The following is a 57,671-nucleotide window of genomic DNA, read 5'->3' on the forward strand; positions in this document are numbered from 1 at the left end:
TCTTGCATTCATTCCAAAAAAAAGAATAATTAACCACAGATGGACACAGATGGAATCTACTTATGCAAGAGGTCTAATAATTAACCGCAGATGAACGTAGATGAACTCTACTTATGCAAGAGGCCTATTTCTTACTTTCCCGTCGCCATTTTCCCCGTATGAGGCGAATTTCATCAAAGCTATAGCTATCCCCAAGATATTCTTTAATTGGGGTCAGGGAAATATCGCCAAGAGTTTCTAAGACTTGCAAAATTTTCTGCTGCTTCTCTACAGGAACTAACAGATTGAAATCTACTGACTGATTCTTCTCTATTAAATCGGAAAGATGACGAATAACTGTTGTCGGGCGAAGATTGCGTTTTGCTGCAATTTCTGCAACGCTAAAACCTTGTTGGTGTAACTGTAAAGTCAATAATTCAGTTTCTGAAGGTAAGTCCTGAAAACGTGTGGAATTATCCTGTTGATTTGACAAACCTTGTTCTTGACGATAAGCGCGAATTTCTGCAAGGAATTTTTCGCCATAGTTGGAAACTTTATGACTAACTATGCCAGAAAGTTTACTAAATTCCCTTAAGGTTTGGGGTTGGATCTGCGCCATTAATTTTAGGGTAGAATCGGCAAAGATGACGTACGGTGGGACAGATTGAGCGTCTGCAATTTGTTTGCGTAAAGCTCGCAACCTCTGCAATAGCATTTCCACTTCGGCGGCTTTTTCATCCCCCTCTTCCCAAGTTATCTTTTGTGCTACGGGAACCGCAATCGAAACTGTTCGCTGTCGCCGCATAACTTCCCAACTCAGGGCGTTAAGTTTTAGTACAGCGTAACCATCGCTGCTTTGTTCTAGCAATCCTTGGTGCAACAGAGAACGCCCCAGCATTCGCCACTCATCTGCTGTTTTATCTTTGCCAATGCCGTGGGTAGAAAGTTTGTCGTGTTCGTATTGAGTAATTTTTTGGCTTTTTCCTCCCCGCAACACATCTATAATATGACCCATACCAAATCTTTCTTTACATCGAGCCACGCAAGATAAAAACTTCATGGCTTCAATGGTCCAGTCTTGTACTGGTTTAGGATAACGGCAGTTGTCACAGTTGCCACAATTCCCTGCAAAACGTTCCCCAAAATAACCTAACTGAATTGTACGTCGGCAGTCGGTTCCTTCGGTGTAGTCTATCATTTGCCGCAGTTGATGTTTGGAAATCAACTGTTCTTGGGGATCTGGTTTTTGGTTGATCAGAAATTCAATTGTTTTGACATCACTGTAACTGTAGAAGAGTATACAGCGAGATGGTTCTCCGTCTCGCCCTGCTCTACCTGATTCCTGATAATAACTTTCTAAATTACGGGAGATATCAAAGTGAATGACAAATCGGACATCCGGTTTGTTAATTCCCATGCCAAAGGCAATTGTTGCCACCATAACACGCACATCATCCCGAATAAACCGAGTTTGATTTTTGCTGCGTTCTTCATCAGTTAATCCGGCATGATAAGGCAAGACTGAAATTTTATCGTGTTGCAGTTTCAGAGTGATTTCATCAACTTTTTTGCGCGTCAAGCAATAGATAATTCCTGAACCTTCTGTTTCCCGGATGAGTTCCAACACTTCGGCGTAAGCATACTTGGTTTTGGAACGGACTTCATAGTAAAGGTTGTGGCGGTTGAAGCTGGAAAGATGGATGCTGGGTTGTTTCAGCCCCAGTTGTTGGATAATATCAGTACGGACGCGATCGGTTGCTGTGGCGGTCAAGGCAAGAACGGGAATGTCTGGGTAGCGTTTCCGCAGTAACTTCAGTTGGCGATACTCTGGACGAAAGTCGTGTCCCCATTCAGAAACACAGTGTGCTTCGTCAATAGCAAAGGCGGAAATGCCAACTTGATGATGAACTAAGTCGAGAAACGGGAGAAATCTGTCACTCAGTAGGCGTTCTGGCGCGACGTACAGCAGTTTCACTTTACCGCTGAGGATGTATTCTTCGCGCGATCGCACTTTATATGCGTTCAGACTGCTATTAAGAAATGTTGCGGCAATTCCATTATCTCGCAGTGATTCCACCTGGTCTTGCATCAAAGCGATCAGCGGTGACACCACCACGGTTAAACCTTTTTTTAGCAATGCTGGTAGCTGAAAGCACAAAGACTTTCCGCCCCCTGTGGGCATAACAATCATTAAATCCCGATTTTGTAGCGCTTGTTCGATAATTTGCCGCTGTCCGAGGCGGAAGCTGTCGTAGCCAAAGTAATATTTCAGCGCTTGTTCTAAATTGGGATTCTCAGGCATAGGTCAGTGTGTTGCAAAAAAGGCATTGTGCCTGATTTACATCATAATCAATCTTAAGCAAACGCAGACAGGTAAGTAGTAACTATGGGTTCTCTAATTTGAACACATACTTTTTACCCGGTTCTTCTTCATGAATTCTCACCAGCCGACTTTCGCGATTCAAATCGCGGCACGGCTAGACGAAAGCCCCTACCCCGTAGTTTATTTACTTGAAAAGCGCTGTAAGTCTTCGGCTAACGCACTTGAAGGAGTTCTGCGGGATAAAGGCAGTAACCCAAACAAATAGCCCCCAACTTACTGGGGGCGTAAATTGCTGAGTGCGGCAAAGAGATGACGACTATTGCACCAAAATCGAACGTATCAAAATGCTCATAACCTCACCTGTGTTACTAGTTGGCACAAGGAGGACGGATGAATTCAAACACTATCGACCCACAACAGGTGGCATCACTACCATTCAAAGAGCGATCTGCGCCAATGCGTAGTGCCAGAATGCGATCGCAATTACCTAGCTGTCCGGCTATTTAGTTTGTCTTGGCAGAAGAACGCATTTTGTAGAATTGCAATTGTATCTAATTTTACTAATTATCTACAGTTGTATACAGTCAAATTTACCAGTCCCACACAACACGAGTAAACAACACTGGCTTCCAAAATACTTTCCGTAACCAGTTTCTCAACCTTAACAGACAATTATTTCTGTCTAGCACTACCTAGAGCAATTGACAAGTGATCTTAAAATCTTCCAATGTCAATCCAAAATGCCTTGAATTTTTATTAATAAAGAATTTCCTACGTGCAGCCATTTGATGCATGGGCAAGATGTCTGCCCGAGGAATCATAATGTTATGTGTAGCGTTATTAGCATTGATCACATATGCCGAAAGCAATTTGGAATGGTACTGTGTTAGCCGAAAGCGATAACACCGTAGTTGTGGAAAACAATCATTACTTTCCCCCTGACTCAGTTAACAAGCAGTACTTTAAGGAAAGCGACACTCACACAACTTGTCCTTGGAAAGGTCTTGCCAGTTACTACAGTATTGAAGTAGATGGACAAGTTAACAAAGATGCTGCTTGGTACTATCCTGATCCAAAGGAGAAGGCAAAGCAGATTGAGGGCTATGTCGCCTTCTGGAGAGGTGTAAAAGTCGAAGCTTAGTAAAAGTTTGATAATTCCAAAGTACCTCACCCCTAAGTGCTGTCCCAAGTTGGCACAGCAGTTAGGGGTGAGGGCTTTTGTAGAATTTGTAGTAAAGACCAACTATAGTGGTTAAACTTTCTTAACGCTTGATAACTCTGAATTAAGTTTTTTCTACTCCTTAGCAATAACAATATCGTTGGACTTGATCACTGCGTAAGCTTCTGTACCCTCAGACAAACCCAACTCGTCTGCTGAGACTCTGGTAATGATTGAGGTTAGCTCAACTTTATGAACAATCTCCAGCGTGATTTCAGTATTAACGGCTCCTGTAACAACTCGTTTAACGATTCCCTTAAGAATATTACGAGAGCTGACTTTGAGTCGTTTCTTCGGACTAAAAACTTCTATCTCAGGAGTTTTACTCTCCTGTGTTTCATACTGTTGAGTTGGTAGTGATGACGGTTGAGGAGACTGGTTGTTCAGGCTACGCACGAGTTCACGCAAAATTTCTGTTTTGGTGCGCTGAGACTGCTTTGAGATGTGTTCCAGAATTTTTCGCTCCTCCTCAGAGGTTTGAAAAGTGATCCATCCTTGTTCTTTTCTTGGCATAATTATACCAATTTAGTTGGTAATTTAGAGCTTTTCCTGGTACGATCCTACCAAGCGTCAATCCTTGAAAAATAAAACTCTGTTGAGCTGTTTTCCAATGAAAAGAAGATGATTTGTTACTTTCCTTGGTACAGCAGTCAGTTCGCCTTTGGTAGTTAGCTTGGCATTGTTTGATCTGTTCCCAGTTGTAGCACAAGTGACATCCTCCCAAACCATAATCTTTGGTTATCATATAAAAATAAAAATATCAAGACAATAGCAAGTTGCTGTTAAAGGTAGTACTCGCCCAGCCTCGCCAGTTCCTTAAGCAATCGTGTGCTAGTCTTAGTCAGCTTCGCCAAACACGTCTTATTACCCAACTCACTTTGTGTAGTTACCCTGGTTGTTGGAAGTAGGGAAGGCGTTTTAAAAAGAAACGCCTTGACAATATACCGATGAGCGTCCATGTGATAATAGGCGCAACCATGTGTTAAAACACGTCTTCTTCATCCGGCGTTTCATCTATCCCCATTTCCCACGGTATACCCTTCTCAGATGGAGGACAAAAACGGATTTTGGCAGTATTGGAAAATAGCTTTAAGCTATCAACCATTTGGGGAATAGCTTTCGCTATATGCCAGTAACTGTCTATGTCATAGCTGATAATAACGAGTATCAAAGTACCAGCGTTTATCTGGAAATACCAGTGACAACTAGACAACAAAGCCCGAGTTATGGAATCGCAAGCCTTGAAAAAGTGTTTGCCGGTAGCCTCTTCTAGTTGTCTTAGTAGTAACCCATCAAGTAGTGTTGGCTTTGGAGGCAAATCATCTGGAGAAAGAGGAGGAAGAAAATGTTTACTCATGGCACAAAACCTTTCTATCGACCGGATAGCTTATACATAAATTTGCACGGCTTGATTAGAAGACGCCAAATTCTCTAGATTTTTTTCCAAATTAAAATAAAAAAATTAATATAATGCGGGCATAAATTGCATAAACGTTGGAGTGGAGGTCAAAACAATTCAAAATTCGCTCATTCAAAATTCAAAAATAATACCCCATGACGCGTATCCAGGGGCTTGAAGCAAGGATGCTGCGCTTTTTTTTGTTTTCCATGTCGCGCAGCCAGGGGCTTGTATCCCAACTGTCAATTCAAAATTTTTTCTTAAATTTTAAACTACTGGACTTTAGACTAAGACATGAAAAATGAGCCAGCAATGCTGAGTTGAAGAAGTTTAAAGAAAAATGTTGAGTGTTAACACTTAAGGAGCAACAGCCCAATCCTTGTCAATGACCTATTGCATTCATTAAAAAGAAGCACCCCCTAAGAGTCCCCCCGCAAGCTTCGGGAAGCAATAAAAATCTTTTTCCCTCCCTGTTTACGGGGAGGGTTAGGGTGGGGTTCTAGGGACTTATGCAATCTTGTTTAATGTACAAGTTTATTTGTATAACAGCTTAATACCAATTCATAATAAAATTTGTACAAAATTCATGAGTTACGAGTATAAAACTCATAACTCATAACTCATCACTTTCAATATTATCCTTTGGAGGCTTCTGCCAAAGGAAAAATGATTTCATCCAAAGTTCTCAGTAATTCTTGCTCATTGTAAGGTTTGGAGAAGTAGGCTCTCGCACCCAATTGTATTGCCAGTTGACGATGTTTATCGCTACTACGAGAGGTCAGCATAGCAATCGGTATATCTTTAAAATCATTATTTGATTTGATACGACCTAAAAAGCCATATCCATCAACACGAGGCATTTCAATATCACAAATGACAGCCTGAACTCTCAAACCATTTTGAAGTTTATCTAGCGCATCTTGACCATCTTTAGCTTGTTCGACTTGATACCCTCCTTTTTCTAAAGTTAAAGCTAAGAAGCGCCGGACATTAATTGAGTCATCTACAATCAAGATTGTGCCTTTCTCATTCATTGACACGACAGGTTTGTCGTCAGCTGGCGTCAGGAAAACGTTCTTTAACCTTGCTGATGGTAGTTGATTGGTTCTAGGCGTGCGCTCATTGGTAGTAATCCAATAGAGTAACTCGTTGGCGTTCACCAGTGGTACTACCCGACCATCACCTAAAATCGTACAGTTGCTGAAGCCACTAGGCAGAGGTATGTTTCCTTCTACTCGACGGATCGCAACTTCTTGTTCACCCCAACAACGGTCTACCTGCACCGCTATTGCTTGATTGCCTTGGTTGATTATGATTACGCTTGCAGCATTGATTGCAGGGGGGCTTTCTTGGTTCGGGTTATCGTAGCGGGGACAATTAAACTCCAAATGCCGACCGAGGCGAACCAACGGTAGCATGCTTCCTTGCCAATTGAGGACTTCGCTGGTAGCGAGTGGAAACACCTGTTCGTTATCAAGCAAGAATATTTCTGAAACCACATCTGTGGGAAATGCTAAAAGCATTCGATTGCTTTCTATCAAAAGCACTCTTGCAACTGAAAGTGTAAATGGTACTGACAGCGTATAAGTCGTGCCCTTTCCGGCTACGGTATCGACTTTGACATCTCCCCGCACTTGTTTCAAGTTGCTGCGAACCACATCCATACCGACACCGCGACCGGATAATGCCGTTACTTGGTCAGAGGTGGTAAATCCTGGCTCAAAAATCAGCGATAGCAGTTCTTCATCGGTAGCTTGCGCTATGAGAGTTGGTTCTAACCCCATAGCTATAGCGCGGGCGCGGATTTTATCTAACGCAATTCCGCGTCCATCATCTTTGAGGGTAATAATCGTGCGATTACCTTGATGCGTGGCTTTAATCTCAATCAATCCTTGCTCTGACTTACCGCAGGCTAGGCGTGTTGCTGGGTCTTCGATCCCGTGGTCGAAGGCATTTCGTAACATATGCATCAAAGGCTCATTTAAAGCCTCTAAGATGCTACGTTCAATTAAGATACCAGCACCCTCGATTTTCAGTTGCACATTTTTGCCGTACTCTACAGACAGGTCGCGCAAAGCCCTTGGAAAGCGGTCAACAATATCGGACAGTGGACGCATCCGTACTTGAGTCAGCTTTCTTTGCAACTGCTTGGATGTTTTGGTGAGTTTGCGGGCAAATTGGTCAGTATCGTCAATACTGAGTTGAATATCAGTGGTGACTTCTTGCACCTGAACGATAGTTTCCATGACTTCCTGAGAGAGCAAGTTTAATTCGTTATAGCTATCCATTTCTAAGGAATCAAACCCGCCTTGTGTCTGGTTGCCATCGTCAAATGCTATAATATGCTCCACTTTGTCACTCGGTGGCAACGCCAGCAATGGAACACCAGTTGGCTGCACGCCACCAGTTGCTATTCTGTCGTAAGCTGTACGTAATTGCTGATTTTCTCGATCCAGACTTTGCACTCGCTGGTTCAAATTGCGAATAAGTTTGCGTAACCTCTCAAGTTGCAAATTCAATCCGTTTCGCTGAATAATGAGTTCCCCAAACAAATCATTAATTTGCTCGAGTTGCTTACTAGGAACTCGGACTGTATTTTCTTGAGATTCACTCTTATTGCTACCAACAGTTTGTTCGACTTTACGTTCAACAAATTTGTAATTTGTTGCCGGAATTTCTTGAGCAACAACTGTTTCTGGTTGCACTTCAACTTCAGCGTTACTCTCCTCAGCGAAAGCTGCCTCTAAGGCTTCAAAATCAGCTGCAATGATTTCACGATCCAGCCAACTTTCGTCAGTTTCTTCTGGTAGCAGAATATCTGGTGCAACTTCTGTTTCTGGGTCTAGCGTGGGTGCTGCTTGTGCTTCTAGCAGTTCTATTGGAGTATATGCTGCGGCTTCATGTGCCAAATCCTCCAGTTCAATTGCTGTCGGTAACCTATCGAGTTGATGTGTGATTACCAAAGCTTGCGATCGCCGCCATGCTTCCAAAGCAGCACGGGCAATTGTTTCTATCTGCCAGGGATCACCTGCTTCCAAGTGGTTTGCCACTGATTCGCAAAGTTGAGTAAAAGCTGGCAACTGCAGCATTTCACCCAAACCACCCAACTCAGCTGCCATAATCGCAACTTCTTCTTTCAAACAGGGCTGGGCGCTATCTGCCAACACAGATTCTAGGCGTTGCAAACACCCTTCTACCTCTGTTTCAAACAGCAAAGGGATGATATCTTGCCCATCTTCTGGAGACAGCATACTTGCTGCATCTTCAGGGGATGGGTCGCCCAAACGCGCATGGAGTTCTTCAAAAACTGGATAACAGAAAGTCGATAACCACTGCTCATCTACACTATTCCCTTCTGATAGCAATTCCACTATCTGACGTAGCCAATCTACTCCAGATAGCAATAAACTTTGCAATTCTGTATCAATTTCTAAAGAATTTTTTCTAGTTTTTAAAACTTTAAACGAATCTTCCAAACGGTGAGCCAAATCACTCAGGGCGCGAAATCCCATCATGCCTGCGCCACCTTTAATTGAGTGGGCAGCTCGGAGTGCGGCGTTGATTTTTTCTAGAGAGATGCGATTGTTGGTGTTAAGTTCCAGCAATACCCCTTCCAGGGTATTGAGGTAATCAGTCGCTTCCTCCAGAAACTGCATCTGGATTTCTAATTCTTTGTCCTGTGACATAATATTTGCTATCAGTCATTAGTCATTAGTTATTAGTCATTAGCATTAGTCATTGGTCACCGAGAATGACAAAGGACAAACGACCAATAACTAATTCACCTTGAATGTACCGACAGTCGCTTGCAATTGCTGCGAAATCTCCACAGTTTGTTGCAAAGACTTGGAAACCTTCTTGGAAGAATCGCTTGTGCGCTGCGAGGAAGCAGCAATGTCTTTCATTAAAGAACTGACTGTTTGCGATGTTTGAGCCTGCGATGCTGTGGCGATTGAAATCGACTGCACCAACAAGTCAATCTGGCGCGAAATCTCTAATATCTGCCCGAGATTTTGCTTGGCATCTTCAACAATCCGCGTTCCTTCGACAACCTGAGTGGTTCCTAGTTCCATCGCTTGCACAACTTCTGTTGTTTCGCGTTGGATATTTTCCACAATTTGTTCAATTTCTTTGGTCGCCGCCGCACTTCGGGCTGCCAGTTCCCCAACTTCCTCAGCGACGACTGCAAAACCTTGACCTTCCTCACCTGCACGTGCGGCTTCAATACCAGCGTTGATGGCGAGTAAGTTGGTTTGCATAGAAATCTGATTAATCAATGCCACCACACGCGAAATTTGTTGCGTCGATTCTCCTAAACGCTTGACTTTCTTGGCGGTTTCGCCGACTGTTTCTCGCAAATGCAAGATGTTTTGCACCGTCATATCCATTGCCATGCCACTCTTTTTGGCAGTTTGGGCGGCGGTATTGGCAACTGAGGCTGCTTGCTGGGCGCTGGCGGCGACTTGTTGGATCGATTGAGCCATGTCGTCAACAGCATCAAGAGTGTTGTTGATTTCTGCTGCTTGAGCGAGTGCTGACTCTGTGAGTTCACGGATAGCGCCTTCGTTCGAGCCTATAGCCTCATTCACAGAGGTAGCGGTTTCCTTAACTTGAGTGACGATATCGCGCAAACTTTCAACAATCGAGTTGAAAAAGTCGGCTACTGTGCCAATTTCTCCCGCCGTGACTTCTGCACGTACTGTTAAGTCACCCGCGGCTGCACCTTCTACCTCAGAAAGGAGTTCCAAAAGTTGCATTTGTAGGGCTTCTTTCTGTTGGCGTTCGTCTTGTGAAACTTTTTCGGCGATCGCCCTTGCTTTTTCGACCTCCTCAAGAAGCTGTGCTTGCTCTAGGGCATAGCCCACTTGAATCGCCAGTTGTTTAAACAAATCTATTTCAGCTTGTTGCCAATTCCGAGGGCTGTCACAATGATGAGCAATCATCAAGCCCACCAGCTCCCCACCGATAATAATTGGTGCTACCAAATTTGCCTTAACAGCAAATTTCTCCAACATTTTGATGTAACAAGCTGCATTGCTGAGATTAGGATCTTGATAGATATTGGATATTGCCCGTACTCGACCATCTTTATAAGTTTCTACATGGCGTTCTCGAAAACAGGGATCGTCGATTTGCACTCCCAACATCCTTGGTAGCCCAGCCGTAACTGATTCAGCGACGACATCTCCATCTAGGGTTTCTAGATTAAATTTATAAATGACAACCCTGTCTGTTTTCATCGCCTGACGAACTTCTCTGACAGCAGTTTTGTAAATGTCTTCGACTTTCAGGCTTCTACGAGTTTGCAGGGTAATATCTGCGAGTACCTTTGCCCTTTGGGTGTCTAGTTCTTGTTGTTGAACGAGGGTTTGGAGTTGCGACGCCATTTGGTTGATGTTGGCACTCAAAACGCCAAATTCGTCTTCTGAGTGCACCTCCAAACGGGTATCGAGTTCTCCCTTGCCAAGTTTTGCCACTGCTGCGGTCGCTTTCGCAATTGGTTCTGTGGTACGTTTGGCTAACCACACTGCAATCAAAGCCACAATTAATCCTGTCAATCCTGCCCCTACCGCTACTGTTAGCAACAGTTGTCTTGTGGGCTCAAATGCGATCGCTGTATCTGTAGCCAGAATGGATTGCCAGTTCAAAGTTGGCAATCCTTCTGGGGTTATGGATGTGTAGCTGACAAGTTGCTCTTGTTTTTCAGTTTGATTAACAGTAATAAAAGTATCGTCTTTTGTTTGTGCTTGCTGTTGAGCTAAACCAGGAAAATCTCGTTTAGCATTTCTACCTATATGTTTTCTGTCCGTCGCTAAGAAAAATTTTCCCGACCCATCAATCAAATAGTATTTATGCCCTGATTCTGCATAATTCTTGACCACCTGGTCTAGAGTTTTTGCGGGCATCCTAGCTCTCACTATAGCAAGCGTCTTTCCTGCGGTATTTTTCACAGGCGCTGCAATATTAATGCTATAAGCCCCTGTATTACTTATTACTTCTGGTTGACTGATGTAAGGGCGATCGTCCTGTTTGACTCTTTGAAAATAATTACTACTGCTTTGATTAGAAATTGGATCTCCTTGGGATTGGGCAACGACATCGCCGTTTAAGTTGAGTACTGCAATGCTGTCATATACTTTATAAGTATCAACAAACTTATTGAGCAATGCCTGCTTTTCCTTTTGAGAAAAAGCATCACTTTGCGAATTTGTGATAATTGGTAAACTAGATATGAGTTGAATATCGTTGTACCGTTCTATCATGAAACGGTTTACTTTGTCTGCCAGACCTTTGGCTTCGGCTTGTTGAAGTTGGGAAACTTTATTGGTTAAGGAATTACTAGCAACTAAGTACGCAAGTATTCCAATTGCCAAAACTGGTACTGTCCCCAGAGCGATCGCGAGTAATGTAGCTTTGGTACTTAACTTTAGTCGCTTCAAAGTTGTAGATGCACGATTTGCCTGATTATTAGGAACAGTGCCAGTACTCGCCTCGTCAGGCAGTTTTACGACATTATTATTTGTAAATTCAGATAGAGATGAGTCATTTTGATCATCAATACTTTTAGCAGGATCAGTTTTATTAAACATAAAGGCATTCTCCTGAGGTGGTGAATGAAAACACGAAAAATAAGTTTTTCTTTGGAGTACACCCTAATCACTGCGGAGAATAGAAGACTGCACAATCGCTTGTGCATCTAATACAAGCAATATTTCTTTTCGTTGAACAACGCAACCGCGTAGATAGGGGATTAAACTCGATGCGACTTGTCCCACAGGAGAGCGAATATCCTCAGGCATAAACTTAGTCGTACCTTGTATCTCTTGTACAACCAAGCCTAGAAGTACTGAATCCACCCGAATAATGATAACGTTATACAGGCGTTGCCTACTATCTAAATATTCAAGATTCAACATCTTTGGCAAATCGACTGCCCAAACGATACGGCTCCGCCAGTTCATCAATCCTAGGATACAGCCGGGCATATTTGGCATGGATGATATAGTCTCAACCGGCACAACAACAGCTTCTTGCGTGTGCCTCATTGGTAAGGTGGCAGATGTATGTCTATTGAGTTGAAACTTGAGATAACCATCCCCCAAGCTATTTTGATTTTGTTTTAAAGACGCCAGTTTTGAACTATTCATTCGATTCAAATCACCACAGATTTAATAGCTCGTAGGAGCTGATCGCGGGTGTAAGGCTTGGTAACATACGCATCAGCGCCTTGTCTCATTGCCCACAAGCGATCAATCTCCTGATTTTTTGAACTGCAAATCACAATCGGCACTTTTTGAGTCGCCGGATTTCTCTTGAGAGAACGACATAGCTCAAAACCGCTCATTCCTGGCATAACCACATCAGTTACGATCACATCTGGGTTTTGTGATTGTGCTTTTTCTAGAGCTTCTTTTGCCCCAGTCGCTTGAATAACGTTATAACCACTCTCTTCTAGATAATGGCTCATCAGTTGCAATTCACTGGGAGAATCTTCAACAATCAGAATTGTGCCAACCAAAGTAATACTCACCCCTGCATCTCCTATATAACTAAATGTACTTTATTAAACTGCGTTCTTTGTTCTTTTCTTCTTTCCCTCAATTTCCAATATGTTTAAACACCATTTTCAACAAGTCCGATTGGGAAAAAGGCTTAGTCAAATAGCCTGACGCTCTGACCATTTTTGCCTTTGCCCTGTCTATAAATCCTGTTCTACCAGTCACCATAACAATCGGGATATTCTTAAAAGCTGAATGCCTTCGCAACAAAGAACATAGCTCATAACCATCTAAATTTGGCATTTCTACGTCTAGTAATATTAAATCGGGCTTGCTGCGGAGAATTTGCATCAAAGCTTTTACCGGATCGTTGATCATCACAACTGAAAATGTACTTTCATCCAAAAAGTGTTTGATAGAATTTAACACTGTTGGACTGTCATCTATGCAGGCAACTGTATATGTGTTTTTACCAACGCTTTGGTGGAGACCTTTGTTACTGTTAAGATGAGAAGTATCAATATTCGATTTTGGCAATTGTTCCCCTAGTTTGACTTGAGAATTCTGCTGCGTTGACGAAACCTTGCTGCTTGGCAGAAATTGGGGGGTAACTTGCTCGGCAACCGTTGATTCGGTCTGTTGCCGATTCCGTAACTGCTTTTGACAATGTTCTACAAGTAATCGCAAGTCCAAACGACAAAACTTTGGTAGTTCATCTAAGAAAGTTTCACTCTTAAATTCATAACTTCCTTGTTTGATTGCAAGAAATGACTCCAGCACTTCTTTCGCTAATTCGTCTATCACGACTGCTGCTTGCGCAGGGGTGATATATTCTTCATTGACTAACCAGCAAATAGCTTGATAATCGAGTTGTGGTATTGACTGATTCTCTCGGTTTTGCTCAAATATCAGTCTTACCTGCATAAGAACTGTACTGTTGAGTGTCTGTGTTTCCTGACTTAAGCGCCCTAAGACATTCTCAAGCCGTTCAAACATTTTATCCGAAGAGGCATAAACTAGTTTACCGTCCTCTAGATAGATTGACCAAGAAATCGGTTCTGTAAATACTTGTAAGCAGCCTGTAGCACGGCGACTGGTTAATTGTGCTAGTAGAGATAGCGGGTGTAGTTTCTGGAAAAACTTGTAGCTACCTATAGGAGTTGTGCTCATTTTGCTTTTACTTAGGCTAAATTCTTGCTAGTGTGAGCTAAATTTCTGTAGAGCTTTTCCACAAGTCCTATGAAACTCATCAGAGCTTTTGTTGCAAAAAATACAAAACTCTAACTTTAAGGTTTGCGGTAAAAGCAGCGGTAGCACCCTTCTCTTCAGACGAAAAATCTCAGTCAATTCGTTAATTAAAGTTCAATTTACTAACTTCTACTGAGATTAGCAGACATCTTTACACGACAAGTCAAAAAAATGTAAAGACTAGATGAAGCCACTTACCTTAGAGTAAACCTTGTATGATGGCAACCGAGACAATACTGCTTTGACAGGCAAGTTCAACCCTGCTATTTTCAGTACTCGTACTTCAGTATAATACGGTTTCTCGGGCTGGGGAAAATCTAAGGTAAAGTTTGCTAGAACATCAGTATTCTTACTTGTCCATTATGTAAATTTAACATAAAAACTTCCTGATGACAGAATAGTGCCATTGTCTGTTATATACCTTACAAGCTAAATCTGCCAGTTATGTTATTAATGCAATCTTTGAAAGTTAGAAAGTTTAAGTTTATACGAAAGAAATTTGAACACTATCAATGACAATAGAATTTCGACGACGGTTGCATTTGTATACATGGTGTATCAATTGTCTTTTTAGGAACTTGTCTTTCTTGAGAGAATCCTAGTACCGCAGGGCGGAAGTCACGCATTCACGCATTCACGCATTCACGCATTCAAAACACTTATACCGTAACTCTTTTGCTGGTTTGTAATGGTTCAGCAGCGCTCTTGGTAGGGTTTCCCTCCGCAGGCGACTGCTGAACCCGAAGGGTAGCTTTATTTCCGCCGTCATGTACTAGAGTAAAAATGGATATTGCTGAAAGTAGTGCCTTTTAAGACAGACTTCTACAAGGAACACATCGCACCACTCAGAATTACTCCAGTTAATTTGCTACTTAACAATTAAGTCCATTATGATTCTATGCCAATACCGCTAAAAGGCAACTACAAGCCATTACATCATTGAATTTATCAAAAATTCTAGTTACTCTCTCTACCAGGAAGACGTTATATTTGTCTGTCTTGTGTTGTGAATTCAATTGATAATTATTTTATTCAAAAAAAAATTAATTTTTCTTAGCTTGCAGCCTATACGCTTCTCGCTTTTTATACAAATTCGCTTTCTATGACGGAAAAGACTAGCAGCTGTTCTGGAAAACCTACTCAAACTGACCTAAAACATTAAGCTCATCCCACGCCTGAAGGCAGTGGGATTTCGCGGGCATAGGGCATAGGGCATTGGATTGTTCCCCATGCAAGAATGCCCCTTGCCCCAAGACGGTGGGCGGCGGTTCCTCCCGCCCCTAGGAGCGGGCTTCCCCGCCGTCTTTTTGTGATAACTGAATCCAGGCTGGTTTAACGTTTACCTGTTTGCAACAGAAGACTCCACAGGCAAACTCTGATGTCTTTTCAGATGATATATATCAGAGCATATATAAAAGTGCGGATGAAAGGACTTGAACCTTCACACCTTGCGGTACTAGAACCTAAATCTAGCGCGTCTGCCAATTCCGCCACATCCGCATCAGTTTCTTATCCTATCATAATAAAGTTATTTCTTGCAATATCTAACGCTTAGTTGTTAGTGGTCAGTTGTTTGAGTACCTACTAACCACCAACCGCTTGTAAAAACCTACCCAAAGCTAGCCACAAGTGGATACATCTGGACAAGGGGAACTCTGCGGTATACGTGTTCCAAGAAATCATCCGAAGCGCATTGCTGCTTACTTTGGTTAAACCATCGTTTGACCACGGACTCCCAGTTAGAGACAGCATTTACTGCTGGATTTCCCACCTATGTTATTCAGTTTGATAGTAACCAGTTTGTAGTACGTGTCTTTTAGGTTTCACACCTAGCTGAGCGTTGCTAACCCGTACTGGTTAAACGTAGTCTGATTATATGCCAATTTCCCCAAAAAGTTAAGCATTAGGTAAAGGTGGGTAGGATTTAACTTACAGTTACCAACCCCAAACCGATAACCAGTTTTCACTAAGGTACAGCAACACGAGGCAAGCGGTGCTTGAACCCGCAGAGAATTTCCCAAGAAATTGTATTTAATTGATTTGCCCAATCTTCAGCAGAGATTTGTTCTTTTCCCTCTGTTCCAAGTAAGGTGACGACTTCACCTTCTCGTATATCTGGTAATGCACTCACATCTAACATCAACTGATCCATTGTAATTGTGCCAATCTGTGGCACCCGTTGACCGCGAATTAACACTTGCATTTTATTGGAAAGATTGCGAGGAACTCCATCTGCGTAACCAATTCCTACGACGGCTAGGCGGAGTTCGTGTGGGGCAATAAATTGATGACCGTAGCTGACGCCAGTTCCAGGGGCGATGGTTTTGACTTGGGTGACTCGCGCTTTTACTTGCAGAACAGGTCTCAGGTCAATGGATGAACGCAAATGATCTGCCGGGTAGAGTCCGTATACAGCTAAACCTACACGCGCGATATCATAGTGCAATCCTTTGTCGGTAAGTGTAGCAGCTGAATTTGCCAAGTGCAGACAAGGCGGTTCTATACCTATTGTCCTAAGTTGGGCAATTGCTTGCTCAAACCGTTGTTGCTGTTGTTTCATGATTGTGGAATCAGGACTATCTGCTGTTGCCAAGTGAGAATATATACTAGCAATGGCAAGATGAGGTAAGCGTTGCACAAGCTGAACGAACTCAGCCGCCTGATCGGAATTCGTCCCTAACCTGGACATCCCCGTATCTAATTTGACGTGTACAGGTACGTCCGTCTTGTTATTGATGGTTAAGAGCGTGTCAGAAAATACCAGGGCTTGCTTGGGGCTTGTAATTGTTGGCTGAAGTTTCCATTCGGCGATCGCCTGAATTTGCTCGCTCGTCTGGCTTGCACCTAAAATCAAAATCGGAGCTTTTATTCCGGCTTCTCGCAATTGGATTGCTTCTGGAACTGTAGCGACTCCCAGCCAACTTGCCCCTGATTCTAACACTGTTTGGGCAACTGTAACTGCTCCATGTCCATAGGCATCTGCTTTGACCACCGCCATCAGTTGAGTGCGCGGTGACAGTATCTTTAAAAGCTGCTTGACATTGTACGACAATGCTGATAAATCAATTTCTACCCAAGCACGTTGGGATAACCAAGCGTAGGTGTCACACTGCCCATTAAAGCTGACACGGTCGGTTTGCTCTTGGCTCAACATCTTGACTTACTCCTATCACACCACTCTGTAAGCTTCTAGGTCATCTAAATTATTCGCATGGCTAGAAGCCTAATCTTGATTAATCTGGAAGTTTACATTTCATTGTGAACTACCTACACCGCCCGCTCCGAGTCGGTCTAGGCTTCTGGTTTCAACGACAACAGCCTTTCCACCTTGCGGTTTATTGGTCTTACGTTGCCTCGACTCAGCAATAACGGGGTTCCCTCCGCCATTATTTTCCAACATCCGAATCCCTTCTTTCCTGATGTTAAATGCTGCATTACCATCACGGTCATGATGAGTCTTGCAAGATGGACAATCCCATTCACGGTTATCGAGCGTCAACTCTTCAACAATGTGACTACAGCATGAACAGCTTTTGGAACTGGGGAAGAACCTTCCTATTTCTACAAGTTGTCCATTTTTGGCTTTTAACTTGTAATCCAAAAAGTTAACAAACATTCCCCAACCCACGTCGGATATTGACGCGTGATAGCTTCCGGTTTCGTACCATCCCTTTGACATTGAGATTCTCTACAATGATGGTTTGACTTTCATCTACCAGTTTCCTACGCGCGTTTGTGTAGGAAGTCAGTAGCGGGAATTTGATACTCGTTCGTGAACTTTGGCTACTAGCTTTCTATACTTGTTTCTTGAGTTACTTCCTTTAATTTTACGAGCAAACTTTTTCTGCTTTCTGGCTAAGTTTTTCTCATGCCGCTTAAGATGTTTTGGGTTTGAATGTTTGTGTATCTCACTACCATTATCAACAATAGCGAAGTCTTTCAACCCCAAATCAATACCAAGTATTTTATCTCCAAGCGATTGACTTGCATCACCTTCCACCTCAAGTAATATTGAAGCAAAGTACTTATCTGTAGGAGTCTTGCTGATGGTAACAGTCTTAAGTTTCCCCTCAATCGGTCTATGAAAAACAGCTTTGATAACACCAATTTTAGGAACTTCCAAGCAATCACCCACAACTTTAACGTTTTGAGGATATTGGATTGATTGCTTATGATGCTTTGATTTGAACCTAGGAAACTTAGCCCTACCCTCAAAAAAGTTGGTGTAAGCCTTGTTTAAGTTGATGGGTACGCACTGTAAAACAGCAGAATAACAATCTTCTTTTAACCAAGGATGTTCTACTTTTAATTGAGGTAAATAAACCTTGTCAACACTCAACTTTAATGATTATCCAGTTTCTTTGTAGTGTTAAATAAAATCGTTAATTGCATAGTTACAATACCATTTTGCACAACCAAATGATTTAGCTAGAGATATTTTTTGTTCGGTTGTTGGGTATAGTCTGACTTTAACTGCTTTCAACACTTTAAATCACCTCTTTGTTGTGCTTATAATAAGATTAATCTATATCCAATGTGTACCCAACATAACAAATAAACAATTAAGATTAAGAATGTCAGAACGCCGATTTAATAAATTGCAGCCATACGCGGTTTACGCTGACAAAACTATGACCCAGATGGTAGAAGAGCTTATTGAGTCGTTGCCTAACACGGAGATAGACAAAAACATTGCTATCCCCACTCCCTGGTCATCTGACAGTTGACATTGGTCGGGGGGCGGGGGTCTTACACGAAAAAATCAGCCAGCTTTTGTAATGTTTATCTGTGTTCCAAGATGAGTATTCGTTATAGTAAGGCTGGCCGATCTTAGGGGGACAATGCGTCGGACGCAATCTTTTTGTCCGGCTATTCATCCCACACCTGACCCGACAGGGCAGTGTGGGATGAATAGCCGTTTAAGCTAAAATCGGCACAGGATGATGAGCTGCGGGTGGTGAGCAAAAGAGCAGGAGAGATTAACAATTCAAAATTCGCTCATTCAAAATTCAAAATTGAAGACTGTTTCAAACGGGGAGATCAACCCGGCTGAAAGTGAGACTACGTATAGACTAAGGGGTCTTAAACCCTTGATTTTACGATAAGTTATGAGTGTTGAGTCTTAAGTTTTGACTCATTGTATTTCTAACTATTGCAAGATGTATAATTTTTTTTCATCACCAAAGATGAATGTAATTGTGTTAATATATGTAAAAATAATAGCTTGAGCGCTAATCAATGGGGAAGGTTTTAGTTCTAAACGCCTCTTACGAACCGCTCAATATCACGAGCTGGCGGCGAGCTGTGGTCTTACTGATCAAAGGCAAAGCTGAGCGAGTAGAGTTCAATAACAAGCAACTTTACTCGGACTTTCCGCTTCCGACTGTTATTAGGTTGCGCCACTATGTGCGCGTTCCCTATAAAGAGATTCCTCTGACTCGTCGGAATCTACTGCATCGTGATGGTCATACTTGCCAGTATTGCGGTTACACAGGAGATGATTTAACTTTGGATCATGTTTTTCCGCGATCGCGTGGTGGCGGCGATACTTGGGAAAACATCGTTACAGCCTGTGTCCGCTGTAATGTGAAGAAGGGAAATCGCACGCCTAGTGAAGCTCACATGATGTTGCGTCATCCTCCACGCCGACCTTACAGCAGTTTATACTTTGAGGTCAGCAAACATCTCAAGAGTGGTATGCATCAAGAGTGGCAAAAATATGTTATTGGACTCTGACAATTTCAGCGTTGTTTGAAAAAGCCTCGCAATTGTCAGTTTTTTGCGTTATTGCCTTTGCTTGGTGATTTTGGCTGGTCTACGGCTTACCTAGAACTTAACTGGAAGCTGATAGAACGCGAGAAAATGCATACCCGCTTGGAGCAACTTCGCTAATATAGCACAAATCAACGCCAAAACAAGCAGGGTGCGTTTAAATCTGCCAAAAAAATTAGGGGTCAATGCTAAAGGGGTTTTCCTTGCTAGTCATTGATCAGAGATTGTTGACAAAAAATAGACTGGCAGATATAGAGCCAAGATCTGAAATTTTTGCGAAGATCATAAAGTGTGGCTGAAGTAGTGAATGACAAGCAGGTAGTCTTTCTGAACAAAAAAGGAGCCTCACACTTATAAAAACGTTTCGTATGCACTTTAATTCTTCCCTTACTCAGATTGAGAGTTTGCCGTTGATAGCTGACCCAATTCCAGACGATGCAGAAAGAGACAAAGATTCAGTTGAAGTTCCACTCACTAAGCAGTCAGGCACGGGATTGACGGGTGAATCGGGCAATTCTCTGAGTCAGCGTAACAATTCATTGGTCAATCACAAATCAGAAGAGCTGCGCAATACGTTTCTTGCACACAGGCAAGAACGCCAGTTGTTAATTCTTCAAGATTTTCCTGACCCTGATGCCTTATCCTCTGCTTGGGCTTACCAGTTAATTGCTCAGCAATACGATATAAAATGTGACATCGTTTACGCTGGTGCATTGAGTCACCAAGAAAATATTGCATTAGTAAAGCTGACTGGCTTACCCGTCCAGCGTTGGACACTACAAACACTGAAAAGCAAGGATTTATCATCCTACCAAGGTTTCGTACTGATTGATAACCAAGGAACCACTTCTCAGTTATTACCTGTAGTGCAACAGGCAAAAATACCATTAGTGGCGGTGATCGACCACCACAGTTTACAAACTGAGCTGAAATCGGAATTTTTTGATGTCCGTCCCTTTGTACGGGCGACAGCAACGATTTTTACCCAATACCTACAAGCGGGGTTACTAACTCTAGATAGCAGTATAAACCAACACGTCAAATGCGCGACTGCCTTGATGCACGGCTTGCGATCGGATACTAATAGACTGATGCAAGCACAGGAAGAAGACTTTATGGCAGCAGCGTATTTGAGCAGATTTTATGACGCCCAGTTGCTGAACGCGGTACTGCAAGCGAATCGTTCCAAGCGAGTCATGGACGTTATAGAGCGATCGCTCAAAAACCGCATCGTGCAAAATAACTTTTCGATTGCTGGTGTAGGTTATCTACGTTATGACGACCGCGATGCCATCCCCCAAGCGGCAGATTTTCTAGTGACAGAAGAAAACGTTCACACTGCTGTGGTGTACGGTATTGTTCACGATGAAGATGAAGAACTAGAAGTGGTCATTGGTTCTTTAAGAACCACCAAACTTACCCTTGACCCCGATGAGTTCATCAAAGAAGCCTTTGGACAAGATAGCCAAGGACGCTTTTTCGGTGGTGGAAGAACAAGCGCAGGTGGATTTGAAATTCCAATGGGTTTCTTATCTGGAGGTAATGAAAATTCTGGTTATGCGAAAATGAAATGGGAAGTTTTCGATTCTCAGATTAAGCAGAAGCTGCTGAGATTAGTGAATCCGAGAGATAACCCGATACAGCCGGAGTAGAGGAGAACAACACAAGGAAGACAAGGGGGACAAGGGAGATAAGGGAGATAAGAGGGAAAATAACTCTGACGAACTGACTCTTAGTTAGAACTCAGGACTTAGGACTCAAATTGTGGAACTTTATTTAATTCGTCATGGTATTGCTGAAGAAAGGCGACCAGATATCAAAGATGAAGAGCGATCGCTCACGAAAGAAGGGCGGCAAAAAACAGAGAAAGTTGCCCAACGACTGAAAAAGTTGGGTTTGAATTTCGATTTGATTGCCACGAGTCCGTTGGTTCGCGCTCGGCAAACAGCAGAAATCCTCATAGCTGCTGGATTGAGTTCTAAACTAGAGGAATGTACCTACCTTGCTCCTGATGGTCGTATTGAGAGTTGGGTTGTAGACTGGTTGGAAGCAAGAAATTATTCACCCCAAACCCAACTTGCCTTAGTAGGACATGAACCAGATTTGAGTGCTTGGGCAGAAATTCTCCTATGGGGACAAGCGAAAGCAACGTTAGTCCTGAAAAAAGCGGGTATGATTGGGGTAAAACTACCAGAAAAAGGCTCTCCTCTGGGTCGTAGTCAGATGTATTGGTTGACACCACCCAAGTACTTGCTTTAACAGTAGTGTAACGTTTTTGAAAGAATTTCAAAGGAAACGGTTACTGTTATGGCAACAAGAATTTCTGGTAAGTTAGCCTGAAAAAATCTTTCACAAAAAAGCAGATGGTGTTGCCATGATGGTGTGCGAATTCAAGCCTGGATTGGATGGCATCCCCGCCGCCCAATCCAGTATTAGCAATGTTGACGGGCAAAAGGGAATACTAGAATATCGTGGCATCCAAATTGAGGAATTGGCTTCAAAAAGTACATTTCTGGAAACTGCTTATCTTCTCATTTGGGGTGAGTTGCCCACAGCGGAAGAACTGGCAGCATTTGAGTATGAAGTTTGCGAACACAGGCGGATAAAATATCGCATCAGCGATATGATGAAATGCTTTCCCGAAAGCGGTCACCCAATGGATGCTTTGCAAGCCTCTGCCGCTGCGTTGGGTTTGTTTTATTCGCGCCGTGACTTGGATAACCCTATTTACATTCGGGATGCAGTTGTTCGCCTGATAGCAAAGATTCCGACAATGGTGGCGGCATTCCAGTTGATGCGAAATGGCAACGATGCAGTACGTCCGCGTGATGACTTGGACTATTCCGCCAACTTTCTGTACATGCTCAATGAGAAAGAACCTGATGCACTGGCGGCGCGGATTTTTGATATCTGCTTGATACTTCATGCTGAACATACGATGAACGCCTCCACCTTCAGTGCCAGGGTAACGGCGTCTACACTAACTGACCCATACGCAGTGGTAGCAAGTGCTGTGGGAACGTTAGGAGGACCGCTGCATGGTGGAGCCAACGAAGAAGTGATTCAGATGTTGGAAGAAATTGGCTCTGTGGAAAATGTGCGTCCTTACATTGAGGACTGCCTGGAACGCAAATCCAAAATTATGGGCTTTGGACATCGTGTGTACAAAGTGAAAGACCCACGCGCTACAATTTTGCAGAACTTGGCGGAACAGCTGTTTGCCAAATTTGGGCATGACAAGTACTATGACATTGCTCTAGAAATGGAAAGGGTGGTGGAGGAAAAACTGGGTCATAAAGGAATTTATCCCAATGTTGACTTTTATTCAGGATTAGTGTATAGAAAATTGGGAATTCCTACAGACTTGTTTACACCAATATTTGCGATCGCCCGTGTTGCCGGTTGGTTAGCACATTGGAAAGAACAGCTAGAAGAAAACCGAATTTTCCGTCCAACCCAGGTTTACGACGGTAAGCATGGCGTTCCTTACATTCCCATCGAGCAGCGTTAGAGGGATTAGGGATAGGGGATTACGGATAGGGGATTACGGATAGGGGATAGGGAATTTCCCAGTCCCCAATTGCCAGTCCCCAGGAACCGATTGGCACTGGAACGCGAAGAAATTCAAGGGATAGGGAATTTCCCAGTCCCCAATCGCCAGTCCCAGTCCCTTTATTAGGGAATTCTAATCCTTACCATAGGTAGAAATTCTCGTCTAGCTAAAGGGGCAAAAACCATGCAACGATATACTAGGCATGGGAATTGCAAAAAATCTTAAATTTTGTCCCGTGCCGTCATGGCTCGGGTTTCCACACTTCCCCCAAGGTTTTATGAGCAAATTTACAGTTATTAACAAGCGTGGATAGTTGTAAATGACAATGTTCTGATGACTTGAAGAGCAAAAGCACATGAATTCAGGAATTGATCTGCAAGGAACTTTTATTGAATCCCTTAGGGATTTAGGATTGAGCGCTGGCATAGCCAAGGCGATTTGGATGCCACTGCCAATGATTTTGATGATTATTGGTGCCACTGTGGGGGTGCTGACCTGTGTTTGGTTAGAACGGAAGATTTCGGCAGCAGCACAGCAGCGGATTGGTCCTGAATATATTGGTCCTTTGGGTTTGCTGGCTCCTGTGGCGGATGGTCTCAAGCTCGTTTTTAAAGAAGATGTGGTGCCAGCTCAGTCTGACCGCTGGCTGTTTACCCTTGGTCCAATCATCGTGACGATTCCAGTATTTCTGTCATATTTGATTGTGCCCTTTGGGCAGAATCTGGTGATTACAGATGTTGGGATGGGGGTCTTCTTGTGGATTGCCTTGTCTAGCGTTGCACCGATTGGCTTGTTGATGGCTGGTTACGCATCTAACAACAAATACTCTCTCTTAGGAGGGTTGCGGGCAGCAGCACAGTCGATTAGCTATGAAATTCCTTTGGCACTAGCGGTGCTGGCGATCGCCTTGATGTCGAATAGCCTCAGCACCATTGACATCGTCAATCAGCAATCTGGCTATGGCATTCTTGGCTGGAACGTATGGCGTCAACCAGTCGGGTTTATCATCTTTTGGATAGCCGCCCTTGCTGAATGCGAACGATTGCCCTTCGACTTGCCCGAAGCAGAAGAGGAACTGGTTGCTGGTTATCAGACCGAATACTCTGGCATGAAATTCGCTCTGTTCTACCTGAGTTCCTACGTTAACCTAGTACTTTCTGCCCTGCTGGTATCAGTTTTATACCTAGGCGGTTGGGATTTTCCAATTCCCATTAATTTGATAGCTGGTTGGTTGGGAGTCAGCGAAATAAATCCTGTTTTGCAGATTGCTACCGCCGCATTGGGAATCACGATGACCGTACTCAAAGCATACTTCCTCGTCTTTCTGGCAATCCTGTTGCGTTGGACAGTGCCACGGGTTCGGATTGACCAATTGCTAGATTTAGGATGGAAGTTCTTGCTGCCTGTTGGTTTGGTTAACTTGCTACTCACTGCAGCCCTGAAACTTGCTTTTCCCGTTGCCTTTGGAGGGTAATAGGGACTGGGGACTGGGGAATGGGGACTAGGGAGTAGGAAAGGATAAAAGATGAAGGCTGAAAATTGTATACTTCATACTTTTGTTCTTACCCAATCCCTCATCCCCAATCCCGAATCACCTATTACATAAAAAGAGAGAGACACGAAAAATGTTAAAGTTCCTTAAACAAGTTGGTGATTACGCCAGAGAAGCGGTGCAAGCTGGTCGTTACATTGGTCAGGGTTTGTCTGTTACCTTCGACCATATGCAGCGGCGTCCAGTCACCGTGCAGTATCCTTACGAAAAACTGATTCCTAGTGAGCGGTTTCGCGGTAGGATTCACTTTGAGTTTGATAAGTGCATTGCCTGCGAAGTTTGTGTTCGGGTTTGTCCGATCAACCTGCCTGTAGTTGATTGGGAATTCGACAAGGCAAGCAAAAAGAAAAAGCTCAATCACTATAGTATCGACTTTGGAGTTTGTATCTTCTGCGGTAACTGCGTGGAATACTGCCCAACTAACTGTTTATCGATGACAGAAGATTACGAGCTTTCCACCTACGATCGCCATGAATTGAACTATGACAGCGTGGCGCTTGGTCGTTTGCCTTATAAGGTCACTAACGATCCAATGGTCACACCGTTGCGCGAACTCGTTTACCTACCCAAAGGCGTCATGGATCCCCACGGCGTACCTGGTGATGCACCTCGCGCGGGTGCGCGTCCAGAAGACCTTGTGGAACAGGAAAAGTAAATGGTAGTAGTTAGTGGTGAGTTGTTAGTAGAAAACAAGAGCGACTCACCACTAAATGCCAATAATTAACAAATGTACAGACGCGTTATGGCGCGAATGTACAGACGCTTCAAACAGCGCGTCTCTACAATTAACAAATGACTGAGGATAAAAAACAGTGAATCTAGCGGAAGGAGTACAGGTTGTTTCTTTTGCCATACTGGCAGTGATGTTGATTGCAACAGCGCTGGGTGTGGTACTGTTTGACAACGTCGTCTATTCTGCCTTTACGCTGGCAGGCGTATTTGCTAGCATTTCTGGGCTGTACCTGTTGCTAAATGCTGACTTTGTAGCAGCAGCGCAATTGCTAATTTATGTTGGTGCAGTGAACGTATTGATTTTGTTTGCCATTATGTTGGTAAACAAGCGACAAAGTTTTACGCCCTTCCCCACCGCTTGGTTACGCAAAGCACTCACGGGTGTAGTCAGTCTGGGATTGTTTGCTCTTTTAAGTACGATGGTGTTAACAACTCCTTGGTCACTGTCTACTGCTACGCCTCCAGGCAACACGATTGTTTTAATTGGTCAACATTTCTTCAGTGACTTTTTACTGCCTTTTGAACTAGCTTCGGTTTTGCTGTTGATGGCGATGGTGGGCGCGATCATTTTGGCACGTCGCGAGTATCTGCCTGAACAGGTAATTTCTGGAGAAAAACAGCAAGTTTTGACCTTACCAGAACGCCCCAGAGAACTGGTATCAATCGGTGAATCGAGCCGCAATATTCAGTAAACAGTTATCAGTAAACAGCGCAAACTGATAATTGGTAACTGATAACTAATAACTGATAACTGACAAGGGGGACAGCAAGATTCATGCCAATTCAGTACTTTTTATTACTTGCAGCAGCTTTATTTTGCATCGGCATCTATGGCTTAATTACCAGCCGCAACGCCGTAAGAGTGCTAATGTCGATTGAGTTGCTGCTCAATGCCGTTAATCTAAATTTAATGGCGTTTTCCAACTTCCTAGACTCAACAGCAATTAAGGGTCAGGTATTCACCGTATTTGTGATCACCGTAGCAGCAGCTGAGGCGGCGGTAGGTTTGGCGATCGTACTTGCCATCTATCGCAACCGCGATACTGTTGATATGGAGCAGTTTAATCTCCTGAAGTGGTAATTCTGTGGATCTCAAGCAAGTCATTATTGCTTACAAAGCACGAGATTCCCAAAGTAAACGCTGGGCAGAAATCTGTGCTAAGCAACTCGAACATCGCCAATGCCACGTTTTGATGGGACCAAGTGGACCAAAAGATAACCCATATCCGGTCTTTTTGGCTTCCGCAGGGCAACCCATTGATCTCGCTTTGGTACTTGGCGGTGATGGTACTGTTTTAACTGGAGCAAGACATCTAGCCCCAGCTGGCATCCCAATACTAGCAGTGAACGTGGGAGGTCATCTGGGGTTTTTAACTGAGTCTGTAGAAGAATTTCAAGATACTGAACTCGTTTGGGATCGGCTGTTTGAAGACCGTTATGCTATTCAGCGGCGGATGATGTTGCAAGCCGCAGTGTTCGAGGGAAATAGCACAAATTTGGAACCAGTTTCTGAACGTTACCTCGCTTTAAATGAAATGTCTGTCAGACCCGCTTCTGCTGACCGCATGATTACCTCAGTCCTAGAAATGGAAATTGATGGTGAAGTGGTCGATCAATATCAGGGAGACGGGCTGATTATTTCTACTCCTACTGGTTCCACAGGTTACACCGTGTCTGCAAATGGTCCGATAATACATGATGGTATGGAAGCGATTACCATCACTCCCATTTGTCCGATGAGTCTTTCCAGTCGCCCCCTCGTCTTACCCCCTGGTTCTGTTGTCAGTATTTGGCCCTTGGGGGATTACGATTTGAGTACCAAGTTGTGGATGGATGGGGTCTTGGCGACTTCCATTTGGCCCGGACACCGTGTTGATGTGCGGATGGCGGATTGTCGGGCTAAGTTTATTGTTTTACGAGAGAACAACTCGTATTATCAGACGCTGCGAGAGAAGTTGCTGTGGGCAGGAACAAGGATTCGCTACAGTAGTGCCAGTCATGCTAATTGAATCATAGATTCGCATGACCCCACCACGCCAGTCGCCTGCGGAGGGAAACCCTCCTGCAGCGCTGGCTCCCTAACCCCTCCCCCTTCGGGTATGCCTATGGCTAACGCCACGGCTATCGCCGAACGGCACGCTACGCGTTCGCCCTTGGCGTGCGCTTGCGCTTACGCCAGTCGCCTGGGCGTGGGAAACCCGCCTGCAGCGCGCTTACTCACCGCAAGCAGGGAGGGGATGGAAACAGAACATGCGTGTCAACAATCACGCTCAAACACTCAATTTCCGGGTCGTTTTAGATCCCCCAACAGAGTTAAAAAGAGGGCTAAAATTTTATTTCCCCCCTTTTTAAGGGGGGATTAAGGGGGGATCGAAAATCTAGATGGTACATCGAAAAATGTTCAAACGCTTGTCAATAGTAACTTTTAGCTTAAGTTGACACCAATGCAAACAGAAGCGCTACACATCGGCACAAACTGCATCTGCTTCTACCTCTATTAACATCTCCGGATTTATTAGGGATTTCACTTCCACCATTGTTGTAGCAGGCGGATTCTCACCAAAAAATTCTTGATGCGCCTGCCCAAATTCAGCCCAACGGGTAATATCTGTAACAAACATACGAGTCCGCACCACATAGCTTGTGTCTGCACCTAAGTCTTGCAAAGCCTTGTGGATAATTTCAAAACAGCGTTTTGCTTGCGCATAGGCATCACCAGGAGCAAACACTCCTCCCGCTTCATCAACTGGTGCTGTACCAGAAACATAAATTTGGTTTCCGACTCTGATGGCTCGACAGTAACCTACTTTTGATTCCCAGGAGGCACCGGAAAAAGTTCGCATAACTGGCATGATACTACGCTACGGCTAAACATTCACAGAGGAAATTTTACCTGTGATAGCTTTGCTCAATCCACATTAGCACTTTGGGTTCCCAAGCAAGACAGGTAGTGCGATCGCTTGGGGACGTGGTTGTTCGCGCTTTTGCGTGACAGTCAGCGTGAATACCATCGATCCCCCTAGCCTGTGTTGTGAAATCAGGCATGAGAAACTAAAGCGAGGAAATTTGCCGCGCTGATGATGGCGATATCCTGATAACTGCCTAAGGATAGGAGATGGCGATAGCGAAGCGCTGCGGCGAAGCGCCGATCGCACTTATTTTGGTCAAATGGAGTAAAGTGCGACGGCGCTCTTAAATTAAATAAAGATAAGATGTTCATCGTCAAGTACTAAATCAGGTTACTGTCAAACTACGCTTCGCGATTGTCAGCAAAGCTCTTCCAGTTAGTTCATCTAACAGGGTGATTTTTACAACTTATTTAGAAACCAAATTATGCGCCATATCAAACTCGCTCCGAATTGGTTGCGGTTTCTAATTGTCGTGGTGTTGGTGCTAGGTGTCTTTTTTCGCTTCTTCAACGTTGACGGCAAAGTTTATGGACACCATGAAACTTACACTTCATTGCGGATTTCTGGTTATACAACGACAGAAGTCAGGCGGCAAATCTTTAATGGTCGTGTCGTTAATAAGGAAGCTTTTGCTAAGTTCCAGCGTCTTAATCCTGATAAAAATTTAGGTGATACAGTTAAATCTTTAGCAATAGAAGACCCTCACCATCCTCCACTTTATTACGTTATAGCACGATTGTGGGCGCAAATCTTTGGCACTTCGGTAACAGCTATCAGAAGTTTGTCTGTCATTATTAGCTTGCTAGTATTTCCCTGCTTTTATTGGCTGTGTCGAGAATTATTTAACGTGCCGTTCTCAGTACCATTTGTGGCGATCGCACTTATAGCAATTTCCCCGATTCATCTCATTTACGCCCAGGAAGCACGGGAATATATTCTTTGGCTCCTCACGATATTACTTTCCAGCGCTTCTTTGCTGCGAGCTTTGCGACTAGAATCAGAACAGCGATTACCAGATCGCACCTTGGCATGGGGAATTTATACACTCACTTTAGCACTCAGTCTTTATACATCTTTGTTAAGTGGATTCGTAGCGGTTGCTCATGGAATTTATGTCATGGCAACTACAGAATTTCGCTGGACTAAAAAAGTCGAAATTTACACATTAGCATCACTTACAGGTTTTTTAGCCTTTACTCCGTGGATTTTAGTTATTCTTACCAACCTGTTGCAATTTCATCGTCAAACAGCAGGAACAACAGGAAAATTATCACCATTGGCTTTAATTCAATCTTGGCTAATTAACTTAAGCCGTATTTTTTTGGATTTAAACTTTGGCTTAGAAAATCCCCTCAGCTATCCAATTTCCTATATTTTTTTAATCTTACTGGGATACTCACTTTATATTCTTTGTCGTACAACCCACCCAAAAATATGGTTATTTATCGTGTTATTAATTACTGTGCCAGCAATACCTTTAATGCTACCAGATTTGATTTTTGGAGGGACGCGCTCAACAGCAGAGCAGTATTTAATACCTTCTTTTTTAGGTATTCAACTAGCAGTCACTTATCTGTTCGCTTATCAGCTATATGATGGGATTATTTTACTGCGGAAAATTTGGCAGACGGTATTAGTGCTGGTGATTATGGGTGGTGTCGTTTCTTGTGCAGTAAGTTCCCAAGCAGAAACTTGGTCAAGTAAGGGTGTCAGTTCTGGTAACACACAAGTCGCCACAATCGTCAATCAGGCTTCTCGCCCACTGTTGATTAGTGATTCTTTTGGCATTAATTATGGAAATGTCTTTTCTCTGAGTTACCTTGTAGAACCAAAAGTGCGGTTTTTGTTGGTGAAGGACAAAAATATTCCCACAATTCCCAAAGGTTTCACGGATGTGTTTTTGCTTAATCCTTCAAGCACTTTACGTAAAGGAATTGAAAAGAAGTATAAGTCTAAAATTAATGTTATTTATAGTAACAAATATTACTCAATAGGGAAATTAGCAAAACTTTCAGTGAATAAAAAATATAGCTAAAAAATATACAAAGGACGGGCGTTAGCGTAGCGGCACACTAAAATTCTGGATGGACAACAAGTCTGGCGCGGTGTTATGCTGCTGCTTATGAGTGGGGCGATCGCATCCTCTACCATCAGCGCTTTCTCCGATTCTTGGTGGAACAGAGATTTGAGCTATTTCAATGCTGAGGTTGTTCGCCGCATAAATGCCACCAGAACCCTTATCAGGAACACAATGTAAAGACGCGCTGTTCTCTGTAGAACTCTCGGATGGCGCGTCTCTACACACGTGATTTTTTACTATAAGTCATCCTCAAATCTGTGGACGTGTTTAAACCTGAGAAACAGCAACTGCACTCACATCTACCTTTCTATTAAACAGAATTCGCGGTTTCAGCAAAATTTTAAATATCAACAACAACGAACTAAATTCTCCTGGTGTATTATTGCGCTTCCACTGTCCCGGACGACAAAATAACATTTCCACCAGACGACGATGTTGTGTCAAATTGACTGATTCAAACCTCACTCGCACTGTCGGAAATTCATCTTTCAAACCAGTGCGAACAATATGTCCCTCAAGCTGTAAATTTTCCTCTACAATTTCTAGTTTAACAGGCGTATTTTTGGATAAATGAGTAGGAGGATTCTGCGTAACAGCAACTTCAGCACCTACCTCAGAAATGATTGTAGTCACTCCCCAATAACTCTGCTTGCCAATACTTAAGCGCACGACTCGCCGCAAGTCAAACCATTCATAAACATCTGGTTTGGGAGCATCCACAAAAATCAGCAGAGCTATGCCAATCATAACCAAATTATAGGCACTCCATAACCAACCTAAGCTGATACCTTTAATTTGTAGAGCAGCTTCTGAAGAGACTGTGGAAGACCATGTACCTTTGTCCATGCACATTCCCAGATTCTGCCACAAACTCAAGGCATTAGCGATAAACAAAATTATCAGAGGTAAGGCAAGGTTCCAGTTGAAAGAAAATCGGTTATTGACTGTTCCTTTCGGTGTCACTTTAAATCCTTTAGAAAAAGGATTTAACATGACTTGTATGACAGTCAATGCTATAGGAAAACACAGCACTATAGAATAAATATCAGATAGCAAAGCAGAGCGTGATTGGAAATTTAACCAAGCAAAGACAGTTAAATTAACAAGATAGTAAGGCAGGAAAAAATACAACAACTCTGCTACGTTAGACCGAACAGGAATCACGCCTAAAAATGAATAAGCTAAAGGCATGAGGAGAAAATAAACACGAGCAATGGTTCCAAACCAATGTAATAATCCTTCTAAATGAGCCAATCTTTGAATAAAGCTCAATCCAGGAATTGTTAAAGGATTGGATTTGATAAAAAATGCTTGAAGTGTGCCTTGTCCCCATCGTAATCTTTGAGTTGCATAGGCAGCAATATTGTCTGCTGCTAAACCAGCGCTAAGTTTTTCATTAAGATAAATCAAACGATAACCTTTGGCAGACAATCGAATACCTGTGAAGTAATCTTCACTCAAAGACTCGGTAACAAAGCCTCCTGCTAATAAGAGTGCGCTACGTCGAACAACGAAGGAAGTCCCACAACAAACGACGCTGCCTGCACCATCTTTAATAGCTTGAGTTTGGCGATAAAACACTTCTTCGTCTGCGGTAAGAATATTTTCCAAGCCAAGGTTACGGGCGACAGGGTCAGCATTGTAAAAGCTTTGGGGTGTTTGTACAAGTGCTACTTTTTCATCTTGAAAGAAACCAACTGTGCGAGTCAGGAAGTTTTTAGTAGGAACAAAATCAGCATCAAAAACAACAATGAACTCTCCATGAGTTTTGGCAATAGCATGATTTAAATTTCCTGCTTTGGCATAGCTGTTGTCTTGTCGTGTTACATACTCACACCCCAACTCAAGAGCCAATTTTTTTATTTCTGGACGCCTTGTATCATCGAGAAGATAAATTTTCTTATTGGCATACTCTAAAGCTTGACAACCGATAACTGTACGCTTGAGAATAAAAGCAGGTTCATTGTATGTTGGTATCAAGATATCAACAGATGGAACGAAATCACCATTGATAACAGCAACTGATTTCTCATCTGCTTCGCGGCGGCGGTCTTTGACATTTAACATTAGAAATAGCTGGATAGTGCTACCAAAGAGCATTAACATTTCCAGCAAGAAGAAACTTAGACTAAATACCCCATTTAGCGGATTGACAAGATTTAAGGTAGAGAGCGATCGCCACAGAATATACCTTAAAGTTAGGATAATTAAAATTCCGACAACGAGCCGTTGTGACCAAACACGAGGCTGAGGAGAGACTTTCATCACCAGCAGCACAGTTAGCAACAGCGCTACCGTCGGTGCTAGTAAATATTTTCCCCTCACCATTGGCACTTCTAGCCAAATTGGTGGGTTTTCTTGTAAAGCATAAATTTGAGCAAAAATTCTGCTGATTGTGTCTTCACCAGCAAACCATGCAGCTACGATAATACTGAATAAAAAAACGATACTTAATACAAACAGTGTTGCTTTTCGTAATTGAAGCCAAGACCTAGAACGGAGTTTCTTGACCAAACGCCGTTGGCGAAGACGGCTTACATTGTTTTTTTTCAACTGTGTAATGGTCATTTTTATACTCCTTTAAAACCACACCTATCATTCATGATTGTTGATTCTTGCCTGCATTGCCTAAGGCTTGACAGTTGCATGGTTTATAAAAAACAACATTCAACAACGGAGATAGTGTGAAGTTCACATAACATTTTATATCAAACTGTTAACTTTTAGTAAATAGTGTTTAACCTTTAGAATTAAGGTTAAACGCAAATTGTGCTTGTAAGATGAAAATCGGATTAAAAATTTGTGTTTGCAAAGCAGCGCTAGTTTTCAAGGAATTCTCAGCCTAAATTCATTTATCTTGTGCAAATACGGTTTAAATTGTCCATAGAGATGGATTTGAGGACTCACTTATGAAGTTGAATTTGTCGCACCTTTGTATTGTTGTGTCAACTATAGGCTGTGGAAATGTAAGCTCAATTGCCTTGTGGAACTCAAAGCTTATACCGTACCCAACAATGTAAAACTCGCAGACTTGAAATCTGTAGCGATATGATGTCAAGGGTTCAATGCTATCTTTGGTTACGCAATTTTGGTTGTATAAAAACTAGATAAATGAATTTTAAATTTCTGTAAAAATGCAGAAATGGTTTGAGTTGAACGAGATTTGTGCAAACAGGTGTTTTATGGAACTTGCAGATTTTCTTGGTCTTATCCATCCAGCGATCGCAGTCTTTTTTGTCTTTCCCCTGATTGGAATGGTGGTTAATTTTGCTTGGTCTACACGCCAGCGTCGCCTGCAAACCTTAGATTCTGGAAAAAGTAAAATCCCGGCCGTTGTGGGGGTAGAACACAGGCGATTAGGAAATTGGCTAACGGGTGCAGTTGTCGGATTGGCTTTAGTAGGGTTATCCTACCCAATTGGTACAAATATTATCAAAAATCAATTGTGGAATAAAGAGATTTTCCAAGTCGTTTTTATTCTTTTGATGTTTACTGCGACTATTGCCTCTTTAGTATTACTTTATCGAGCTAAGCAGGCTGTGTGGCGGGGAGTTTTTGCCACTTTAACGGGTGCAGGTTTAGTGATTCTCGGCTGTCAGGATGGAGTATTTCGCCGCACAAATGAGTGGTATTGGTCGCATTATTACTTTGGCATTGCCGCAGCCTTGCTGATGATTTTTTCCCTAGCAATTGTTCCTGATATTTATAAAGATAGGTCAAATCGCTGGCGCATCGTCCACACAATTTTAAATAGCATCGCCTTGTTACTATTTATTGGACAAGGAATGACTGGAACGAGAGATTTACTAGAAATTCCTCTGAGTTGGCAGGAACCTTACATTTATCAGTGTGATTTTGTTAAGAAAGCTTGTCCTACACCAAATCCTCAACCTAAATAAAGAGTTATGAGTTATATCAAGTCCGGATAAATACTTATCATTACCCTAAGAACCCCACCCCTCTTCGGGGAATTCAAAATTCAAAATTATAAATTCAAAATTAAGATTCTTTTTTTTGAATTTTGCATTTTGTTCGCGCAGCGTGCCCAAAGGGCATACTTTGAATTTGGGCGGCGCGGGGTGGGGTGCAGCTAACGTGGGAATCATAACTAATTAGCCGGACATGATATTACGAGTGCTGAGTGATGAGTAAAAAATTTTCTTCACTGTTCACTGTTCACTGTTCACTGTTCACTGTTCGCAGGTGGGTGCATCGGTAGTCTCACCGTAATGGTTGTTCCCACTCCCTCTTTACTTTTTACTCGGATCTCACCTCCATGAAGATCCACGCATTTTCTCACAATGACAAGCCCTAGCCCTGTGCCTTCAATTTTACCTACATTTCTGGCACGGTAGAACGTTTCAAACAGGCGGGTTTGGTCTCTGTAAGGAATGCCTATCCCTTGGTCTTGCACCCGGAAAGTTGCTATACCCCCTTGGCAGACTAAATCAAACAAAATTTTGCTTTCTGGAAATGAGTATTTGATTGCATTAGAGAGTAAATTGGTAAAAATGCAACTTAACAGGTTTTCATCCATTTGGGCTAATGTGCATTCTCCCTGGTGATTAAAGATAATATCGCGCTTAGCGTCTGTATGAAGTTGAAAAATTTCTGTAAGTTCCTGGCAGAAATTTTTGAGATCTAAGGGGACAGGTCGGTATTCAACTCTATCAACTTCAGATTTACTCAGGAACAAAACCTCATCTAAAAGTTGAACCATTTGGTTGATAGAACTTTGAATTCGCTGAAAGTATTTGGCTCTACGCTCTTCGGTCAGTTGAGGGTTATAGTTTTCGAGTAGCTGGGCAGATGTACGAATGATACTCATAGGGGCGCGGAATTCGTGAGAAACCATTGCCACAAAGTTCGACTTTAATTGATTAAGTTCTTGTTCCTTGGCGAGCGCTTCACGAATGCGTTGCTCGTTCGCCCGTAATTGATTAAAAATTTGTCCTCGTTGAATAGCATAGCGAATGGCACGCACTAGCACTTGAATCGTTATTTGGTCTTTGACGATGTAGTCTTGCGCTCCTTCTGCTAGTGCTCGCAGTGCTAATTCTTCATCATCAAGCCCTGATAATACCACAACAGGAATATCGGTTACTGCTTTTTGGAATTCTTTTAGCGTGTTCAATCCAGTAGAATCTGGCAGGCTAAGGTCTAACAGGACAACATCAAATCTGCGTTGATGTATGCTTTGTGAGGTAGAATTCTTTAATGAGAGGCTAAGTTCTGATTTACAGGCAACAATTGCGTCATTTAGCCGCTCCACATGTGCGATCTGCCATTCTTCATGACCATTGCGAAGGAATATCTGGCGTAGCAGGCGAGCATCAGAAGCGTTGTCTTCCACTAGAAGAATGTGAATTTTTCTATTCTTCATAAGAAAATTATATAGTTTTGCCAGAGCAGCCGTTTCACTCCCGCCAAGGTCAGAAATAGGGTATCTAATATCTTGAGAAGATAAAGGAAATTGGTAGATCTACCTTCTTTTTTCAAGAAAGCTTTTAACTTTGTGCTTTTTCAGCGAAAAATGTAAATCAAAAATTTAAGCTGTCCCATATTTAAATCACACGGTTACAGTCCTCAAAATGCTTTCTCCCCCTTAGTTTGCCATGTTAAATTTTGAATGTCCTACTACTTTGGTGAAGAGTTACTGCTCTTAGCCAGAAATCTTTGAGTCGAAAAATTTTTGGACAGCCATTGGGTTTGTAAATGTAGCAATTAGCACTTAAATTACCTAAATCTCTCTAACTCTTCCTCTGTGTCCTCTGCGCCTCCCTACGGGTATGCCTACGGCACGCCTAACGGCGTTAGCGCAGCTCCTCCGTTAGGAGGCACACCAGTCGCCTGCGGAGGGTTTCCCTCCCGCAGCGCTGGTTCACTGCGGTTTTTTAATTAGGTAATCTTCGGCAGGAAGAGAGTATTTCCTGATGTATTGCCTCCAACCCCCGAACCGCTATAATCCCCACAAGAGGAAGCCAAAGGCATAGGGGCGATTTTGTAAAATCGCCCCTACAGCCCATGAATGCAAGCCCTCAAGCCTGCTTCCACCTTTTGAGTACAGAAAATTTACACACAGCAAAAATATCTGGAGAATGATCCGGAACACCGGGACTCGTGTTTGTAGTTAAAGGTGTTCCCAAAAAAGAGAACAAAAAACCAGACACAACTGCATAAGATAGTCAAACCAACCCTAATAAATACATAGAAACAGGTTCAAACCTAACAAACAAAACCCAAATTTGAAATTTCCATGAAGAGGTAAGTAATTATGACTAGCTTTACTCAAATCCGGACACAAAACGACCTACTCCACCCGATTCGTCAATGGTTGGACTCGATTGAAATTCATAACGCCAAATTAGCTCATTCGTTGTGCAAGCTGATCCCCGCACAGTGTCCTTTCGAGCGTGATATTACAATGTTTGGTCGCAAGCTATTTCACATTCCACCTATGTGTAAGTTAAATCCTCTGTATGAAGAAGTGGTGAGTCTGCGTTTCAGAGCTTTGTGTTATCTTGCTGACGAATGCGGTGAAGACGTTACAGCTTATTGCTAGTAGTTAAGTGTAATAGTGATATCATACTGCAATCATAGGCAGCAATCATAGGTAATGGCACGCTCAGCGTAGTACCTTCGATAAGATTTGATTTTATCAAAAGCATTCCACCATGAACTTGCACAATCCTTTTCACAAGCACAAGTTCTAACCCAGTTCCAGAAGATTTTGTAGAGTAAAAGGGCTGGGTTAGCTTGGATCAAAGGAATATTTACTCGTCCATCCTGGACAACTCATGACACACTACTGGATTGTAAAACAAGTTTAGGGTTACGGCTTTATAAGCGACTCCAACATTATTGAGGTTTATATTCGCTACTTACACCTCAAACTAGAGGCGAATCATTAAATCACCCATCTGGTATTCAATCACTCATTTAGTTACCGCTACACTTAAAAACCGTAGACAACTTCAGGAGTGCGATGAGTTATCTCGAAACAGCGGCGCAGTTTTACAGTGAAGTCGCCCAAACACCCCAAGTAGGACTTTGTTGTGTGCAAAGCACACCCCTGCAATTACCAGGGTTGAACATTCCGTGTAAGATGCAGGAAATGAATTATGGTTGCGGTACCACCGTTCACCCCACCGAACTTGGAAATCAACCCACAGTGCTGTACGTTGGAGTTGGTGGTGGATTAGAAGCTTTGCAATTTGCCTACTTTTCTCGCCGCCCTGGTGCTGTCATTGCTGTTGATCCAGTGCTTGAAATGCGTCAAGCCGCTGCACGTAACCTGGAAATTGCTGCCAAAGAAAACCCCTGGTTTGACACCAGCTTTGTAGAAATTCGGGAAGGCGATGCTTTTAACTTACCTGTTGCTGATGATTCTGTTGATATCGTGGCGCAAAATTGCCTTTTCAATATCTTTGAACCAGAAGATTTAACTCGTGCTTTGCAAGAAGCTTATCGGGTGTTAAAACCAGGGGGAAGATTGCAGATGAGTGATCCAATTGCGACTCGTCCCATTCCAGAACATCTGCGAAAAGATGAGCAGTTGCGAGCAATGTGTTTATCAGGCGCACTCACTTATGAAGAGTACATTCAGCGTATCATAAGTGCAGGATTTGGTCAAGTAGAAATTCGCGATCGCCGTCCTTACCGTTTGCTCGATTCCCAGACTTACAACCTACAAGAAAATCTCCTTTTAGAAAGTCTAGATTCTGTGGCTTTCAAAGTTCCAATTCCTGAAGATGGTGCTTGTGTATTCACAGGAAAAACAGCCATTTATGCTGGTTCAGAACCATTGTTTGATGATGAAGCAGGTCATGTTCTTCCCCGTGGTATTCCAGCATCCGTGTGTGATAAAACTGCTGCAAAACTTGCAGATTTCATGCCAGATAAAATCATGATCACTGATTCAACCTGGCACTACAACGGCGGCGGTTGTTGTTAACCGTGTAGGGTGCGTTACACTGCGTTAAATCAGATGTTGCACCCAACAAGAGCCAGAGGCTCTAACAGGATGTTTGAGAAGTATCAAATATTTTACTTGATCCCCCCTGCCCCCCTTAAAAAGGGGGGTAAAAGTCTCCCTTTTTAAGGGGGATTTAGGGGGATCATCGATAAATTTTGGTACAATACGGCACTTTCCAAACATCCTCTAATATTTCGTTACCAGGTTCAACCTGGTAACGAGGGTTTGGAGGCTTCGCCTCCTCCAATGTGTGCTAAACAGACCTTATAATTTGCATTTTCACAAGTTAGATAATGATTCAAACAGCGCTCACGCCTTTCCAACAAAAACTTGCGTCTCCTTTAACAAAAAAAGGAATCACTGTTTTACAAATTAATTTAGGTAAGCGCTGTAACCTTGCGTGTACCCATTGCCATGTAGAAGCAGGACCAAAACGCACAGAAGAACTTTCTCCAGAAATTTGCCAACAATTGATTGAGATAATTCAGAGATTCCCGGAAATTAAGATTGTTGATTTGACTGGCGGCGCACCTGAAATGAATTATGGTTTCAAGGCATTGGTAGAAGCAGCAAGAGCAAATGATAAACAGGTGATTGTCCGCTCTAATTTGACCATCTTTTTTGAAGAGGGATTTGGCGACTTACCAGAATACTTCGCTAAACACAAAGTTCGGGTTGTTGCTTCTCTGCCGTGCTATTTAGAAGATAATGTAGATAAAATGCGTGGTACAGGCGTATATGATGGTTCCATCAAAGCGCTGCAATGGCTGAATCAACTGGGTTATGGCAAAGAGCCAGATTTAATTGTGGATTTAGTCTATAATCCACAATTGCCTACAACTGAAAAATTTTCGCAAACGCCAGACCAAATCAAGCTAGAAAGAGATTACAAACAGTACTTGCAAGAAAGTTTTGATATTACTTTTAACAACCTCTTCACCATCACCAACATACCAGTTGGTAGAACAAAACTGTATTTAGAAAGAAAGAAACTATACGCTCCTTATTTGCAGTTTTTAGAGTCTCATTTTAATACAGGAACGGTTGAACATTTGATGTGTCGGGATGAGCTTTCAATTGATTATCTGGGTCATGTGTATGACTGCGACTTCAACCAAATGATGAATTTACCTGCGAAAACTCGCGACGGGGAAAACATCACTGTTACCAAATTGCTGCAAGCTGGTCGTTTAGACTTGATAGGTGAGGTACAAACAGCAGCTTATTGTTATGGTTGTACGGCTGGTAGTGGTTCGAGTTGTGGTGGCGCTTTGGTGTGAAGTTCTTGTATGATTTCCTGGGCAAGGCGTTCAGCAACTTACTTGTGCTGCTTAAGAATAATGTCGTTACCAAAACTGTTACCGGCGCTTTACTAACGCTCGTATAGGTTTATGATGAATCAAAGTTAAGTCTCCTCACACCACACCTATAACCGTGGACTCAATTGAGCTTCCACGGTTTTTTATTTTTTCATCAAATGTCAACGGATACTAGCAAGTCTAGGGAACTTACGCAAAGGCGCTAGTCTCCTATACGAGAGGAAGCGCGTGAATACGCCCAAAAATTTTTTGTTACCAAAATTGTTACGAGCGTGTTTATACTGCTCAGCTACCATTATGATGATATTAAGTTAAGCTCCTCACACCACATCAATAGCCGTGAAACTTTTTGTTTCACGGCTTTTATTTTAGGTGTACAGTGACACATTATTTGTCATATAAGACAAATTGCTGTCATTGAAGACAAATAATATAAGACTCCTCCGCAGATTTTTGAACGACACGTAAGGTGGGCAGTGCGAACGCAAAACTCGGATGTAGTGGGCAAAATACGGTAAGCACTGCCCACCCTACAATACTTAAGATTTTTCATAAATCATTTAGGATTGCTATGGTCATTATCGCCACACATTAGAAAACCTGGGTAAAGAAAAGGCGATCGCCTCACTTCCCTTTTCCCTGAGTCGGCGGAATTTTTCCTTCATCCTGGGCTTGTTTAATCGCTCGTTTGACAATTAGCACTGCCATTTGAGACAAAGAACGCTCCTCTGCATCAGCCAACAGTTGCAGGGCTTCTTTGTCTTCTTCTTCCATGTAAAGAGTTACAGTTACTTTCCCCATATCACTATCATAAGCTCTGTTGTGTGTTTTTAACTTAAACACATAAAATAACATAAAAACACAGTAAATAACATAAAAAATATGTATAATTACTTATAAGTCAAAAGCCAGCGCACAACTTTCTCAGGGCTGACGCACTGGCTTTTGGCCCCCATATCACAGGAGACATATTCCATGTTAAAGCCTGTTAGCTACAAAACAGATGAACACAGAGCTTATCAACAAGCTTTAGATGACTTCAACATTACAGAATTACTGGCAAAGCTCAACAACTACTTTGATGCTGACTTTGATAGCGCCTGGATACAACCCCAGCAGCAAGAAATAGAAACTCTAGCTGCGATTCTGATTTCTCAGTTAACTCACAGCATCAATGGTAAGTTGATTGCCGATTATCTCAATCTCATCCAGCACAGTAACCAAGATATAGTCCCAGGCTTGATTAACCTGAAATACCCAGACGCATCTATTGAACTTCCAGCCAATTTTCCTGATGTAGCGAAGACACCCAGATTTTTATATGGCGATCGCTTGCGTTGGCTCACTCAGCAAAGCGATACTGACTGGGGTATTGTCATCGGTCGATTCTATAGCTATGCTTCCCATCGTTGCGACTGGACATGGTGCTACCTGATTTGGTTGAGCCAAGATAGCCCCAGCACCGCTTGGACATCTGCCGATATTGCTTGGGAAGAGGATTTAGAACCAATCAGCGAGGAAACAAACTTATGAATCCTCATCCACTCAAGCAGCGAGAGCAAGATTTGATTCAACTCTACAGTTACTGTCAATTGGGAATGACTCCTAAGCAGTTTTACTCCAAATGGCAGGTGAACTACGAAGAAATTGCTCAGATTTGCTCTCGTTCCCTTTCCACCGTTCGGCGCTGGTTTGCTAGAGGTAAAAACTACCGCCGTCCCATGTCCACCGATTTACGCCACCTTGCCTTGATGAACTTTTTGCTGGAACACTTTGAGGATATCCCCGAAGAACTGTTGCAGAAGCTTTGTTTTCCAGACAAGAGTGAGTAGCAATTGAATCTAATTTCAATATCATTCTGATATTTTTTGCCAGCCACCGTCACAGTAGGCTGGCTTTTGTCTTGGAAATTACAGATTTTACCAGGAGAATTCGATGACTTATCTTGAAAAGCTCAATCCTTGGTGTATAGTCCGACTGCAACCTAATATGCAGCACCACATTGTAGCTCGTTTTCGTCGCCGCAGTGATGCAGAAGCTCATCTACAAGTTTTACGCCGACTTATCCCAAATGTGAATTTGACACTGATTTTTAATGTGGCGTTAGAGCAACAAGACATAACACCAATTCGTAATTCGTAATTCGTAATTGTTAATTACATAGCGATCGCCCTTGGCGGGGCTTTGCCCATCGCATCCTCTTGTTACCTGAAACTGCCATTGGGCGATCGCAAAGGTGCCAGTGCCGTAAGTCCTGCGGAGGCTTGTGCCAACGCACAGCGTCTGTGCTCTTGAGAAGGCGATGCCTGCGGCGGGCTACGCCAACGCATTCATCAACGTTTGAGAGAGAATCTGAAAAGCTTCAGTAGCTAGTTTTTTTGTTCAATGTAAATGTAGGGCGATGATAGCTCGTTGTCGGGAACACATCACCTGTGATAAAAATCTATCCGTTTCCGGAATCTAGGGCGCTGGTGTTGAATTTCTCTGATAATAGAATATGTGCGACTCTCACGTCCTTACCTATGAACGAACAGCGTCAGCAAGACTATTTCAACCTGATTCAAAGCCTGTTGAATTGCCGTAGTGACGATGAAGTCCAAGAAATTTTGGTAGCAAGCCAAGATTTAATTGATGCTGGCTTAGTACAAAAGATGCTGGAAATGGCAAATAATCTACTAAAGCAGGGCGAATTAGACCAAGCTAATCGTTTAATGAATATAGCAGGACAGCAGATAGGGGTTTATAGTAAATTATCATCGACTGCCACAGAAAAAGAATACTTAGATTTCTTAGAGCAAGTGCTGAAAGTAACAGCAGATAGTAGAGGTGACGCGCAGGTAGTTTACCCCTTGCTGGTAAACAATACAGACAAACTCAACAGTGTGTTAGCAGAAATATTGCGTCGTTGGGGGACAAATAGACTGAGGGAAGCTGAAGCAAATGTGGCGAAATCCATCGCTGGAGTAATAGCAAATTTTGCCAATTTAATAGCGCAATTCCCCTTGGGTAACAAAGCCAGCAATATAGAAATTGCCATTACCGGCTATGAAGTCGCGCTGACAGTCTACACCCAGCAATCTTTTCCTGTTGATTGGGCAATGGCGCAAAATAATCTCGCTGCTGCTTACAGTAACAGAATTAGAGGAGAGCGGGCACAGAATTTAGAGCAGGCGATCGCTTATTACCAACAAGCTCTCTCAGTAATAACTTTTGACGCTTTTCCTGTTGATTGGGCAATGATGCAAATTGATCTCGGTGAAGATTACAGTAACAGAATTAGAGGAGAGCGGGCACAGAATTTAGAGCAGGCAATCGCTTATTACCAACAAGCTCTCTCAGTAATAACTTTTGACGCTTTTCCTGTTGATTGGGCAAGGACGCAAAATAATCTCGCTGCTGCTTACAATAATAGAATTAGAGGAGAGCGGGCACAGAATTTAGAGCAGGCGATCGCTTATTGCCAAGATGCTCTAAAAGTTTATACTTTTGACGCTTTTTCCTATAATTGGGCAAGGACGCAACATGATCTCGCTGCTGCTTACAGTAATAGAATTAGAGGAGAGCGGGCACAGAATTTAGAGCAGGCAATCGCTTATTACCAACAAGCTCTCTCAGTAATAACTTTTGACGCTTTTCCCTATGATTGGGCAAGGACACAAAATAATCTCGGTCTTGCTTACAGGAATAGAATTAGAGGAGAGCGGGCACAGAATTTAGAGCAGGCGATCGCTTATCACCAAGATGCTCTAGAAGTTTATACTTTTGACGCTTTTCCTGTTGATTGGGCAAGGACACAAAATAATCTCGGTCTTGCTTACAGGAATAGAATTAGAGGAGAGCGGGCACAGAATTTAGAGCAGGCGATCGCTTATCACCAAGATGCTCTAGAAGTTTATACTTTTGACGCTTTTCCTGTTGATTGGGCAAGGACACAAAATAATCTCGGTCTTGCTTACAGTGATAGAATCAGAGGGGAACGGGCACAGAATTTAGAGCAGGCGATCGCTTATTACCAACAATCTCTAAAAGTTTATACTTTTGACGCTTTTCCTGTTGATTGGGCAATGACGCAACATAATCTTGGTGTTGCTTACAGTTATAGAATCAGAGGAGAGCGGGCACAGAATTTAGAGCAGGCGATCGCTTATTACCNACAATCTCTAAAAGTTTATACTTTTGACGATTTTCCTGTTGATTGGGCAAGGACGCAACATAATCTTGGTGTTGCTTACAATAATAGAATTAGAGGAGAGCGGGCACAGAATTTAGAGCAGCCGATCGCTTATTACCAAGATGCTCTGAAAGTAAGAACTTTTGACGCTTTTCCCCAAGACCATGTAGAAACTTTATTTAACCTTGGGACAGTTTACCAAGAAGTGAAACAGTTTGATTTAGCTTACACTACCTTTGAATCTGCCATTGCCACAGTAGAATCTTTGCGGTCAGAAATAGTTTCTGGAGAAGAAACCAAGCGCAAACATGCGGAACACTTTAACCAAGTTTATAGCCGCATGGTAGAAGTTTGCTGGCAATTAAATAAGCTTACGGAAGCGCTTGAATATGTTGAACGTAGTAAAACCCGCAATTTAGTTGAACAAATCCTCGAAGGTGACTCTAGAACTGTCTTCCTCCCAGAAGTAGCCACTCAATTAGAAACATACAGAGATGAAATAGCTACAGGACAAGCTCAAATCCAAAATGGTAAAGCTGAAAATCCAAAAGTCCTAGCACAACATCTCCAACAGTTGCGACAACAGCGAAATGAATTGCAAGACCGCTACTTACCCGTTGGTTACGGTTTCAAATTTGACTCCTTCCAGGCTACTTTGGATGAATATACAGCCATTCTCGAGTGGTATGTTCTCAACGATAAAATTCTGGCGTTTATTGTCACACCTATAGGAGAGGTAACTGTTTGGCAATCCCAACCAGAAGACCGACAAGCGTTGATTGATTGGGCAAATCAATATTTGCAAAACTACTACAATCAAAAAGACCAGTGGCAGAATAGCTTAGGGGAAGAACTCAAAAAATTAGCTTCCATTCTGCACATTGACGAAATATTAACCCAGATACCAAAGCACTGCGATCAACTCATCCTAATTCCCCATCGTTTCCTGCATTTGTTTCCCCTTCATGCACTCCCAGTAAATCAAAATTCTGAACATTCGCCTTGTCTTCTAGATTTATTCCCTCGTGGTGTAAGTTATGCACCTAGTTGTCAAATACTGCAACAAGTGCAAAAGCGACAACGTCCTGATTTTCAATCCCTGTTTGCCATTCAAAACCCCACAAAAGACCTCTCTTTTGCTGACTTGGAAGTAGAAAATATATTATCTTACTTTCCTTCACATCAAGTATTACCCGAAAAACAAGCCACAAAAGCTGCCTTATATGAAGCAGCAACGGAATTAAAACAAGTGAATTATCTCCACTTTTCTTGTCATGGTTCCTTCAATTTCAATTTTCCACAAAATTCCTGTTTAGTGCTAGCAGATGCCTATGTTTCTCCAGACCTTGTTGATGCTGATCCCGATAGATATGTAAAAGTATCCAAAGATAAAGCTGTAGATTTAAGTAAATGTCTGATATTAGGTAATTTATTTGAACGAACTTTCGATTTTAGTCAAACTCGTCTCGTGATTCTCTCCGCTTGCGAAACTGGTTTAATTGATTTCAATAATACAAGCGATGAATATATCGGCTTACCTAGTGGCTTTCTCTATGCAGGTAGTAGCAATGTTGTTAGTAGTTTATGGACGGTAAATGAATTATCAACATCCTTTTTGTTGATTAAGTTCATTCAAATTTTACAGGATGCTACAGATATGTCAGTACCACTTGCTATGAATCAAGCGCAGCAGTGGTTGCGGGATGCTACAAAGGAAGAGTTACAGGAATGGGTAAATCAATTGACTGTAGATAAAGATAATAAAGGAAAGATACGTCGTCAAATTAATTATAAGATGACTGGAGAGAAACCATTCAACTCTCCTTATCATTGGGCTTCATTTAGTGCTGTTGGCAAATAGGAGAAGAATCATGTCTGATACTGTTAACATTTTTGTGCATCTGTTGATTACTCAATCCTCATTATTTTCCCAAGAGGATAGGGATGAATTAGTTAAATTGATTGATAAAGAACCTGATGAGATCCAATCTTTATCGAATGCTATCTCAGATTGGTGTGAAGAACATCCTGAAGTAGAAAAAGCTTTAGCAGAATTTGAGGAAATAGGAGAAAAAGCGCCAGGAGCTAAACGAGCAAATACAAATATTCCCGAATACGAACTTGATAAAAAGAATATAATTAATGCTATTCAACAAAGTTCGTCATCTGCTAAGAACACAGAAAAACTGACTCCTAATAATTGATATTATGTGAAAAGTTAGATTCCCGACTTCTATAAGAAGTCGGGGATCTGGACACCGCGACATTTATCATCATGACAAAATGGATTATCTTTCAACAGTAAAGGTAGCTTATCCCAAACTTACTCTCTATGCCTTTCAAGTGAAGCATAACCTGGCACTAAAACCCAAACAGCCTGTAGAAAATGCCAACAATGTATGGCTAAAATGCCAGCAGCTTGGTAAACAACTTGGTGTGCCTAGATTAGAAAATTTACCGAAATTGATTGAAGAAGCAAACAATCAAAAAAATAGCATAACTGGGGAAATACTTCCCGAACGTATTTTAACTTTCACCGCCATTAAACATAAAAAGAATCTACACTTAAGCGGCGAAGCTAATCCCATAGAAATTCACGATACCTACGCCCTTGATTTAACCCTACGTTATCCCCACCCAGAGGTACAACTCACTGATTTAAGAGGACTAAATCCAGATGATTGCTTGCTTCCTAAAAATATCAATGCTTCTCTAGGACAAACCCTAGTATTTTTTGCTAAACCTGTAGGAAAGATAGATAACGAGCAAGCCTTCGCTGATGCTTGTGTTGCAGGATTACTATCAGAAGAAACTGTCCGGGAACTCAAAATTCATTGTCAGCATCAAGGGCAATTATTAGGTAGTCCTATATTTGAATATAACAATGATGCTGACTCTCCTGAAGAACAGTGCCATTTATTAATTTGGTTAAATACCCATTCCGAAACTACAAATTTAGAAGAAAAAGGAGAATATTATTATCCTTTAATTAACCTTCTCCTTTGCCGCAGTAAAATTATTTATGCTCGTTCTGAAGCTATATGGTGTTATGAACAAGCAAGGGAAGCCTATTCTGATTTAGAAAAATATAAGCAAGAGTTTAAAGAACAAAAAAATAACCCCATAGATTTAAAATTTGATAAATTCAATCAATTGCTGAACGAAATACCAGAAATTTCTTTTAATTATGTTGATTATTTAAGAGATTTAGAACTGCACAGAACTACGATTCAAACTAATAGCAAGAACTATCGTTTATATCTTGACAAGCTAAATAATGTATGCATAAAGTCAGATAATTTAGAATTCTTGTCCAACTTCCTGGAACTGGCTCTTGATACCTTTGTGGAACAAATTAATACTGACTTAGCTTATCTTACCCCCGGTCAAAACCTCTTTGACCAGATGATAGGGACAATTCGCGGCATAGTAGAGGTAGAACAAGCTAAGCGCGATCGCTCTTTAGAACGCACCATCCAAGTAGTAGGTATAGCCTTTGGTGGCGGTGCGATAGTTTCTGGTGTTGTCACCCAACACATAGATAAATCCTTCGGACAGCAGATAAATTTCAAGTCCCTAGTGCATCATCCCTTAGTATTATCTTTGCTGTGGAGTTTTCTGGCTACCTTCGTTTTTGGTTTGGTGGCTTGGTTGGTTACTAAACCGAAACCCAAGAGAACTAAAGGAAAGTAAGTGGGGTTAGAACAAGTTATCCCAATACGGTTCGGATAAGATCCCCCCGCCTGCGGCACTCTAAAAAAGGGGGTAAATGGGTAAAATAGCCCCCCTTTTTTAAGGGGGGTTGGGGGGATCTCCCTTGAGATAAACAAGCTAACCGAACTGTATTGGAAGTTATCCTACTCACGCTATATCAACAGTAGACTAAACCAGACACAGCATTACTGTGAGGTACTGTTACTGAGCAGATACATCAAATTATCGTGTCGTAACGACAACTTGTTGTGATCTAACGACAACTTGTTCGGATCTAACGACAGCTTGTTGTGATCTAACGACAACTTGTTCGGATCTAACGACAACTTGTTCGGATCTAACGACAACTTGTTCGGATCTAACGACAGCTTCTTGTGGAACTGCGTTCGCGTATCTCCTTCGGAGACGCTTCGCGAACGCGTAGCGTGTCCGAAGGACTCAGCGGGCACTCCGTGCCATCGCCTTTTGGAGAGCTCCCCTTTGCGCTAAAGTGTCAAATGCAATGACCAAGCTGAATTCACACCAGGAGGAAGCGATGAAAGCAGTTTTAATGACAGCAGCAGGTAGTCCCGAAGTTCTGCAAGTGCAGGATGTGCAAAACCCTGGCGTTCCTTTGGGAGAAACTGAACTTTTGGTACACTTACGGGCAGCAGGCATTAACCCGATTGACACCAAACTTCGTCAACGTGGCACTTTCTACCCCGACAAAATGCCCGCGATTTTAGGATGTGATGGTGCAGGTGTTGTCGAGGCGGTGGGTGCAGCCGTACAGAAATTTCGCGTAGGTGATGAAGTGTATTTTTGTCACGGTGGCTTGGGCGCACACCAAGGGAACTATGCTGAATATACCACTGTTGACGAGCGGTTTGTTGCCCGTAAACCCGCGTCTGTATCCTTTGCAGAAGCCGCAGCAGCGCCGTTAGTGCTAATTACCGCTTGGGAAGCTTTATACGAAAGGGGACGATTGGAACCTGGCGAACGAGTACTTATTCATGCAGGTGCTGGTGGCGTCGGTCATGTAGCAATTCAACTAGCGAAGCTCAAAGGTGCTGATGTCTGCACGACGGTCAGTACTCGGGAGAAAGCGGAGTTCGTCCAAAAACTGGGTGCTGACCATGTCATCTATTATAAAGAAACAGACTTTGTGCAAGCAGCACTAGATTGGACTGGTGGGGAAGGTGTAGACTTAGCTTTTGACACCGTAGGCGGAGAGACTTTTCATAAAACTTTCCCAGCAGTGCGAGTCTATGGCGACATAGTGACGATTTTGGAACCAGACGCTAACACCATTTGGAAAGCTGCTAGATTGCGTAATCTCCGCATTGGCTTGGAAATGATGCTTTTACCAATGTTGCAAGGAATTGTCGAAGCGCAACAGCACCATGCAGAAATTTTAGAACAGTGTGCTAAGTGGATTGATGCAGGGAAATTGAAAATTCAAGTTAGCGAGACATTCCCACTGGAAGAAGCAGCGAAAGCTCATCATTTGCTTGGAACTGGGTCAGTGACGGGTAAAATTGTTCTGCTAATGGAAGATAAGTGACAGGAAATTTGTTTTGGTAAATTATGACCCCACCCCTTACCCCTCCCCGCAAGCGAGGAGGGGAAAAAATATCTCCCCTTCTGTGCAAGCGAAGAGGGGAAAAAATATCTCCCATTCTGTGCAAGCGAGGAGGGGAAAAAATATCTCCCCTTCTTTGCAAGCGAGGACGGGAAAAAATACCTCCCCTTCTTTGCAAGCGAGGAGGGAAAAAAATACCTCCGCCTCTGGAGCAAGCAAGGAGGGGAAAAAATATCTCCCCTTCTGTGCAAGTCAGGAGGGGAAAAAATACCTCCCCCTCTCTGCTTGCGGAGAGGGGGTTGGGGGGTGAGGTTTTTTCATCTTGGGTAGTTTGGTTAAAACAAGCTGGCTTATTAATTATCTTATGTGCGCTGTTATTTTTTTCACAACCGCTACCCGCATGGGGCGCACCTGCACAAATAGAACGTACTGCTTTAACTCTAGAATTATTGCAAGAGCGACTGCATACGCCCATCCTTCGTGAAGGCAATGTCGTGGTAGATTTACGCCAGATGGTGATAAATTTACAACCGGAAAATGCCAGCTTTCGGGATGCATTCTATCAAATTTTACGCAAAGAACTGCAAAAAGCAGGCTCAAAACCTTTAGGTTTAGACTTGAGCCATTCTCTCATTCAGGGAGATTTTTTTGGCAGCGATTTAGGTTTGAGAACACCTCTGTATGCTCAAGCGATCGCCCCTATTTTCACCTCAACTGAACAAGAACAACTGGAACGTCTACGCGAGGTTTGCTTGCAGTCACTTGCTGTAGCATTACCTAGTTCCAAAGACTGTAAATCGCTTTTAGCAAAGTCAACGACATCGAGTGAGATTAGTGTTTTCCGTGGTTCGTTGACGCTGGTAGAAACTCGGTTCAATGGGGCTGTGCAGTTTGCCAATACGTTTTTTCTTCAGCCTGTGGATGCTCAAGGTGCTATTTTTACTCAACAGGCAAATTGGACTGAAACAAGATTCAGCCGTGCAAGCAGCTTTGCAAGTGCGATTTTTAAGAAAGAAAGCCAGTTTCTAGGCAGTATCTTCTTTGATAAAGCTAATTTTAAACAAACGCAATTTCAGGAAAGTATATATTTCCAAGACAGCACCTTTGAGGATACAGCCAATTTCACCCAAGCAAATTTTAATAACTTGGCTAAATTCAGTCGCGTGCAATGGCAAGGAAACGCTGATTTTTCTAATGTACATTTTTCCAAACAAGCACAGTTTAGTAAAGCTATTTTCAATCAGTTCCTCTTCCTTACAGACGCGACATTTGAGCAAGCTGTAACTTTCCGAGAAGCACAGTTTAACCAACTTGTGAATTTACAAGGGGCTAGCATTGTCAATTCTGCAGATTTTAGCGATGCTGGATTTGCCAAGGATGCTTATTTGAATGTCTCTGGTCTAATTTTTAACTCTAACCAAGCAAAAATTTTAGGCAATCCAGGTCAAATTGGTAAAATGCTTGTGGTGTCTGGGCTGCAAGGCAATCAAAGCGTTTTGCGGAATTTAGGGCAAAATTTCCGTCTGTTGCAGCAAATTGGCGATGCGAATCAGTTGGAGTACACAAAGCAGCGGCTGCGACTGCAAGATTTAAGCCGTCATCTGGTTGGTACGAATTTGAATAGTGCTTCTCAAGAACGTTTGGTAAAGCTGGGTTTTTCGGTAATTCAAGCAGAAGCGATCGCCCACCGCCGTCTTCAACAATTATTTCGCAATAAAACTGAGTTACTTACTTTACCGTATATAGATTATGAAACATACACCCAACTAAGCTCGCACTTATTTGTCAGCGAACCCCTCTCCCCATTTGGATGGTTACTGCAAGCATGGAATTGGTTGACGTTGAGTTTACTGCTGCTGCTTTCCGGGTATGGTACGAATTTTTGCTTGGTAATTGGTGTGGGGTTGATTGCGATCGCCTTCTTCGGTTTGCTGTTTTGGTTTGTTGATCGTTTCCGCCGCCTGCTTCCAGTACCAATTATTCCCACAGCATACGAAACCACTTGGATGCTAACGAGTTTTAGTCTGTTAACACTGTTTGGCTTATTTGCTATCTTTCGGACAGGAGAACAGCCTTGGCTAACACTCGGGTGTCTTTTCGTTATTATCTTCCCGTTGGCGATCGCATTGTTATTCCGACTTTACCAACAAGGGCGCTATCACAACTTGATGGACGTTTCCTACTTCACGGAAGATGGGACTTTGCGCCAGTTGCGATTACTTATTGGACGTTTGCCAGTGATACCCAGGTATCAAATGTTTCGTGAGCGATATCTACCCCTGTTGTTCAACTGCCGCTGGAACTGGCTCAATTATTACGACTTTAGCCTCAACAACCTATTGAGATTAGGTTTTAATGACATTCGCTTACGAGACGAACACCTTCCTGGTATCATCACCACACTTGCCTGGTATCAGTGGATTTTAGGTATACTTTACATCACCCTACTTTTATGGACTCTCTCGCGCACAATTCCCGGATTAAATTTGCTAATCTACTTGAAATAAATCTTTCTAGATTCAGAGGGAACACGGAACAGGGAATAGGGAACAGGGAAACCCACGCTTTAAAGCGTGGGATTGTAATAAGGACGCCGTTTTTCTCGCGCTGCGCGTCTTGAAAAACATCATGTAGTTCATACCTTGGATAACTCTTCTTCAGATCCCCGACTTCTTAGAGAAGTCGGGGATCTTATTTCGACCATTCACTTGCAATTGCTTGCTACTAAACTTTAGCTTCCAAAGACTTAAGCAATTCAGTATTCACACCAGACTCACGCGTTAACGCAATCTTGCCAGTGCGAGCTATTTCTCTGAGACCAAATTTTTGCAGCACTTGTACAATTGCCACCATTTTACCTGGATCTCCCACAACTTCCAGAGTCAGAGAATCTTCTGCCACGTCCACAACTCTCGCCCGGAAAATTTGAGAAATTTCGACAATTTCTGAACGGGTACTGCTGGTTGCATTCACCTTGAGCAACATCAATTCTCGCTCTACGCAAGGAGTTTCCGTCACGTCCTGCACTTTCAAAACGTTGATCAGCTTGTATAATTGCTTAGTGAGTTGTTCAATAACGCGGTCATCACCAGGGACAACCATTGTAATCCGAGAAATTCCTGGTTGCTCAGCAGGACCAACCGCAAGGCTTTCGATGTTGAAGCCGCGACGGGCAAATAAGCTAGAAATACGGGAAAGAACTCCCGCTTCATCTTCTACAAGCACTGATAAGGTATGTTTCATCGTCGCCAACACAGGCTAGAGGGAGGAAGTTATGAATAACAGAGATAAGCTAATGTATTTTTAACTTGTATGCAAACGGGCGGGCAAGATGCCCACCCCACAAGACATCTGTCTAAATGCAATATGCAAATTAAATGTTTGTTAGCTTATGAGTATGTAGCCGTGCTACACGTACTGTTGCACAAGATTGCAATGTAACCCCTTATTGTAGCGGATCTGGTAATTGGAATCGAAATAAGTCGTCTTGGGTATTACAGTTAAAAAGCATTTCCGGATCTGGCAAAGGTAATGCTTGCACGCGATGTTGCTTCAGCCACTCCTGAAATGACCGCCCCCCTTGGTTGATATACTGCATTAAACTTGCTAAACAGCGACGGCGGTAAAAACCACACAGCGGTTCCCATCCTTTAGTATGATGAACTAGAGCAGCGATCGCCTCATCCTCCACACCATCGAGCCCCACCGCCCATTCTTGCAACACCTCAACGCGCAACTTTGGTAAATCGCAGGCAAGCAGCAACACCCAATCTGTTTGCACATACGCCAGTGCTTGAGCAAACCCAATAAGTGGTCCGTGCGGTAATGATTTGCCGCTCGTTTCATCAGACAAAGGCACTTCGCGGATAAACTGAACTGTGGGTGATAGCAAGTGTTGGTAACGTTCCTGCCAGGGAGTGACGACGTAAACCTTATCAGCACAACTTGCGGCAATTTGACAAATCAACTGCAATAGCGGTACGCCTTGAATGGGAATCAATGCTTTATCCCGTCCCATGCGAGAACTTTTTCCGCCTGCTAAGACTATGGCAGTTAAGTGATTAGTCATGAGTCATAAGTTCGTAGTGAGGACTTTAGTCCTCTTTTATCAAAGCAAGTAGTGTAGAGTGGGCACTGCCAGTTAGAGGATGTCTGAAAAGTTTGTGGACTCCAATCGACGATGTTGAGCTTGAGGTAAGGGGGTGTGATTGCAGCAGCGACAGACTTTCCTCTATCTTAGTCTCCCTAATTTGCTCGTGGGTGAGAATTGACAACTCGGCGTTGAGTGTTTATATGTCGTTGGCGAGTGTTTGAGACTCGGCGTTGAGTGTTTATATGTCGTGAGCGAGTATTGGAATCTCATCATTGAGTCTCAGAAGCTTGTTGTCGAGTATCAGTTTTCTCTAATGTGGGTATTGCCTACTATTGCGGTTTTCAATTGGAAAGAACATAGTTCTTGATTCTTGTGGGATGGGCATCTTGCCCGTCCTATATGCGGGCGGGCTACAAGCCATTGGTGTCAACAATCACGTTCAAACCTTTATCCGACGTTGATTTACCCCACCCCTTACCCCACCCCGCAAGCGGGGAGGGGAGGTTTTGGCGCTCTTACAAACCGGGGTGGGGTTTTCCAGGATTTGTTGGTAATTGAGCGGACATGATATCAAACCTTTATCCCACGTTGATTTACCCCACCCCTTACCCCACCCCGCAAGCGGGGAGGGGAGGTTTTGGCGCTCTTACAAACCGGGGTGGGGTGAAGCGACAATCGGGGGCAAATATAAGGGCATAAGGTAACAACAAATGCAGGAACGCACAAATCAATGCGATGCGTTACGGCAAGTTCTCACTTTCTCAAAGTTTCCAATCTTTACATAGCCGTAACACATCCTACTTATACAATCATCCCCTTAGCTGACTCTGCTGCACTTGCTGCAACAACTTGTCCAAATTCTCTGCTGCTGGAAGACACTTCAACCCTTGGCAGACTAAGCCAACACTTTCCTGTGGTAATTTAGCTACTGCAACCAAGGCAGTACTAGGTAAATACCTCGGGATGAGAGAATGTATCTGGTCTGCGGTGGTACGGATTAAGGTACAGTTACGATACCAATCCAAGGCTATAAACAAGCTGGGACAAGCTTGGGGAGCGCGGCTCATCACACTTCTAAATGCTTTTAACCCTTGCTCGGCTAAATCTAAGTAATCAAGATTGTCGGTTAAAAGAGCGATACGGACAAGGTTGGCGATCGCAACTCCATTGGCGGATGGTGTGGCATTATCTGCATAGCTTCGCTCTCGCACAATCAAATCTTGACTTGCGTCACTCGATGTGTTGTAGTATCCACCTAGTTCCACGCTCCAAAGATATTCGTGGAATTCCTCTTGGATGGCGATCGCTCTTTCGAGCCACAAGGAAGATGAGTTGTGAGTCAGTGAAACTTGGTGTAAATCGAGTAGGGCTTTGATAAAAAAGGCGTAATCTTCAGACTGAGCGAGTACTGTAGCTTTACCTTCGTAATTCAATCGATGGAACCGCCCATCGACAAACTGATGATCCAAGATAAAGTTCGCTGCTTTTGCTGCTAGTTCCAGATACTCTGGTTGTTGAAAAACTCCATACGCCCTTGCTAAACCGGAAATCATCAAGCTATTCCAGGCGACAATCATCTTTGTATCTGTCACCGCAGGAATGCGTCCTTTCCAGTTTTCGGTTTTTGCTTCCTGGTTGTTGCGGGCGGGGGGGAAAGTCTCTACTGACTCAGGTGTTGCACCATAGCGAATTGCAAACAGCTTGGCGAGTACTGTTTCCAGCGTTTCACTCAGCTTTCCTGAATTCCGCCTTTGCAACACATTTTTACCCTCAAAGTTACCATTAGGCGTAACTGTAAACTGCTGTTGCAATTCTGTTAGTTCTTCAGGAGTCAGCAGTTGCTGCAATTCGCTGTAACTCCAGACGTAAAACGCCCCTTCCTCGGGTTCTGCTTCTGTGGGAGTGGTGAAACTATCTGCATCTTGAGCTGCATAGAAGTAGCCAGTTGGCGCAGTCATTTCTCGCTTCAGCCATTCGACGGTTTTGGCGATCGCCCGTTCAAAAGCTGGCTCTTGGACTCCTGCGTTCCACAAATTAGCGAGATACTCTACAATTTGACCGTTGTCGTAGAGCATCTTTTCAAAGTGCGGCACTGTCCAGGTATGGTCTACAGTGTAGCGGTGAAAGCCACCTGCTACATGATCATAAATGCCGCCCAGTGCTAGGTCTAGTCCCCGCTGGGTACAAATTTGCTTGCCATCATACCGCGAGTGTTCCCAGGCTGAGCCTGGGAACGAGAACCTGGTTCCCCTTAATGCAAGTTCTGCGTAAGGAATCATGGGGAAGCTGTTACCAGTTTGATTGGGTGTGATGATACCTGTAGAAGTTTCCCAACCTTTGTGCAACAATTCTCTATCTTGAGATTCTGTGACTCCATCGGATTGCAACACTGCGGAGGTGAGGAGTGACTCAAGAATGACTGCTTTGCGATCGCGTAAATCTTCTTTTTCTGTATCGTAGTAGTGACGAATTGCTTGCAGGACTTGCAAAAAGCCAGGACGACCGTAGCGCGGTTCAACTGGGAAGTAAGTACCAGCGTAGAATGGTACTAAATCATCTGGGGTGAGAAAAACGTTCAAAGGCCAACCCCCTTGACCGCTCATCATTTGCAAAGCTTGCATATAAATGCTATCAAGGTCTGGTCTTTCTTCCCTATCTACTTTTATAGGAAGAAAGTTGGCGTTCATGTACTGGGCAATAGCCGGATCGGAAAAAGCTTCGCCTTCCATAACAGTACACCAGTGGCAACTGGAGTAGCCAATCGAAAGAAATATCGGTTTATTCTGTGCCTTTGCCGTTGCGAGTGCTTCGTCACACCAAGACCACCAATCAATAGGGTTTTCGGCGTGTTTGCGGAGGTAGAGACTTTGAGCTTGAGCCAGACGATTAGTCATGATAAGATGCCTGTGGACAGACTTCTTTGCTCAGTCTAGCTTGTTATGGAAATATTGACTTCATAGCCTTTCACAACTCTATGCTTGGGCGAATCGCGTAAAGAAGCTGATGATTTCCTCGACTTATCGCTTTCGAGAAATAATATTATTCAACAGAGTTAAGCACTGCTCTTGCAATTGGAGCTGACATCGTACCTGAAGTTGGTATTGCCTCTGTCTTAATTGTCGTTGGGCTAAGACCTGCTATCAGGTGGAGTAAGAAGGTGATGATGGCGGCTTGCACAAGTTTTTCGAGCATGGCAACTTCCTCTAACTTTAGGTGGGTGACATATTGAGTACAATTTGTTATTAAGATTGCTCCCTGTATTATTTATCTACCCAACGAAGCGTTTCTATTCCGGAAAAGACCTAGTAAAAATGCGGATAACTTTACACAAACGTAACAAGATGAAAGCTTTGTGACAAAAGTAGTCAAGTCCCGTAGAAATAACTAGTACCGCTTTGGCGAATTCAGGCATTCAAAAACCCTTGTGTTTTATGGCTTTTGACATTTTGTGAAATGCTATGTTTATTTCCCAATACGGTTGGTGATAAGGCTTGAGCCTCCCTAACCCTCCTTAAAAAGGAGGGAATTAAGCCCCCTAATGCATCGGGGGTTGGGGCATCTTCTATAACCGAACACCATTCCGGCATGAGGTACTACACAGGTATAAACAGACAAAAAAGTAGATTTTTTGAGCATGAAAGCCTTCAGTTCGCAGTTACTTCAAATGCTGCTGACTTCTTGCACGAATTTTTTTTCCAAAATTGGGTTCGGGGTTCAGGAAAACAATCAGCCGTTGCAATCGATAAAATGTATGTAAATTAGTTACAAACAGTCTGCATGATTCCTATCGTTATTGAACAATCAGGTCGTGGCGAACGCGCCTTTGATATTTACTCACGGCTGTTGCGTGAGCGCATCCTTTTTTTGGGACAGCCGATTGATAACAACGTAGCTAACTTGATTGTTGCCCAGCTGCTGTTCTTGGATGCAGAAGACTCGGAGAAAGACATTTATATGTACATAAACTCTCCTGGTGGTTCGGTAACGGCAGGTATGGGGATATTCGACACTATGAGGCACATCCGCCCAAACATCTGTACAATATGTACCGGTTTGGCAGCGAGTATGGGTGCTTTCCTCCTCACTGCTGGTACCAAGGGTAAGCGGATGAGTTTACCCCATTCTCGGATCATGATTCACCAACCTTTGGGTGGCGCTCAAGGACAAGCCACTGATATCGAAATTCAGGCACGCGAAATCCTTTACCACAAGCAGCAGCTCAATCAATATTTAGCCGAGAACACTGGTCAGCCATATGAAAAAATTGCCGAGGATACAGAAAGAGACTTCTTTATGTCGCCGGAGGAAGCAAAGGATTATGGCTTAATTGACCTTGTGATTGACCGTCACGCTGCTGGTAGCCGTCCAATGGCTGTGGTGTAGTCAGTTATCAGTGAACAGTTATCAGTTATCAGTTATCAATTATTCATTGTTGACTGATGACTGTTCACTGTTTCAAAATCCTGCTAATGGATCTAGGGGTGTAGGTTGAGATTCTAAGTATCTCAGGAAATCGTGCAATTCGTCGTCACTCAGTAAATGGCGCGATCGCTTGCCATAGGTTTTAATCAGA

47 protein-coding genes, 1 tRNA gene and 3 pseudogenes (1 of these 51 running past the window's edge) are annotated in these 57,671 nt (G+C 43.0%); 27 read left to right on the forward strand and 24 right to left on the reverse strand.

The features are described 5' to 3' along the window. Positions 1 to 124: 124 nt before the first annotated feature. Positions 125 to 2,281, reverse strand: coding sequence for a DNA helicase RecQ (gene recQ / locus AACT52_RS06150; protein WP_073629706.1), 2,157 nt, complete (start codon positions 2,279 to 2,281; stop codon positions 125 to 127). Positions 2,282 to 3,158: 877 nt separating this feature from the next. Here recQ and AACT52_RS06155 point away from each other — a divergent pair. Beyond that, positions 3,159 to 3,443, forward strand: a complete 285-nt coding sequence (locus AACT52_RS06155) for a DUF427 domain-containing protein (protein ID WP_073629708.1) — start codon at positions 3,159 to 3,161, stop codon at positions 3,441 to 3,443. A gap of 153 nt (positions 3,444 to 3,596) precedes the next feature. On the opposite strand, the gene AACT52_RS06160 is transcribed toward AACT52_RS06155, so the two are convergent. The 10 genes and pseudogenes from AACT52_RS06160 to AACT52_RS41225 form a co-directional block, all read right to left on the reverse strand. Then, positions 3,597 to 4,034 (reverse strand): TOBE domain-containing protein, encoded by a 438-nt coding sequence (locus tag AACT52_RS06160; RefSeq protein ID WP_073629710.1) that lies wholly within the window; start codon positions 4,032 to 4,034, stop codon positions 3,597 to 3,599. A gap of 469 nt (positions 4,035 to 4,503) precedes the next feature. Further along, the gene (locus tag AACT52_RS06165; protein WP_073629712.1) at positions 4,504 to 4,878 is read right to left on the reverse strand and encodes a hypothetical protein; all 375 of its coding nucleotides are present in this window, start codon (positions 4,876 to 4,878) and stop codon (positions 4,504 to 4,506) included. Positions 4,879 to 5,555: 677 nt separating this feature from the next. Next, the gene (locus tag AACT52_RS06170; RefSeq protein WP_073629714.1) at positions 5,556 to 8,606 is read right to left on the reverse strand and encodes a hybrid sensor histidine kinase/response regulator; all 3,051 of its coding nucleotides are present in this window, start codon (positions 8,604 to 8,606) and stop codon (positions 5,556 to 5,558) included. A gap of 90 nt (positions 8,607 to 8,696) precedes the next feature. Then, a complete protein-coding gene (locus AACT52_RS06175; RefSeq protein ID WP_073629716.1) occupies positions 8,697 to 11,510 on the reverse strand; it encodes a methyl-accepting chemotaxis protein in 2,814 nt (937 codons plus the stop codon). A 63-nt stretch (positions 11,511 to 11,573) separates the two neighbouring features. Beyond that, positions 11,574 to 12,068, reverse strand: coding sequence for a chemotaxis protein CheW (locus AACT52_RS06180; protein ID WP_073629718.1), 495 nt, complete (start codon positions 12,066 to 12,068; stop codon positions 11,574 to 11,576). A 5-nt stretch (positions 12,069 to 12,073) separates the two neighbouring features. Then, on the reverse strand, positions 12,074 to 12,451 hold the full coding sequence (locus AACT52_RS06185; protein WP_073629720.1) for a response regulator transcription factor: 378 nt from the start codon (positions 12,449 to 12,451) through the stop codon (positions 12,074 to 12,076). A 67-nt stretch (positions 12,452 to 12,518) separates the two neighbouring features. Further along, positions 12,519 to 13,589 carry a response regulator gene (locus AACT52_RS06190; protein WP_073629722.1) on the reverse strand — a complete coding sequence of 357 codons (1,071 nt, stop codon included), beginning with the start codon at positions 13,587 to 13,589 and terminating at the stop codon, positions 12,519 to 12,521. A gap of 1,496 nt (positions 13,590 to 15,085) precedes the next feature. After that, positions 15,086 to 15,167, reverse strand: a tRNA-Leu gene (locus AACT52_RS06195). A gap of 466 nt (positions 15,168 to 15,633) precedes the next feature. Then, positions 15,634 to 16,821, reverse strand: a complete 1,188-nt coding sequence (alr, locus tag AACT52_RS06200; RefSeq protein ID WP_073629724.1) for an alanine racemase — start codon at positions 16,819 to 16,821, stop codon at positions 15,634 to 15,636. Between the two features lie 228 nt (positions 16,822 to 17,049). Then, positions 17,050 to 18,153 (reverse strand): annotated as a pseudogene (locus AACT52_RS41225) (RNA-guided endonuclease InsQ/TnpB family protein); the annotation flags it as partial. Positions 18,154 to 18,241: 88 nt separating this feature from the next. On the opposite strand from AACT52_RS41225, the gene AACT52_RS06215 reads away from it, so the two are divergent. The 11 genes from AACT52_RS06215 to AACT52_RS06265 all read left to right on the forward strand — a co-directional run bounded on the left by AACT52_RS06215 (position 18,242) and on the right by AACT52_RS06265 (position 27,285). Further along, on the forward strand, positions 18,242 to 18,394 hold the full coding sequence (locus tag AACT52_RS06215) for a hypothetical protein (RefSeq protein WP_337251573.1): 153 nt from the start codon (positions 18,242 to 18,244) through the stop codon (positions 18,392 to 18,394). A 511-nt stretch (positions 18,395 to 18,905) separates the two neighbouring features. After that, entirely contained in the window at positions 18,906 to 19,403 is a 498-nt protein-coding gene (locus AACT52_RS06220) for an HNH endonuclease (protein ID WP_041040927.1), read from the forward strand. Between the two features lie 15 nt (positions 19,404 to 19,418). After that, complete coding sequence (locus tag AACT52_RS06225; RefSeq protein WP_158054568.1) at positions 19,419 to 19,559, forward strand: hypothetical protein; 141 nt, start codon at positions 19,419 to 19,421, stop codon at positions 19,557 to 19,559. A gap of 248 nt (positions 19,560 to 19,807) precedes the next feature. Further along, entirely contained in the window at positions 19,808 to 21,091 is a 1,284-nt protein-coding gene (locus AACT52_RS06230; protein WP_073629726.1) for a DHH family phosphoesterase, read from the forward strand. A gap of 112 nt (positions 21,092 to 21,203) precedes the next feature. Next, positions 21,204 to 21,698, forward strand: a complete 495-nt coding sequence (gene sixA, locus AACT52_RS06235; RefSeq protein WP_073629728.1) for a phosphohistidine phosphatase SixA — start codon at positions 21,204 to 21,206, stop codon at positions 21,696 to 21,698. A gap of 115 nt (positions 21,699 to 21,813) precedes the next feature. Continuing rightward, positions 21,814 to 22,950, forward strand: a complete 1,137-nt coding sequence (locus tag AACT52_RS06240; protein ID WP_073629730.1) for a citrate synthase — start codon at positions 21,814 to 21,816, stop codon at positions 22,948 to 22,950. Positions 22,951 to 23,347: 397 nt separating this feature from the next. Beyond that, positions 23,348 to 24,466, forward strand: a complete 1,119-nt coding sequence (gene nuoH, locus AACT52_RS06245) for an NADH-quinone oxidoreductase subunit NuoH (protein WP_073629732.1) — start codon at positions 23,348 to 23,350, stop codon at positions 24,464 to 24,466. A gap of 151 nt (positions 24,467 to 24,617) precedes the next feature. Continuing rightward, positions 24,618 to 25,199 carry an NAD(P)H-quinone oxidoreductase subunit I gene (gene ndhI, locus AACT52_RS06250; RefSeq protein ID WP_073629734.1) on the forward strand — a complete coding sequence of 194 codons (582 nt, stop codon included), beginning with the start codon at positions 24,618 to 24,620 and terminating at the stop codon, positions 25,197 to 25,199. Between the two features lie 157 nt (positions 25,200 to 25,356). Then, positions 25,357 to 25,968, forward strand: a complete 612-nt coding sequence (locus tag AACT52_RS06255; protein ID WP_073629736.1) for an NADH-quinone oxidoreductase subunit J — start codon at positions 25,357 to 25,359, stop codon at positions 25,966 to 25,968. Positions 25,969 to 26,051: 83 nt separating this feature from the next. Continuing rightward, on the forward strand, positions 26,052 to 26,357 hold the full coding sequence (gene nuoK, locus AACT52_RS06260) for an NADH-quinone oxidoreductase subunit NuoK (RefSeq protein ID WP_041040913.1): 306 nt from the start codon (positions 26,052 to 26,054) through the stop codon (positions 26,355 to 26,357). A 4-nt stretch (positions 26,358 to 26,361) separates the two neighbouring features. After that, positions 26,362 to 27,285, forward strand: a complete 924-nt coding sequence (locus AACT52_RS06265) for an NAD(+) kinase (protein WP_073629738.1) — start codon at positions 26,362 to 26,364, stop codon at positions 27,283 to 27,285. Positions 27,286 to 27,735: 450 nt separating this feature from the next. Here AACT52_RS06265 and AACT52_RS06270 read toward each other — a convergent pair whose 3' ends face one another. Next, the gene (locus AACT52_RS06270; protein ID WP_233153862.1) at positions 27,736 to 28,119 is read right to left on the reverse strand and encodes a RidA family protein; all 384 of its coding nucleotides are present in this window, start codon (positions 28,117 to 28,119) and stop codon (positions 27,736 to 27,738) included. Between the two features lie 194 nt (positions 28,120 to 28,313). Further along, entirely contained in the window at positions 28,314 to 28,496 is a 183-nt protein-coding gene (locus AACT52_RS06275; protein ID WP_143172740.1) for a hypothetical protein, read from the reverse strand. A gap of 113 nt (positions 28,497 to 28,609) precedes the next feature. On the opposite strand from AACT52_RS06275, the gene AACT52_RS06280 reads away from it, so the two are divergent. Then, entirely contained in the window at positions 28,610 to 30,220 is a 1,611-nt protein-coding gene (locus AACT52_RS06280; protein ID WP_073629742.1) for a glycosyltransferase family 39 protein, read from the forward strand. 21 nt (positions 30,221 to 30,241) lie between these two features. Here AACT52_RS06280 and AACT52_RS06285 read toward each other — a convergent pair whose 3' ends face one another. Then, positions 30,242 to 30,490: a hypothetical protein gene (locus tag AACT52_RS06285; RefSeq protein ID WP_158054570.1), complete on the reverse strand. Its 249-nt coding sequence runs from the start codon at positions 30,488 to 30,490 to the stop codon at positions 30,242 to 30,244. 42 nt (positions 30,491 to 30,532) lie between these two features. Next, a complete protein-coding gene (locus tag AACT52_RS06290) occupies positions 30,533 to 32,833 on the reverse strand; it encodes a glycosyltransferase family 2 protein (RefSeq protein ID WP_073629744.1) in 2,301 nt (766 codons plus the stop codon). Between the two features lie 614 nt (positions 32,834 to 33,447). Between AACT52_RS06290 and AACT52_RS06295 the strand changes: the two genes are divergently transcribed. Beyond that, entirely contained in the window at positions 33,448 to 34,164 is a 717-nt protein-coding gene (locus AACT52_RS06295; RefSeq protein WP_073629746.1) for a DUF4079 domain-containing protein, read from the forward strand. A 284-nt stretch (positions 34,165 to 34,448) separates the two neighbouring features. On the opposite strand, the gene AACT52_RS06300 is transcribed toward AACT52_RS06295, so the two are convergent. Continuing rightward, positions 34,449 to 35,648 (reverse strand): hybrid sensor histidine kinase/response regulator, encoded by a 1,200-nt coding sequence (locus tag AACT52_RS06300; protein WP_073629748.1) that lies wholly within the window; start codon positions 35,646 to 35,648, stop codon positions 34,449 to 34,451. An 891-nt stretch (positions 35,649 to 36,539) separates the two neighbouring features. Between AACT52_RS06300 and AACT52_RS06305 the strand changes: the two genes are divergently transcribed. Further along, complete coding sequence (locus AACT52_RS06305; RefSeq protein WP_073629750.1) at positions 36,540 to 36,827, forward strand: Mo-dependent nitrogenase C-terminal domain-containing protein; 288 nt, start codon at positions 36,540 to 36,542, stop codon at positions 36,825 to 36,827. Here AACT52_RS06305 and AACT52_RS06310 read toward each other — a convergent pair. Continuing rightward, positions 36,811 to 37,008 (reverse strand): annotated as a pseudogene (locus tag AACT52_RS06310) (hypothetical protein); the annotation flags it as partial. The gene AACT52_RS06305 and the pseudogene AACT52_RS06310 sit on opposite strands and share 17 nt — an antisense overlap. Positions 37,009 to 37,032: 24 nt before the next feature. Between AACT52_RS06310 and AACT52_RS06315 the strand changes: the two are divergent. The 3 genes and pseudogenes from AACT52_RS06315 to arsS all read left to right on the forward strand — a co-directional run. Next, positions 37,033 to 37,176, forward strand: a pseudogene (locus tag AACT52_RS06315) (winged helix-turn-helix domain-containing protein); the annotation flags it as partial. Between the two features lie 74 nt (positions 37,177 to 37,250). Next, the gene (gene arsM, locus AACT52_RS06320; RefSeq protein WP_073629752.1) at positions 37,251 to 38,219 is read left to right on the forward strand and encodes an arsenosugar biosynthesis arsenite methyltransferase ArsM; all 969 of its coding nucleotides are present in this window, start codon (positions 37,251 to 37,253) and stop codon (positions 38,217 to 38,219) included. 314 nt (positions 38,220 to 38,533) lie between these two features. After that, the gene (gene arsS / locus AACT52_RS06325) at positions 38,534 to 39,520 is read left to right on the forward strand and encodes an arsenosugar biosynthesis radical SAM (seleno)protein ArsS (protein WP_073629754.1); all 987 of its coding nucleotides are present in this window, start codon (positions 38,534 to 38,536) and stop codon (positions 39,518 to 39,520) included. A 663-nt stretch (positions 39,521 to 40,183) separates the two neighbouring features. Here the strand turns inward: arsS and AACT52_RS06330 are convergent. Continuing rightward, a complete protein-coding gene (locus tag AACT52_RS06330) occupies positions 40,184 to 40,360 on the reverse strand; it encodes a ribbon-helix-helix domain-containing protein (RefSeq protein WP_073629928.1) in 177 nt (58 codons plus the stop codon). Positions 40,361 to 40,534: 174 nt separating this feature from the next. Between AACT52_RS06330 and AACT52_RS06335 the strand changes: the two genes are divergently transcribed. The 3 genes from AACT52_RS06335 to AACT52_RS06345 all read left to right on the forward strand — a co-directional run bounded on the left by AACT52_RS06335 (position 40,535) and on the right by AACT52_RS06345 (position 41,701). After that, entirely contained in the window at positions 40,535 to 41,092 is a 558-nt protein-coding gene (locus AACT52_RS06335; protein ID WP_073629756.1) for a hypothetical protein, read from the forward strand. After that, positions 41,089 to 41,391, forward strand: a complete 303-nt coding sequence (locus AACT52_RS06340) for a helix-turn-helix domain-containing protein (RefSeq protein ID WP_073629758.1) — start codon at positions 41,089 to 41,091, stop codon at positions 41,389 to 41,391. Before AACT52_RS06335 ends, AACT52_RS06340 begins: the two co-directional genes overlap by 4 nt. A 103-nt stretch (positions 41,392 to 41,494) precedes the next feature. Further along, a complete protein-coding gene (locus AACT52_RS06345) occupies positions 41,495 to 41,701 on the forward strand; it encodes a hypothetical protein (protein ID WP_073629760.1) in 207 nt (68 codons plus the stop codon). A 62-nt stretch (positions 41,702 to 41,763) separates the two neighbouring features. On the opposite strand, the gene AACT52_RS06350 is transcribed toward AACT52_RS06345, so the two are convergent. Beyond that, positions 41,764 to 41,889 (reverse strand): hypothetical protein, encoded by a 126-nt coding sequence (locus tag AACT52_RS06350; protein ID WP_272937079.1) that lies wholly within the window; start codon positions 41,887 to 41,889, stop codon positions 41,764 to 41,766. Between the two features lie 768 nt (positions 41,890 to 42,657). On the opposite strand from AACT52_RS06350, the gene AACT52_RS06355 reads away from it, so the two are divergent. The 5 genes from AACT52_RS06355 (at position 42,658) to AACT52_RS06375 (ending at position 51,512) form a co-directional block, all read left to right on the forward strand. Then, complete coding sequence (locus AACT52_RS06355) at positions 42,658 to 45,591, forward strand: CHAT domain-containing protein (protein ID WP_443216620.1); 2,934 nt, start codon at positions 42,658 to 42,660, stop codon at positions 45,589 to 45,591. A 10-nt stretch (positions 45,592 to 45,601) separates the two neighbouring features. Beyond that, positions 45,602 to 45,934, forward strand: coding sequence for a hypothetical protein (locus tag AACT52_RS06360; RefSeq protein WP_073629764.1), 333 nt, complete (start codon positions 45,602 to 45,604; stop codon positions 45,932 to 45,934). Positions 45,935 to 46,013: 79 nt separating this feature from the next. After that, a complete protein-coding gene (locus tag AACT52_RS06365; RefSeq protein ID WP_073629766.1) occupies positions 46,014 to 47,423 on the forward strand; it encodes a hypothetical protein in 1,410 nt (469 codons plus the stop codon). Positions 47,424 to 47,979: 556 nt separating this feature from the next. Further along, entirely contained in the window at positions 47,980 to 48,987 is a 1,008-nt protein-coding gene (locus AACT52_RS06370; RefSeq protein ID WP_073629930.1) for a zinc-dependent alcohol dehydrogenase family protein, read from the forward strand. 389 nt (positions 48,988 to 49,376) lie between these two features. After that, entirely contained in the window at positions 49,377 to 51,512 is a 2,136-nt protein-coding gene (locus AACT52_RS06375; protein WP_443216621.1) for a pentapeptide repeat-containing protein, read from the forward strand. Between the two features lie 217 nt (positions 51,513 to 51,729). Here AACT52_RS06375 and ilvN read toward each other — a convergent pair whose 3' ends face one another. From ilvN to AACT52_RS06395, 4 genes are all read right to left on the reverse strand, one after another. Further along, a complete protein-coding gene (gene ilvN / locus AACT52_RS06380) occupies positions 51,730 to 52,248 on the reverse strand; it encodes an acetolactate synthase small subunit (protein WP_073629770.1) in 519 nt (172 codons plus the stop codon). Positions 52,249 to 52,450: 202 nt separating this feature from the next. Beyond that, positions 52,451 to 53,074, reverse strand: coding sequence for a molybdenum cofactor guanylyltransferase (locus AACT52_RS06385; protein WP_073629772.1), 624 nt, complete (start codon positions 53,072 to 53,074; stop codon positions 52,451 to 52,453). 833 nt (positions 53,075 to 53,907) lie between these two features. Next, a complete protein-coding gene (locus tag AACT52_RS06390) occupies positions 53,908 to 55,992 on the reverse strand; it encodes a thioredoxin domain-containing protein (RefSeq protein ID WP_073629774.1) in 2,085 nt (694 codons plus the stop codon). A 145-nt stretch (positions 55,993 to 56,137) separates the two neighbouring features. Further along, the gene (locus AACT52_RS06395; RefSeq protein WP_198940879.1) at positions 56,138 to 56,290 is read right to left on the reverse strand and encodes a hypothetical protein; all 153 of its coding nucleotides are present in this window, start codon (positions 56,288 to 56,290) and stop codon (positions 56,138 to 56,140) included. A gap of 585 nt (positions 56,291 to 56,875) precedes the next feature. Between AACT52_RS06395 and clpP the strand changes: the two genes are divergently transcribed. Continuing rightward, complete coding sequence (gene clpP, locus AACT52_RS06400; protein WP_073629776.1) at positions 56,876 to 57,481, forward strand: ATP-dependent Clp endopeptidase proteolytic subunit ClpP; 606 nt, start codon at positions 56,876 to 56,878, stop codon at positions 57,479 to 57,481. A gap of 72 nt (positions 57,482 to 57,553) precedes the next feature. Here the strand turns inward: clpP and AACT52_RS06405 are convergent, their stop codons facing one another. After that, on the reverse strand, positions 57,554 to 57,671 hold the 3' portion of the coding sequence (locus tag AACT52_RS06405; RefSeq protein WP_073629778.1) for a hypothetical protein. Its footprint extends 683 nt past the window's final position; 118 of the gene's 801 nt are visible here — the last part of the coding sequence; its start codon lies beyond the right edge, outside the window; it ends in the stop codon at positions 57,554 to 57,556.

The organism is Scytonema sp. HK-05 (genome assembly GCF_963872035.1).
Taxonomy (GTDB): domain Bacteria; phylum Cyanobacteriota; class Cyanobacteriia; order Cyanobacteriales; family Nostocaceae; genus Kalymmatonema.

Bases quoted from the DNA above. Each gene is read 5' to 3' on its own strand.
- AACT52_RS06160 (WP_073629710.1), bottom strand. From the start codon at position 4,034: ATGCCAAGAAAAGAACAAGGATGGATCACTTTTCAAACCTCTGAGGAG.
- AACT52_RS06295 (WP_073629746.1), top strand. From the start codon at position 33,448: ATGGAACTTGCAGATTTTCTTGGTCTTATCCATCCAGCGATCGCAGTC.
- AACT52_RS06165 (WP_073629712.1), bottom strand. From the start codon at position 4,878: ATGAGTAAACATTTTCTTCCTCCTCTTTCTCCAGATGATTTGCCTCCA.
- alr (WP_073629724.1), bottom strand. From the start codon at position 16,821: ATGTTGAGCCAAGAGCAAACCGACCGTGTCAGCTTTAATGGGCAGTGT.
- AACT52_RS06360 (WP_073629764.1), top strand. From the start codon at position 45,602: ATGTCTGATACTGTTAACATTTTTGTGCATCTGTTGATTACTCAATCC.
- AACT52_RS06240 (WP_073629730.1), top strand. From the start codon at position 21,814: ATGATGGTGTGCGAATTCAAGCCTGGATTGGATGGCATCCCCGCCGCC.
- AACT52_RS06280 (WP_073629742.1), top strand. From the start codon at position 28,610: ATGCGCCATATCAAACTCGCTCCGAATTGGTTGCGGTTTCTAATTGTC.
- nuoK (WP_041040913.1), top strand. From the start codon at position 26,052: ATGCCAATTCAGTACTTTTTATTACTTGCAGCAGCTTTATTTTGCATC.
- arsS (WP_073629754.1), top strand. From the start codon at position 38,534: ATGATTCAAACAGCGCTCACGCCTTTCCAACAAAAACTTGCGTCTCCT.
- clpP (WP_073629776.1), top strand. From the start codon at position 56,876: ATGATTCCTATCGTTATTGAACAATCAGGTCGTGGCGAACGCGCCTTT.
- AACT52_RS06190 (WP_073629722.1), bottom strand. From the start codon at position 13,589: ATGAGCACAACTCCTATAGGTAGCTACAAGTTTTTCCAGAAACTACAC.
- AACT52_RS06290 (WP_073629744.1), bottom strand. From the start codon at position 32,833: ATGACCATTACACAGTTGAAAAAAAACAATGTAAGCCGTCTTCGCCAA.
- AACT52_RS06385 (WP_073629772.1), bottom strand. From the start codon at position 53,074: ATGACTAATCACTTAACTGCCATAGTCTTAGCAGGCGGAAAAAGTTCT.
- nuoH (WP_073629732.1), top strand. From the start codon at position 23,348: ATGAATTCAGGAATTGATCTGCAAGGAACTTTTATTGAATCCCTTAGG.
- AACT52_RS06345 (WP_073629760.1), top strand. From the start codon at position 41,495: ATGACTTATCTTGAAAAGCTCAATCCTTGGTGTATAGTCCGACTGCAA.
- AACT52_RS06180 (WP_073629718.1), bottom strand. From the start codon at position 12,068: ATGAATAGTTCAAAACTGGCGTCTTTAAAACAAAATCAAAATAGCTTG.
- AACT52_RS06175 (WP_073629716.1), bottom strand. From the start codon at position 11,510: ATGTTTAATAAAACTGATCCTGCTAAAAGTATTGATGATCAAAATGAC.
- AACT52_RS06220 (WP_041040927.1), top strand. From the start codon at position 18,906: ATGGGGAAGGTTTTAGTTCTAAACGCCTCTTACGAACCGCTCAATATC.
- ilvN (WP_073629770.1), bottom strand. From the start codon at position 52,248: ATGAAACATACCTTATCAGTGCTTGTAGAAGATGAAGCGGGAGTTCTT.
- AACT52_RS06365 (WP_073629766.1), top strand. From the start codon at position 46,014: ATGGATTATCTTTCAACAGTAAAGGTAGCTTATCCCAAACTTACTCTC.
- AACT52_RS06340 (WP_073629758.1), top strand. From the start codon at position 41,089: ATGAATCCTCATCCACTCAAGCAGCGAGAGCAAGATTTGATTCAACTC.
- AACT52_RS06215 (WP_337251573.1), top strand. From the start codon at position 18,242: ATGTCAGAACGCCGATTTAATAAATTGCAGCCATACGCGGTTTACGCT.
- AACT52_RS06170 (WP_073629714.1), bottom strand. From the start codon at position 8,606: ATGTCACAGGACAAAGAATTAGAAATCCAGATGCAGTTTCTGGAGGAA.
- AACT52_RS06335 (WP_073629756.1), top strand. From the start codon at position 40,535: ATGTTAAAGCCTGTTAGCTACAAAACAGATGAACACAGAGCTTATCAA.
- AACT52_RS06370 (WP_073629930.1), top strand. From the start codon at position 47,980: ATGAAAGCAGTTTTAATGACAGCAGCAGGTAGTCCCGAAGTTCTGCAA.
- arsM (WP_073629752.1), top strand. From the start codon at position 37,251: ATGAGTTATCTCGAAACAGCGGCGCAGTTTTACAGTGAAGTCGCCCAA.
- AACT52_RS06330 (WP_073629928.1), bottom strand. From the start codon at position 40,360: ATGGGGAAAGTAACTGTAACTCTTTACATGGAAGAAGAAGACAAAGAA.
- AACT52_RS06390 (WP_073629774.1), bottom strand. From the start codon at position 55,992: ATGACTAATCGTCTGGCTCAAGCTCAAAGTCTCTACCTCCGCAAACAC.
- AACT52_RS06275 (WP_143172740.1), bottom strand. From the start codon at position 28,496: ATGAACATCTTATCTTTATTTAATTTAAGAGCGCCGTCGCACTTTACT.
- AACT52_RS06270 (WP_233153862.1), bottom strand. From the start codon at position 28,119: ATGCGAACTTTTTCCGGTGCCTCCTGGGAATCAAAAGTAGGTTACTGT.
- AACT52_RS06395 (WP_198940879.1), bottom strand. From the start codon at position 56,290: ATGCTCGAAAAACTTGTGCAAGCCGCCATCATCACCTTCTTACTCCAC.
- AACT52_RS06230 (WP_073629726.1), top strand. From the start codon at position 19,808: ATGCACTTTAATTCTTCCCTTACTCAGATTGAGAGTTTGCCGTTGATA.
- recQ (WP_073629706.1), bottom strand. From the start codon at position 2,281: ATGCCTGAGAATCCCAATTTAGAACAAGCGCTGAAATATTACTTTGGC.
- AACT52_RS06305 (WP_073629750.1), top strand. From the start codon at position 36,540: ATGACTAGCTTTACTCAAATCCGGACACAAAACGACCTACTCCACCCG.
- AACT52_RS06300 (WP_073629748.1), bottom strand. From the start codon at position 35,648: ATGAAGAATAGAAAAATTCACATTCTTCTAGTGGAAGACAACGCTTCT.
- ndhI (WP_073629734.1), top strand. From the start codon at position 24,618: ATGTTAAAGTTCCTTAAACAAGTTGGTGATTACGCCAGAGAAGCGGTG.
- AACT52_RS06350 (WP_272937079.1), bottom strand. From the start codon at position 41,889: ATGCGTTGGCGTAGCCCGCCGCAGGCATCGCCTTCTCAAGAGCACAGA.
- AACT52_RS06155 (WP_073629708.1), top strand. From the start codon at position 3,159: ATGCCGAAAGCAATTTGGAATGGTACTGTGTTAGCCGAAAGCGATAAC.